The sequence below is a fragment of the Microbacterium sp. AG790 genome (assembly GCF_003634765.1).
Taxonomy (GTDB): Bacteria; Actinomycetota; Actinomycetes; order Actinomycetales; family Microbacteriaceae; genus Microbacterium.
In genome coordinates this window covers 113,416-169,274 of record NZ_RBWZ01000008.1, presented here as the reverse complement: position 1 = coordinate 169,274, position 55,859 = coordinate 113,416, and the positions used below count along the sequence as shown (strand labels likewise).

The window sequence follows — 55,859 nt, the reverse complement described above, 5'->3', positions numbered from 1 at the left end:
GTGGTGTGGGGGCCCATGCGATACGTCACCGCTTCGAGGAACACGGGCCCCTCCCCGCGACGCGCGTGGTCCAGCGCCCACCGCATCGCCGCCGTGCACGCCAGCACGTCGTTGCCGTCCACCCGCATGCTGGGGATGCCGAACCCGGGGGCGCGACCTGCGATCGGGAAGCGCGACTGCACCGTGACCGGTTCGGAGATCGCCCACTGGTTGTTGGAGCAGACGAAGACGACAGGGGCGGTGAAAGACGATGCGAACACCATCGCCTCGTTGACATCGCCCTGGCTGGACGCCCCGTCGCCGAAGTAGGCCACCGCCACCTGATCCCCGCCGTCGCGCTGGATGCCCATCGCATATCCGACGGCATGGAGCGTCTGGGCACCGATGATGATCTGGGGAGGTGCGAGGTGGAGCTCGAAGGGGTCGTAGGTGGAGTGCACCTCTCCGCGCCAGGCGAGGACGAGATCGGCGGGTACGCCGCCCCGCACGAGGGCGAGGCTCAGCTCGCGGTAGCTCGGAAAGAGGAAGTCGTCGGCGCGGCAGGCGCGCCCCGTCCCGACCGCGATCGCCTCCTGCCCCTGAGCGGGCGCCCACAGTCCGAGATGACCCTGGCGCTGGAGGGCGACCCCCTCGGCATCCATCCGACGCGCGATCGCCATGTCGCGATACAGGCCCCGCAGCGCGGCGCCGTCCAGGTCCTCGACCCAGGGATCCAGCCGCGGGTCGGCGATCCGGCGCCCGTCGGGGCTCAGCAGTCGCGCCGTGTCGTCGAGCGCAGTCATCGCTTCGTCTGTCGTCAGGGTGTACATCGTCGTCATCCCTCTCTGGCTCAGCCGCTGTCTTGTGGACCGCGGCGGCCGCCCGGGCCGGCCTCGTCGCCGGTTGCGTGGAAGATTACGTCGGACTGGCACCTAGCTCAAGCATCCTCACTTGCACTGAGCATGTTGCCCATAGCGCACCGACATCTCCTGGTACAGTTGGGCAGTATGGGACCTCTGGACCGCGTCGACCTCGACCTGTTGAACGCGCTCGCCGACGATCACCGTGCCACCGTCGTCGCGCTCGCCGAGCGGCTCGGCCTGTCCCGCAACACCGTGCAGGCCCGACTGGCGCGCCTGGAACGCGGTGGCGTCTTCCAGTCGTTCGAACGCGCCATCCCCCCGCTCGCGCTGGGCCTTCCGATCGAGGCGATGCTGAGCGTGACCGTCCGCCAGGCGGAACTGCCCCGCATCACCCAGGCGATCGCGACCATCCCCGAAGTCGTGCAGGCCTACGGCATGAGCGGACAGGTCGACCTGCTGGTGCGCGTCGCCGCCCGCGACACTCAACACCTGTTCGACGTCGACGCGCGGATCCTCGCGATCGACGGGGTCGAACGCACCGAGACGTCGCTGGTCATGGGCGAAGTCATCGGATATCGGATCCGACCGCTCCTGGAGTCGGCACGGGAGGACGCGATTCGCTGACCGCGCCGGGGAGGGGCTCGGGCGCCGGCGGCAGCATGGCGTCCGCCGGAAGAGCCGCGAGCGGCGCCGCCCCGGCATCCATCCGCACGAGCACGACGCCGGCGAGCAGCACGGCACCGCCGACGATCTGCACCGCCGAGGGGGCCTCACCGAGCAGGAGCCAGGCGAAGCCGAGCGCGAAGAGCACCTCGCTGAGGCCGATGAACGAGGCCATTCGCGCGCCCACCCGCGGCACCGCCATCACCCCGAAGGCGTAGCCGAGAGTCGTCCCGACGGCCCCGACCCACCCCAGGGCGAGGATGCCGGGGACGTCGATCCCGCGGAACGTGAGCGTCACTGCCGGGGCGGACAGCGGCATGACTCCGACAACCGCCAGCAAGAGCATGAGGCAGGCCCCCACCATCAGCCCGCCCGCGGCGAGGGCGAGGGGAGGCAGGTCGTCTCCGGTGCGCTCGCTCATCACGAAGTAGACGCAGACGCAGAGCGCCGCGCCGAGCGCGAGCACCGTGCCGAGCAGGTCGAATCGGGCACCCGTGACATCGACGACGAGCACGAGTCCCACGATCGCGACGACGGACCCGGTCATCACGAGACGCGAGGGCGCTCGCCGGGTGCGCACCCAGACGAAGCCGACCAGCATGACCGGAGCGAGGTACTGGATCAGGAGCGCCACGGCGACGGGCATCCGCTGCATGGCGGAGAAGAAGAGCAGCTGACAGCCCAGCACCGGGACGAGTCCGAACGCGACGAGCGACAGCGCATGGCGGCGGAGGAACCCGCGCTCGCGCCGTGCGGCGCGCACCAGCGCGGGCGAGAGGATGAGCGCGGCGAGCCCCATCCGCACGACGAGCGCCGCCGAGAGCGACCACCCGGCCTCGAGCAGCGGCTTGACGAGCGGACCGCTCGAGGAGAAGGCGAGGGCCGAGACGACGGCCATGACGATACCCGTCGTACGGGCTGATGAAGCGGTGCGGGACACCGGCGGTCCTCGGGTTCGAGTGCGGGCTGTCATGACTGAACAGCGAATACACTGGTGACACTAGCGCTCGCCGATGTCAGGAGTCAACGTGGTCTTCATCCATGACACCGAGATGTCTCTGCGCGCCGCCGCAGCCCTGGTCAACACGCTGCCCGAGACCGACACGTCGGGGCGGGATCGGCTGGAGACACACGCCGACCTCGACGCCTATCTCGCCACCTTCTCGTACACCGGCGCGTTCCGCCGGGATGCCGACGAGCTCGCCGCCGTCCGCGCGATCCGCCCGCGGCTGCGAGCGCTCTGGAGTGTGGACCGCAACAACGCCGTTCCGTTGGTCAACGCCATGCTCCGCGACGGTCATGCTCTCCCACAGCTGGTCATCCACGACCACTTCGACTGGCATATTCACGCCACCGAACCCGACGCCCCCTTGGCGATGCGCATACTGTCCGAGTCCGCCATGGCGTTCGTCGACGTCATCCGCTCCGACGCGTGGGACCGGGTGCGGGTGTGCGCCGCGGACGATTGCGAGTCGGTCTACGTCGACTTCTCGAAGAACGGCTCGAAGCTCTACTGCGACACCGGAAACTGCGGCAACCGCATGAACGTCAACGCGTACCGTCGCCGGAAGGCGCGAGAAAGCGCCTGATGGCATCCGCGGCCACCTGCGGGGTCTCGTAGTGGATGAGGTGACCGACGGCGGGGATCTCGACCAGCTCCGCGTCGGGGAACATCCCGCGCAGCCGCCGCTCGGCCTCGATCGGCGTGATGTCGTCCTTCTCCGCGGCGATCAGCAGCGTGGGCTGCGCGATCGCGGGCGCGAAGCGGCGGATGTCGTTCGAGACGGAGGTGACGAATCCTTCGTACAGCACGTCGCGATCGTGGAAGAGGGAGAAGTAGGTGTCGTGCTGGTCGTGGATGAAACGGCGCAGTAGCGGGTCACGGGTCTTGGCCATCGACACGCTCATGACGCGGACGATCATGCGGTTTCGCAGCAGCGCGTCGCCGAGACGCTGCGGCAGCCTCGCGCCGAGGCGGTAGTAGAGCACCGCGAGTCGCGTGAGGACGCCGCGCGGGCCCTCCAGCGCCGGCGCGCCGATCGGGTTGACGAGGATCACGCGCGGCGTGTGCAGTCCGGCGGCCACAGCCGCGGCGACGACGATCGACCCGAAGGAGTGCCCCAGCACGACGGCTCCCGGCGCCACGGCATCCACGAAGGAGCGCAGCCACTGAGCGTACGCGTCGAGCGTGTGCTCGACCCCCGGAAGAGGCGGTGTCTGACCGAAGCCCGGGAGATCGGGTGAGATGACCCGGATGCCGTCGAGAAAGGCGACGACCGGTTCCAGTCCGTGATGGTCGCCGCGATACCCGTGCACCGCGATCAGCGTGATCGGCGCGCTCGCCTCTCCATACACCCAGTAGGCCGTGCGCGTCCCGGAGATCTCGACCTCGTCGCGCCGCACGGCGATGGCGGCGAGGCGGTCGGCGTAGGGAGAGGCGACGGTCACTCCAGAAGTCTAGAAGGCCACCGCTGCCGGACGGGTCCCCGCGCGCCTGCCCGGCGATGTCTGTGCTCACGAATACCGTCGGGGGCATGGATACGTGGCAGACGCTCCCCCTCTGGGAGGAGGAACCGGCCGCGACGATGCCCGGCACCCCACCGCCCGCACGCGGGTGGACGGATGCCGTGGGCGTCTTCGACCTGGAGACGACCGGCGTCGAGGTCACCTCCGACCGTATCGTCACCGCTCACGTCGGCCTCCTCGACGCGAGCGGAACGGCCGTGCGGGCCCAGTCCTGGCTCGCCGATCCCGGTGTCGCGATCCCGGAGGGGGCCACCGCCGTTCACGGCATCACGACGGCGCACGCCCGCGCGCACGGCTCCCCCGCGTCCGTCGTGGTCGCGGCGGTCGTGGCCGCGCTGCGCGATCTGCTGGACGCCGGCATCCCGGTCGTGGCGTACAACGCGCCGTTCGACTTCTCACTGCTCAAGTACGAGGCGCTGCGACACGGCATCCCGCCCATCCTGGAGCCGTCGCCGGTGATCGATCCGCTCGTGCTCGACAAAGCGCACGACCGCTTCCGCCGGGGAAAGCGCACCCTCGAGGCCGTCGCGGCGCACTACGCCGTGCCGCTCGTCGGCGCCCACGATGCGGCCGCCGACGCCATCGCGGCAGGCCGTGTCGCGCAGGCACTGGCACGGCGATTCGACATCGACGCCCCGCTCCACGAGCTGCACACCCGTCAGGTCGGCTGGGCACGTGCGCAGGCCGACAGCCTCACGGAGTACTTCATCCGCATCGGTCGACTCGAGCCGGACGATCGCCTCGACGGCAGCTGGCCCATCCGCTGATACTCGACCGGCGACGCCCGGTGCGTTCGACCGCCCACACGACGAAAGCCCCGCCGAAGCGGGGCTTTCGCGGGGTTCGGGTTACTTGCTCGAACCGCCGAAGTTCTTGAAGCGCTGGTTGAACTTCTCGACGCGACCGGCCGAGTCCATGATGCGCTGCTTGCCCGTGTAGAACGGGTGCGAAGCGGAGGAGATTTCGACGTCGATGACCGGGTAGGTCTCGCCGTCGAGCTCGATCGTCTTGTCGCTCGTGACCGTCGAACGGGTCAGGAAGGTCTCGCCGGAGCCGAGGTCGCGGAACACGACCGCCTTGTACTCGGGGTGGATGTCAGTCTTCATGGGGTTCCTAACGTGGTGCCCTGGATTTTGCCAGGGCGAGGGAAGTCTGTGATGCGGGCGCGTGCGCGCATGCACCAAGGATCGATCATACCAGCCCGAGATCGCCCCGATGAACCGGATCCTCAGTCGCCGTGCGTGGCCCGCGCGGCGTAGCGCCCGGCGTCCGCGGTCAGGGCGATCGGCATGCCGAACGTCGCCGAGAGGTTCTCCGCGGTGAGCGTCTCCTGGAGCGGTCCCGCGGCCACGACAGCGCCGTCGCGAAGGAGCAGGACGTGGGTGAATCCGACGGGGATCTCCTCGACGTGATGGGTCACCATCACCATGGCCGGCGTCGTCGGCGCCTGCGCGTAGCCGCTGAGCAGCTCGAGAAGCTCTTCGCGCGCGCCGAGGTCGAGGCTCGCCGTCGGCTCATCGAGCAGCAACAGCTCCGGATCGGTCATCACGGCGCGGGCGATCTGCACCCGCTTCTGCTCGCCGTCGGACAGAGTCCCGAAGGTGCGCTCGGCGAGGTGGTCCAGCTTCCACTCGGCCAACACGCGGCGTGCGCGACGCTCGTCGATCGTCTCGTAGGTCTCGTTCCAGCGCCCGAGCACGGAGAACGCAGCGGTCAGGACGACGTCGAGCACCGTCTCCTCCGGCGGCACCCGGCGCGCCATCGCCGACGACGCGAACCCGATGCGCGGCCGCAGATCGAAAACGTCGGTGCGACCGAGGCGCTCGTCGAGGATCGTGACCTCACCCGATGTCGGATGGATCAGCGTCGCCGCCAGCTGCAGGATGGTCGTCTTGCCGGCGCCATTGGGTCCGAGGACCACCCAGCGCTCATCGTCGGCGACGTGCCAGTCGATGCGATCGATGATGTTGCGAGCATTGCGGCGGACGACGACATCGACGAACTCGAGCACCTGAGGCATGCCCCCAGCCTATCGGGGGCGTTCGAGCCGTCCCGGCGGCACGCGCCGGATCTTCGCTCAGTCCGCGCGCTCGGCGACCTCGCGATAGAGCGCCTCCGTGGCATCCGCGATCGCCTGCCAGCTGAAGGCCGTGGCGGCGCGCTCGCGGCCGGCTTCACCGTACGCGCGCGCACGCTCGGGATCGGACACCACGTCGGTGAGCACGGCCGCAAGATCGGCCACGAAGCGGTCGGGGTCGACGGGCGTTCCCGTACCGTCCTGTACCTGTTCGATCGGCACGAGGCGCCCGGTGACGCCGTCGACGACGACCTCGGGGATGCCGCCGGTCGCGGTGCCCACCACGGCGGCACCGCATGCCATGGCCTCGAGGTTCACGATGCCGAGCGGCTCGTACACGCTCGGGCACACGAACGTGGTGGCCGACGTCAGGATCGCGCAGAGCTGGTCGCGCTGCAGGAACTCGTCGATCCAGACGACGCCGTCGCGGCGCGCCTGGAGGTCACGGACGAGACCTTCGACCTCGGCCATGATCTGCGGCGTGTCGGGGGCGCCGGCGCAGAGGACGATCTGCACCTCGGCGGGAAGCTCGGCGGCGGCTCGGAGGAAGTAGGGAAGACCCTTCTGCCGCGTGATGCGACCGACGAACACGACGGATGGGCGGTTCGGGTCGATGCCGTACCGCTCGAGAAGCGCGTGATCCTCTCGCGGATGCCACGCCTCGACGTCGATGCCGTTGTAGATCACACGCACCTTCGCGGGATCGAGGGAGGGATAGCTGCGCAGGATGTCGCGGCGCATCCCGTCGCTGACCGCGATCACCGCCGCGGCGTTCTCGTATGCCGTCTTCTCGATGTAGCTCGACACGGCGTAGCCACCGCCGAGCTGCTCGGCCTTCCACGGGCGCAGCGGCTCGAGCGAGTGCGCCGTCACGACGTGTGGGATTCCGTGCAGCAGAGAGGCGAGGTGTCCCGCGAAGTTCGCGTACCACGTGTGGGAGTGCACCACATCGGCGCCCGCGACACCGCCGACGATCTCCAGATCCGTGCCGAGCGTCTGGACCGCGGGGTTGGCAGCGGCCAGCTCCGCCGGCACGCCGTAGGACGTCGTGTCGGTCTCTTCGCGGTCGCCGCCGAACGCGCGCACCTGCACCTCGATGCTCCGCCGCAGCGCCGAGACGAGTTCGGTGACGTGGACACCCGCACCGCCGTAGATCTCGGGCGGGTACTCCTTGGTGACGATGTCGACGCGCATGTCACGAACGCTAGTACACGGTCGAACGGGGGCCTAGTGTGGTGACATGCCTGCAGCGCCGAAGGTCTTCGGAATCATCCTCGCCGGCGGCGAGGGAAAGCGCCTCATGCCTCTGACGGAGGACAGAGCCAAACCCGCGGTGCCCTTCGGCGGCCAGTACCGGCTGATCGACTTCGCGATCTCGAACCTCATCAACTCCGGGCTCCGCCAGATCGTCGTGCTGACGCAGTACAAGTCGCACAGCCTCGACCGGCACGTGTCCCAGACCTGGCGGATGTCGGCTCTGCTGAACTCGTACGTGGCGTCGGTGCCCGCCCAGCAGCGTCTCGGCAAGCGCTGGTTCTCGGGCTCGGCAGACGCCATCCTGCAGTCGCTGAACCTCATCCACGACGAAAAGCCCGACATCGTGGTGGTGATCGGCGCGGACCACGTCTACCGCATGGACTTCGAGCAGATGCTCGCCGCGCACATCGAGTCGGGCGCCAAGGCGACGGTCGCCGGCATCCGCCAGCCCATCGGGCTCGCCAATCAGTTCGGGGTCATCGACCTCGACCCCAGCGACAACGTGACGATCCGCGACTTCCTCGAAAAGCCCCAGAACCCGACCGGGCTGGCCGATGCGCCGCACGAGGTCCTGGCATCGATGGGCAACTACATCTTCGACGCCGACGCCCTCATCGCGGCGGTGGAGGCGGACGGTGAACTGCCGGGCTCGAACCACGACATGGGCGGCGACATCATCCCGTACTTCGTGGGGCGCGGCGAGGCGGCGGTCTACGACTTCAAGCGCAACGACGTGCCGGGCTCGACCGATCGCGACCGCGATTACTGGCGGGATGTGGGCACGATCGACTCGTTCTTCGACGCCCACATGGATCTCATCTCGACGCTGCCGATCTTCAACCTCTACAACGTCGACTGGCCGATCCACTCGCAGTCGGTGAACTCGCCACCCGCGAAGTTCGTCCGCGACGGCGTCGGACGCATGGGCAACGCGATCGACTCCATCGTGTCGCTGGGCTCGGTGCTGTCGGGAACCCACCTGGAGCGCTCGGTCGTCGGGCCGTGGACGTTGTCGGGCGGCGGGTCGACCATCACCGACTCCGTGCTCTTCGACCACGTCCAGGTCGGTGCCGGCGCGCGGGTGCATCGCGCGATCCTCGACAAGAACGTCGTCCTGGAGCCCGGGGCGACGGTCGGAGTGGACCGCGCCTTCGATCTGGCGCGCGGGTTCACCGTGACCGACAGCGGCATCACGGTGGTGGGAAAGAACGCCTACGTCGCGCGCTGACGGCCGATAGGTTGGACGGGTGCCTGACGCCCGCTTCCTCGTCGTGTTCGACGCCGATTCCACCCTGTTGCGCAACGAAGTCATCGAGCTCATCGCCGATGAGGCCGGCCGCGGCGCCGAAGTCGCGGCGGCCACCGAGGCGGCGATGCGCGGTGAGGTCGATTTCGCGACGAGTCTGCGCTCTCGGGTGGCCGAGCTGCGCGGCGTTGCGCTGAGTGCCTTCGACCGGGTGCGGGCGCGCGTGGAGCCGACCCCGGGAGCGGCAGAGCTCGTCGCGGCGATCCACGACCGCGGCGGGCGGGCCGCCGTCGTGTCCGGCGGATTCCACGAGATCCTCGACGTCGTCGCCCCAGCGCTCGGGATCGATCAGTGGCGCGCGAACCGGCTTGCGGTCCAGAGCGGGGTGCTGTCCGGTCTCGTCGAGGGCGAGATCGTGGATGCCGCCGGCAAAGCGGCAGCACTGCGCGAGTGGGCCGCGGCATCCGGTGTTCCCCTCGCCCGCACGATCGCCGTGGGCGACGGCGCGAACGACCTGCAGATGATGGCCGTCGCCGGACTCGGTGTCGCGTTCAACGCCAAGCCCGCGGTGCGACGGCAGGCCGACCTCGTCGTCGGACCCGTCGACCTGCGAGAGCTCATACCGCTGCTTCCCTGACCCGACGCGAGCGCGTCCGCCGGCACCCCTGCCGCGATGTCGGTGGCACGGCGTACCGTCAGCGCATGGACGTCATCATGATTCCCGGCCTCTGGCTCGATGCATCGTCGTGGGACGATGTGCTTCCCCCGTTGCGAGCGGCAGGATTGCGCCCCCGCCCCTTGACGATGCCGGGCCTGGGTGCGCCCGGCGACGAGAGCGTCGATATCGGCATCGCCGACTGGGTTGCTGCGGCTGTCGCCGCGATCGACGAGTCCGTCGGCCCGGTTGCGGTCGTCGGCCACAGCGGGGGCGGCAACGTCGCCTGGGGCGCAGCGGATGCCCGCCCCGAACGCGTCACCCGCGTCGTCCTGGTCGATACCGCGGTGCCATTCGATGGGGGCATGATCTCGGAGTTCGACGTCGTCGACGGTGTCGTGCCGTTCCCCGGGTGGGACTTCTTCGACGCCGACGACGTGGCCGATCTCGACCCGCAGACGCGGACCCGGACGGCTCCGCTGACGCATGCCGTGCCGGCACGAGTGCCCACCGACGCCATCTCACTCACGGACGAGCGTCGCTATGGGGTTCCCGTGACGGTGCTGTCGGGCTCACTGAACGACGAGGAGTTCCGTGGCTTCTTGGCACAGTGGGGCCGGTATGCCGACGAGTTCGCCGCCATCGATGACAGCGAGATCATCCGGCTCGGCAGCGGTCATTGGCCCCAGTTCTCGCAGCCGCAGCGGCTCGGCGAGGCCATCGCCGCCGCCATCACGCGAACACCCTCCGTGTCCTCCCCGCGGTGAGCGCAGCCGCGCGTCGAAGCACCGACGCCGCTCAGTGGCCCATGCCGAGGCCGCCGTCGACGGGGATGACAGCGCCCGAGATGTAGGCGGCATCCTCCGACGCCAGCCACGTGACGACACCGGCGACCTCGTCGGGCGTCGCGAAACGGCCGGCGGGGATGTTCCGCTTGTATTCGTTCTGCGTGTCTTCGGGCAGTTCGGCGGTCATGTCGGTCTCGATGAATCCGGGGGCGACGACGTTGGCGGTGATCCCACGGCCTCCCAGCTCGCGGGTCAGCGAGCGCGCGAAGCCGACGAGCGCAGCCTTCGACGACGAGTAGTTGATCTGACCCGGCGAGCCGTACAGGCCCACGACGCTGGAGATGAGGATGACCCGCCCCCACTTGGCCCGCAGCATGCCTTTGGACGCACGCTTGACGACGCGGAAGGTGCCGCCCAGGTTCGTCGCCACGACGGAGTCGAAGTCGTCCTCCGTCATCCGCAGCAGCAGCGTATCCTTCGTGATCCCCGCGTTCGCGACCACGATTTCCACGGGACCGAGCTGCTTCTCGACGTCGGTGAACGCGGCATCCAACGACGCGGCATCCGTCACGTCCGCGCGCACCGTGAACGTGCCCTCAGGACCCTCGCCGGAGCGGGCGGTGACCGCCGTGCGGTACCCCTCGGCGACGAAGCGTGCGGCGATCGCGCGGCCGATGCCGCGGTTTCCGCCGGTGACGAGGACGACGCGATCGTGCGACATGGGGGCTCCGTTTCGCTGGGGAGTAACCGCCCCAGCCTACTCGGCGCGCCGGCGGCTCCCCGCTCCCGCACGGCGGCCGATAGGCTGGCACGGCGAGACAGGAGAGATCATGACCGACGCGACGAACCCTCAGTCCCCGGATGCCGCGGCCACCCCGCCGGTGACGCCTCCGACTCCGGCTCCTGCGGCGGAGGCCCCCTACACGCCTCCGGCTCCGCCCGCCTACCAGCCGCCGTCCTACCCGCAGCCGACCTACCCGTCCGCGCCCCCGGCGTACGGCGCGAGCACCGGTGCGCCGGTGCAGCCTGCGCCCGGCGCGCCCCCCGTCTACGGATCCGCCCCCTCCTACGGGGCGGCCGCGCCGAAGACGAACGTCCTCGCCATCATCTCGATGATCGCCTCGATTCTCGGCTTCGTGTGGATCCTGCCGCTGATCGGATCGATCGGCGGCGCCGTCATGGGTCACATCTCGCTGAACCAGATCAAGCGCACGGGCGAGGGCGGTCGCGGCATGGCTCTCGCAGGCGTGATCGTGGGATGGGTCGGCGTGGCGATCTCGCTCTTGATCATCGGCTTCTTCGTCTTCTTCATCCTGCTGGGGGCAGCCGCAAGCTCGCGCTACGGCTCGTACTGAGCCCGTGGCACCACTCCTGCGCCGCACACGCGGCGTAGGCTGAGGGGACCGTGAAAAGCTCCCGTCCTCAGTCCGCCACCTCGTTGCCGCGCGCACCCCGCGACGACGCGAGCGCGCGCATGACGAAGTACTTCACGATGATGGTCATTCGCGTGATCTGCTTCGTCCTGATGGTGGCCGTCACCCCTTACGGCTGGTACACCTGGCTGTTCGGAGCGGGAGCGATGTTCCTGCCCTATTTCGCCGTGGTCATCGCCAATGTCGCCTCCGGGTCGGCGGAGCGTGCTGTCGCGCCCGAGCGAGCCATCGAGGCCACGCCGACGGTGCGCGCGCCGTCGGCCGACCCCACCGCGGCGGTCGACGAGGCGCCCCGCGTGATCAGGCTGAGCGAGTCGTCCCACCAGCCGCCCGCGCCCCGGACACCGTCGGACGACGCATGACCGCGGCCATCTGCTCGAGGACAGGCTGCCGCGCGCCCGCGTCGTGGCAAGTGCAGTGGCGCAATCCGCGCATCCACTCCCCCGAACGACGCAAGATCTGGACCGCCTGCGACGACCACGTCGCCTACCTGCGCGATTACCTCGCCGCCCGGGACTTTCCGGTTCACGTCGTCGCTATCGAGGCGGAGGCGACGAGATGAGCGGGCGCACGGCCCGACAGCAGACCGCGCTGCGCTGGGCGGGGTACGTCGCGATCGCGATCGTCTTCGCCATCGTCTGCGCCTTTCTGTCGAACTGGCAGTTCACGCGCAACGCGGACCGCAGCAGCCAGCTCGCGCTGATCGCCGCGAACTACGACGCCGCTCCCGTGCCACTGGACCAGGTGATCGGCACCGACGGGACGTTCCCGCCCGCAGACCAGTGGCGCCCCGTCACCCTCACCGGCGAGTACCTGACAGACCGGACGCTGTTGGCCCGAAACCGTGCCCACGGCGGGACCAGCGCGTTCGAGGTGCTCGTCCCGTTCCGAACCGTGGAGGGAGCGGTCTTCCTCATCGACCGCGGGTGGTTGCCGCCGGGCTCAGCCCAGCCGGAGCCCGACACGATCCCCGCTCCCCCCTCGGGCCAGGTGCAGGTCGTCGCCCGCCTGAAGCCGGGCGAGCCACTGCCGAACTCCGGACGCTCCGCGCCGGACGGTCAGGTGCCCACGATCAATCTCCCCCTCGTCGCAGAGACCACCGCTCAGCCCACGCTGATCACCAGTGCGTACGGACTGCTGGTGTCGGAGCAGCCCAGCCCCTCGCAAGCGCCGAACGCCCTCGAGTCGCCGTCGGACGACCCAGGCCCGTATCTTTCGTACGCCATCCAGTGGATCCTCTTCGCACTGATGGGGTTCGTCTTCATCTGGTACATGATCCGCACCGAGATCCGTCACCGACGAGAGGATGCCGAAGACGCGGCGGCGGCAGCCTCGGCTGAGGTGGCCGAGACCGCGTCACCCGAGGAGGCGGATCCTTCTGCGGCTGCCCGTCGCCGTCGACAGCGCGAGACCCGGCGACGCGATCGCGACATGCAGGAAGAAGACGCCCTGCTCGACGAGCTCACGCCTCGCTGAAACCGGTGCGAGCACCAGCCCTCAGGCGAGCGTGATGAGGTCGACGTAGTCGCGACCCCAGATGTCCTCGACACCGTCCGGCAGGATCAGCACCCGCTCGGGGTTGAGAGCCTGAACGGCGCCCTCGTCGTGGGAGACGAGCACGACAGCGCCTTCGTAATGCGCGAGCGCGCCGAGGATCTCCTCGCGCGAGGCGGGGTCGAGGTTGTTGGTCGGTTCGTCGAGCAGCAGCATGTTCGCCGAGGAGACGACCAGCGTCGCCAGCGACAGGCGGGTCTTCTCACCGCCGGAGAGCACACCGGCGGGCTTGAGAACGTCGTCGCCGGTGAACAGGAACGAACCGAGCACCTTGCGCGCCTCGGTGGCGTTGATGTCCGGCGCCGCCGACATCATGTTGTCGAGGACTGAGCGGTTGACGTCGAGGTTCTCGTGCTCCTGGGCGTAGTAGCCGATCTTCAGGCCGTGGCCGGGCTCGATGACGCCGGTGTCGGCGTTGTCCACACCGGCGAGGATCCTGAGCAGTGTGGTCTTGCCGGCGCCGTTGAGGCCGAGCACGACCACTTTCGATCCACGATCGATGGCGAGGTCGACGTCGGTGAAGATCTCCAGCGATCCGTACGACTTGGAGAGGTTCTTCGCCATGAGCGGCGTCTTGCCGCAGGGCGCGGGCTTCGGGAAGCGCAGCTTCGCGACGCGGTCCTCCTGGCGGACCTCCTCGAGGCCGGAGAGCATCTTCTCGGCGCGCGCGACCATCTGGTGCGCCGCGGCGGCCTTGGACGCTTTGGCACCGAAACGCGCGGCCTGCAGCTGCAGCGCCGTCGCCTTCTTCTCGATGTTGACGCGCTCCTTCTTGCGGCGTTCCTCGTCGGCGACCCGCTGACGCAGGTAGTTCTTCCAGTTCATGTTGTAGACGTCGATGACCTGGCGCATCGCATCGAGGTAGAAGACACGGTTGACCGTCTCGCCGACGAGTTCGACGTCGTGGCTGATGACGATGAGCCCGCCCTTGTAGTTCTTCAAGAACTCGCGCAGCCACACGACGCTGTCCGCGTCGAGGTGGTTCGTCGGCTCGTCGAGGATCATCGTCTGCGCATCGGAGAAGAGGATCCGCGCGAGCTCGATGCGGCGACGCTGGCCGCCGGACAGCGTCTTCAGCGGCTGGTCGAGGATGCGATCCGGCAGCGACAGGTTGTGCGCGATGGATGCCGCTTCGGACTCGGCCGTGTAGCCGCCGAGCGCCTCGAAGCGCTCCATGAGGTTGCCGTAGCGGCGCATCGCCTTCGCGGCCACCTTCTCGTCGGCATCCCCCATCTGCATCGACGCCTCCTGCATCTGCAGGGCGAGGGTGCCGAGTCCGCGTGCATCGAGGATGCGGGTGCGCGCGAGCATCTCCGGGTCACCGGACCGCGGATCCTGCGGGAGGTAGCCGAGTTCGCCCGAGCGCTCGACCTTGCCGTCGGCCGGCAGCAGGTCGCCGGCCAGCACCTTCGTCAGCGTGGTCTTTCCGGCACCGTTTCGGCCGACGAGACCGATCTTGTCGCCGTCGGAGACACGGAACGACACCTCCGACATGAGCGTGCGAGCGCCCACGCGGATCTCGAGATCGTGCACGGCGAGCACAGCGGACGTCCGTTCGTCGGGGATGGGAACCGGTCCAGAGACGGACCAGCCTCCCATTCTACCGTCCACGTCCAACGTCGGCCGCCGCTCCGATCGAGAGGTGCCAGACTCGGGCCATGCGATTGCGCCCCTTCGCCGACGATGATCTGACCCTGCCCTTCCTCGGCACGATCCCGTTCCGCGCCGATCGATGGCGCGATGCGCATACCCGCTCGACCGTGCTGGAGGTAGACGGGCACCCCGTGGCCGCCGGCATCATGTGGACCTCGCGGGTGCACGGGGACCGGTACTGGCTCGCCATCGTGGTGGAGCCGGCATCGCGTGGCCGTGGGTACGGAAATGCCGTGTTCGCCCACCTGTCGACACTGCGAGCTGCGCCACTGGCCTTCATGACGCGCGGGTACGTCGACGACGACGCGCTCGGATTCGCCGACGCCCTCGGAGCGCGGACGATACAGGTGGTGCCACCCGCGGACGTGACGACGGCGTCCCGCGCGGTGCTGCGCCCGCACCCGGCGGTGCAGAGCGTCCGCGATCTGCGGTGGGACGACGTCCTCGATGCCAACGCGGCCGTCTACGCCTGGACGCACGCGGCATGGTCGCCCGTCGCTCCGGACTTCGCGGCGGCTCTATCGGAAGACCTCGAGGCTGAGGTCGACCGCGACGCGAGCAGCGCCGCCGTCGTCGACGGCGCGATCGTCGCGCTGGCGCTCGTCTATCACGACTCGACACCCCCGTGCCTCACCGCGGAGACCACGAGGAGGGAGACGGCCGACGGTGAGCGTTTGATCGAGGCCTGCGTGCGGCGTTCCCTCGACGTGCTCGCAGCTCGCGGGGTCGAACTGGTCACCTTCGATGGCCATGTCAGCGATCCGCACTTCCTCCCCGTGTGGGCGCGCCTCGCACCGAGCGGCCGGTGGTTCCGCCTGGTCGAGATCCCTCCGGCCGCCGGCTGACTCAGCGCGCCGAACGGGTCATCCGCACCTCCCGCACGCCGTCGTCGACGCGTGCGGTGCCGTCGGGTGCGAAGCCGTGCTTGGCGTAGAAGGCCTGCGCGCGGGGATTGGGGTCAGCCACCCACAGCATGTGCGCCACGGATGGCGGAGCCACCTCGTCCAAGAGCGCAGCGCCGGCGCCGGTGCCGTGATGATCGGCGAGGACATAGAGCACGTAGAGCGCTCGATCGGGGGTGCCATCCGACCGGTCGGCTTCGAGTGTGGGACCGGTCATCGCGATTCCGACGACCTCGTCATCGACGACGGCGACGGCCGCGACGACGTGCGCGAACCGGGGATCGTCGCCGAGCGCCGCGTTCCAGAAGCGCTCGCGGCGGTCCACGAAGTCGGGCGCGTCGAGGACCTCGTCCGACATCAGGCCGCGGTAGGTCTGCCGCCATCCCTCGACGTGCACGCGCGCCATGCCGGCGGCATCCGCGGGACGGGCGACGCGAACGGTGAAGGTCGTCATGTCGCGAGTGTAGTCAGCGGCGCATGCGACGGCGCCGGATCGGGGTCGCAAACGGCGTCTGCATAGCGGTGGATGCCGCGTGTCGCGACCCCGAACCCGCCGGATCGCAGGCGCCGCCACACCGACGGCGAGCGCGCGGGACGGGACGCATGGCCGTCCGATTGTCTTCATGCGACAACGAATCCGGCGGTGTTCCATCGATGTCAGCCAGGTGAGCCGCGCGGCGAGACTCTAGGCTGAGCCGTGACCCGTCCGCCTCTCGAAGGAGACCGCATGTCCCTCGCCGTCGCCGGCCGCCGCCCCGTGCTCGCCGACCTCATCGCCCGCCCGACCGACCGTGCGCGCGCCGCCGCACTGGATGCCGCTCTCGTCGTCGCGGGCGCCGCGGTGGTCGCCGTTCTCGCGCAGGTCGAGGTGCCGCTCTGGCCTGTCCCTGTCACCGGACAGACTCTCGCCGTCGTCGTCGTGGGCGCCGCGCTCGGTGCCCGCCGGGGCGCTGCCGCTCTCGTCACCTATCTCGTGGCCGGCCTGGCGGGCCTGCCGGTCTTCGCCGGGTTCACGGGAACGATCGCGGCGATCACCAAGCCGAGCTTCGGGTTCATCATCGGCTTCATCTTCGCCGCCTTCGTCGCGGGGTGGTTCGCGGAGCGCGCCTGGGATCGACGTCCCGTCCTCGCGTTCGTCGGTTTCGCGGCGGCGAGCGTGATCCCGTTCCTGTTCGGCGTACCGTACATGGCCTTCATTCTGAACACCGTCCTGGGCAAGGGCCTCGGTATCGAGGCGATCCTCGCCGCCGGTGTCACCCCGTTCATCCTTGGCGGCATCGTCAAGGCCGCGCTCGCTGCGCTGCTAATCCCCGCTGCCTGGGCGGGCGTCCGCGCCCTGGAGCGCCGGTCCGGTCGCTGACCCTCACCGCGCAACGACGACGGCCCCGACCACTGCGGTCGGGGCCGTCGTCGTGTCTCTCGCGGCGTCAGCCCTTCGCCACCGCCACCGCAGCGGCCAGCTTCTGCGTGATGGTCGGCAACGCCCAGGGCAGCGTCAGCGCGGTCGGCGAGACTGCCGCCACGTTCTCCGCGCCCACCATCGCCGCCACGGCACCCTTCTTCACCGCGGGGATCAACTGACCTCGCGCGGAGCCGAGGAACTCGTCGAGCGTCTTCTGGTCCTCGCCCTGCGTGAAGATGACCTGAGCATCGATCTTGTCGAGGTTCTCCTGGCTGACCGTGGTGTAGAAGGTGCCCTCGCCCTTGTCCAGGGAAGTCACGCTGGGCGGCGAGACGAAGCCGAGGTCCTGCAGGACCTCCACCCGGGGATCGGCCGGGAGATACATGTAGAAGGTATCCACGTCGTCATCCACGTAGGCGATCGTGACACCGGCGAACTCGGGGTGAGCGGCGGCCGCGTCCTTCACCTGCGCGTCGAGGCTCGTCAGCAGGTCGGCAGCCTGCGTGCTCATGCCGAGAGCCTTGCCGGTGATCGTGATGACGTCGCGCCACGGCGTCGCCCACGGCGCGCTCGGGTAGGCGACGACGGGGATACCCGCCGCCGTGATGGCGTCGTAGTCCTTCTGCGTGAGCCCCGAGTAGGGGGCGAGCAGCAGGTCGGGGTTCGTCTTCAGCAGCTCCTCGAGCGGGACGTCGTTCGAGCTGACGTCGAGAATGGCGGGCTTGGTGCCTCCGAGCTTGTCGACGGCATCCGCGATCCACGGCGGCATCTTGTCGTCACCGCCCGAGTAGTTGTCGGCGGGAATCGCGACGGGCTGGATGCCGAGGGCGAGAACGGCGTCCGTCGCACCCCACCCCCACGTCGCGATGCGCTCGGGCTTCTTCTCGATCGTGGCGTCTCCGAGCGCCGAGGTGATGGTGACGGGGAAGCCGTCACCCGAAACGCTCTCGGAGGTGGTGGGCGCCGCGGATCCGGCGGCGCAGCCGGACAGCAGGAGTGCGGTCACTCCGGCGATCGCGGCGAGTCCGAGTGCTGTGCGGAGTCGTCTCATGGGTCTTCCTTTCTCAGGGACGTGCAGGGATGGCGCCGTCGACGCGTGCGGAGGCGCTCGCCGACGGGACGGGGATGATGATCGGCGTACCGGTGAGAGGATCGGGCATCACCAGCGACGACAGCCCGAACGCCCGACGGATCGTCTCGGCGGTCATGACCTCGGTCGGAGCGCCATGGGCGATGACGCTTCCGGCGTGCATGACGACGAGCTCATCGGCGTACCGGGCGGCCAGGTTGAGATCGTGGAGCACCGCGACGACCGTGGTTCCCCGTTCGCGGTTGAGGTCGCTCAGAAGGTCGAGCACCTCCAACTGGTGGCTCAGATCGAGGAAAGTGGTCGGCTCGTCGAGCAGCAGGATGCGCGGATCCTGCGCGAGTGCCATCGCGATCCACACGCGCTGACGCTGCCCGCCCGACAGATCGCCTACGGGCCGCTCGGCGAGGTCTGTGATCCCCGTCCACGCCATCGCCTCGTCCACCCGCGCCGTGTCGTGCGCGCTCCAGCGTTGCAGCAGTCCGCGGTGGGGATGACGGCCGCGACCGACCAGCTCGGCCACCGTGACGCCGTCGGGTGCGGTCGGATGCTGCGGGAGAAGTCCGACGGTCTGGGCCAGCTGACGGCGCGGGATGCCGCGGACATCCGCGTCGTCGATCTCCACGCGACCCGCGAGCGGCGGGTGGAGTCGGGCGAGTGTTCCCAGCAAGGTGGACTTGCCCGACGCGTTGGCGCCGATGATCATCGTGACGCGCCCGGGAGCGATCTCGAGGTCGAGGTCGTCGATGACACGTCGGGAGTGGTAACCGGCGGCGAGGGCACGCGCGGCGAGGCGCGGTGCCTCCGGAGACGACGTCATAGCTGGCGTCCTTTCGATGTGGCGAGCAGCCAGAGCAGGAAGAGGGCGCCGACCGCACCGGTCACGACGCCGACGGGCATGCTGACGCCCGGGATGGCGTACTGGGCGACGAGATCGGCGGCCGACAGCAGAACAGCGCCCAGCGCAGCACTGGTGCCGACCCCGACGGCGCCGTGCCGCAGGAGCCCGCGGGCGATGGCGGGAGCGCACAGCGCGATGAAGGAGATCGGTCCGACGAAGGCGCAGGTCACGGCGGTGAGGAGCACCGCGCTGGTCACGACGACCAGACGAACCGGCGCGCTGGCGACGCCGAGCCCGTGCGCGCTCTCCCGCCCCAGCTGCACGAGCGGCAACCACCGCGATGCGACGACGAGCGCCGGAAGCAGCGCGATGATGACGATCACGACCACGACCACCTGCCACCACGGCGTCGAGGACAGGCTTCCCGTGAGCCACAGCAGCGCGAGTCGCGCCTCCTCGACCTTCGCACGCACCATCAACAGGTTGATGAGAGCGGCGGTGAGGAACGAGACGCCGATGCCGGCCAGGATGAGGCGGAACCCGCCGTCGCGCAGTGAGCGTCCTGCAAGAGCGAGCAGGACCGCGACAGCGGCTCCGCCGGCGAAGGCGAACACCGCCAGGAGCGGTCCGGTGGTCCCCAGGACGAGGATCGCGGTGACGGCGGCGAGACCGCTTCCACCGGAGATGCCGAGCAGGTCGGGACTGGCCAGAGGGTTGCCGAGGAAGGACTGCAGGAGCGCCCCGGCGGCGCCCAGCGCGGCCCCGACCACCAGCGCCATGGCGGCGCGCGGCGCCCGCACCTGGAAGACGACGTACTGCTCGATGCGCGTCCCGGACCCGGTCAACGTCGCCCAGAGACGGTCGGGGGCGATCGGGTAGTCGCCCACCGAGACGGCGACGACGACGGCGACGACGGCGAAGACGATGACCGTGCTCACCACGATGCGGTGGCGGCGGGCGGCGGCGCGGCGGACGGCCAGGGTGGCACTCACAGCATGCTCCGACGCGGCTGCAGCACGAGTGCGATCAGGACGGGGGCGCCGATGATCGCGACGACGATGCCGGCCTGCACTTCGCCGGGTGGCGCGACGACGCGTCCCACCACATCGGCCAACAACAGGAAGACCCCGCCGTAGAGCATCCCGAGAGGCAGGAGGCGCCCGTAGCTGCCCCCGACGACGGCACGCAGCGCGTGCGGGACGAGCAGCCCGAGGAAGACGATCGGGCCGGCGATCGCGGTCGCCCCGCCGCACAGGAGCACGGTCGCGACGATGCCGAGCACGCGACTGCGACCGACGTCGTGCCCGAGGCCGGCGGCGGTGTCCGCACCGAGAGCGAAGAGGTCGAGGCCGCGGGCGGATGCCAGGGCGAGGACGGCACCGACGACGAGTGCGGGCAGCACGAGTGCGACGGCGTCCAGACCTCGAGTCGACAGGCCTCCGGCCGCCCAGTACCGGTAGACGTCGAGCGCGTAGGAGTTGGTGTTGAGGATCAGGAAGGTGACCGCGCTGAGCCCGGCAGTCACGGCCGCGCCGGTGAGTGCGAGTCGCGCAGGCCCGGCCTCGTCCCCGCGGCCTCCGATCAGCGCGACCGCGACCGCCGCCACGGCGGCGCCGCCGAACGCGAACCAGACGAAGCCGTCCGGCGTCGACATCCCGAACAGCGTGATCGCAGCGAGCACGGCCACCGAGGCCCCCGCATTCAGGCCGAGCAGTCCGGGATCGGCGAAGGGGTTGCGCGTGAGGCCCTGCATGACCGTTCCCGCCAGGGCGAGCGCGGCGCCCGCGCAGACGCCGATGACGGTGCGGGGCACGCGCTGTGTGACGACCACGATGTGATCGGGGTTGGCGGCGTCGAACGACGCCAACGCGTGCCACACGTCGACCGGGGCGATCTGCCGCGCTCCGACTCCCAGCGAGAGCAGGACGAAAACGGCCAGGAGGGCAGCTCCGGTCACCGCGACGACCAAGGTTCGGCGCGGTCGTACCGGCGCGCTCATTCGACGCGCTCGGACTGACCGCGTCGCCAGTAGCCCATGAAGGCGACACGCTTACGGTCGACTCCGCACTCCGACACGAGAAGCCGCCGGAGAGTCTTGACCGTCGCCGACTCCCCCGCCATCCACGCATAGAACTCGCCGTCGCCGTCCTCGGGGCTGTCCCAGAGCAGGTCGCGATCGACGTCGATCTCCTCGAGCGGCTGAGGTCGCGGCGCTGCCGCGCGGGCAAGGACGTCGGCGTGGCGCGTCGTCCACGCGGTGACCGCCTCGATGAGGGCGTCACCGTGCGGACGGTCGCCGCGCGCGAGCCAGGTCAGGCGCACACCGGATGCCGCGGGAAGCTCCGGCCGGAGCGCATCCTCGGCGCTGGGCACCTCGACGAACGCGTCGAGCTCGCATCGTGGATCGAGCGACTCCAGGATGCTGCAGATCGCGGGCGCGGCCGTCTCGTCTCCGGCCAGCAGCAGCCGGCGGGCGGTGCCGGGATGCCAGTCGAGTCCGACACGGGAGTGAGGGCTCCGCTCGTCGGGACCCACGATGACGAGCTCGTCGCCGACGGCGGCACGTTCCGCCCAGGCTCCCGCGGGACCGGCGTCGTGGTGGACGACGAAGTCGACGGTGAGCTCGCGAGCGGCGACATCCACCCGACGCACCGTGTAGGTGCGGAAGGGGTTGCGCCGCGCGGAGGGCAACGCACGCCATCTGTCGTACCAGTCACCCGCGTGCTCGGCCTGACCGAAGTCGGAGTAGCCGCCCGGGACGTCGGGCAGGGGCAGAACGACCTTGATCCGCTGATCGAGGCCTGCCGTGCCGAACCACTCCAGATCGGGACCCGTGAAGCACACCCGCACGAAGTGCTCAGAGAGCCGCTCGACGGCGCGGACACGGACGGCGTACGGGCGGTAAGCCGGACGGACGACGGTGGCGGATTCGGTCACTCCATAAGGTTAGCCTTACCTTCGTCAGATGTCACACCGGCGAGCCGACGAGACGTCCGATTCGCTCGACGGCTTCGGTGAGAACCTCCGGCCCGCAGCCGAAGTTCACGCGGACGTGACCTGTGCCCTGCGCTCCGAAGTGCGGGCCGTGATGGACAGCCACGCGCGCCTCGGCGAGGATGCGCCCGGCCGGGTCGTCACCCCAGCCGTACGCACTCAGATCCACCCAGGCGAGGTAGCCCGCGTCGGGCAGGCGGTAACGAGCGCGAGGCAGGTGTGCGGCGAGGAGGTCCGCGAGGAGATGACGGTTGAGATCGAGTCGGGCGCGCAGGGCGTCGAGCCACTCATCGGATGCCGCGTCGAGTGCCGCAACGCTCGCGATCGCGCCGAACAGCCCCGTTCTCCACTCGACTTCCGAGGGCAGGTCGCGCACGACGGCGGTCGTCCGTTCGTCCCCGGTCACCATGACCGCGCACTTCAACCCTGCGAGATTGAACGCCTTGGAGGGGCTGGTGACGGTGTAGCCGAGCGCTGCGGCTTCCGGTGAGGAGGCGAGAAAGGGGGTGAAGGTCGCATCGTCGTAGACGAGCGGGGCGTGGATCTCGTCACTGATGACCACGGCACCATGTCGCGCGGCGATCCGGGCCAGCGCGGCCAGCGTCTCACGTGAGTGGACCGTCCCGGTGGGGTTGTGCGGGTTGCACAGCAGCACAGCGCGAGCACCGTGGGACAGCGCCTCCTCGATGCCCTCCAGGTCGAGCTCCCACGTCGTCCCCGTGTCGCGCAGCGGCACGGAAGCGACACGGCATCCGGCTTCTTCGACCGTCATCGCGAACGGCGGATACACCGGCGGGGTGATCACGACCGCGTCCCCGGGTGTGGTGACCGCGCGCAGGATCTCGACGACGCCCATCATCACGTCGCCGGTCGTCCGCACACGGTCGGCATCGACGGCCCACGCGAAGCGGCGAGCGGCGAAGGACGCGAATGCCGCACGCACACCGGGCTCCGGTGGCGTGTACCCCGTGTCGCCGAGCTCGATCGCCGTGGTCAAGGCGCTCGTGATCAGCGGCGCGAGGGCGAAGTCCGTCTCCGCCACGAACAGCGGCAGGACGTCGGAACCGTACGTACGCCACTTCGTGCTGGACCGCCGCCGCAGGCTCTCCACGGGAAGGGCTTCGAGAGGAACGATGCTCACGCCTCGAGCCTACCGACGGCTCCCCTGCGGGTGCGCCCCGCCGTCATCGGATGACGATCAGATGGCGAAGCCCAGCGCACGCATCATGTCACGGCCGTCGTCGGTGATGCGTTCGGGACCCCAGGGCGGCATCCACACCCAGTTGATGCGGAAGCGATCGACCACGTCGTCCAGGGCCTGCGCGGTCTGCTCTTCGAGCACGTCCGTGAGCGGGCAGCCCGCCGAGGTCAGCGTCATGTGGATGACGAGGGCGTCGTTCTCCTCGTCCCAGCTGAGGTCGTAGATGAGACCGAGATCGACGACATTGATCCCGAGCTCGGGATCCATCACGTCCTTGAGAGCTTCGGTGACGTCGTCGTACTTCTCCGGACTGAGCGTCGCAGTCATGGGTTCGATCCTATGCCTCGACGATGTCGGACGGCTCGAGATACCGGTCGTAGCCCTCGTCCTCCAGCCGCTCCGCCAGCTCCGGTCCACCCTCCTCGGCAACGCGGCCCTTCACGAGCACGTGCACGAAATCGGGCTTGATGTAGCGGAGGATGCGCGTGTAGTGCGTGATGAGCAGCACGCCGAGGTCCGTCGCCTCCTTGGCACGGTTCACCCCTTCGGAGACGATCTTCAGCGCGTCGACGTCGAGGCCGGAGTCGGTCTCATCCAGCACCGCGATCGCCGGCTTGAGCAGCTCGAGCTGCAGGATCTCGTGGCGCTTCTTCTCGCCGCCGGAGAAGCCCTCGTTGACGTTGCGGGCAGCGAACTTCGGATCCATGCGGAGGTTCTTCATCGCCTCCTTGACGTCCTTCGTCCACGTACGGATCGCGGGCGCCTCGCCCTCGATCGCGGTCTTCGCCGTACGGAGGAAGTTCGTGACGGTCACACCGGGGATCTCCACCGGATACTGCATCGCGAGGAACAGCCCGGCACGAGCGCGCTCGTCGACCGACATCGCCAGCACGTCCTCGCCGTCCAGCGTGATCGTGCCCTGGGTCACCGTGTACTTGGGGTGACCGGCGATCGTGTAGGCGAGGGTCGACTTTCCGGAGCCGTTGGGACCCATGATCGCGTGGGTCTCGCCGGTACGCACCGTCAGGTCGACGCCGTTGAGGATGGGGGTCTCCCCCGCGTCGGTCTCGACCGTCACGTGGAGGTCGCGGATCTCGAGAACAGCCATGTCAGTTACCTTCTTCAGTTCACGTCTTTGAGGACAGCGGGATCGATCAGGACGTCATTCCCGTCGATCGTGACCGCGTACACGGGCACCGGCTCATAGGCCGGAAGGTTCAGGGGGCGGCCGGTGCGCAGCGAGAAGGCCGAGCCGTGGGCCCAGCACTCCAGGGTCTCCCCTTCCACGAACCCGTCCGACAGCGAGATGTCGCCGTGCGTGCAGGTGTCGCCGATCGCATGGACCTCACCGTTCGAATCCAGGACGACGGCCATCGGAACGCCGTCGATCTCGACGCGCACCGCGGTGTCCTGGGTGAGGTCGCTCAGGCTGAGCGCCTTCTGCGCGGTCATGCGTGTTCTCCTTCGGCCGCCGTCGCCAGAGCCAGCTCGTCCTCGATCGCGGCGATGAGCTCGTCCTGCAGGGCCGGCACATCGATCTTCTGGACGATCTCGGCGAGGAATCCCAACACGACCAGACGTCGAGCCTCGTCCTCCGCGATTCCACGCGCCTGCAGGTAGAACAGCTGCTCGTCGTCGAAGCGCCCGGTCGCGCTCGCGTGTCCCGCGCCGCGGATGTCGCCTGTCTCGATCTCGAGGTTGGGGATCGAGTCGGCGCGTGCACCGTCGGTGAGCACGAGGTTGCGGTTGGCCTCATACGAGTCGGTGCCCACGGCATCCGGTCCGATGAGCACGTCACCGACCCAGACGCTGCGCGCGGACTCGCCCTGCAGCGCTCCCTTGTAGAGCACGTCTCCGACCGTCTGCGCACCCTTGTGGTGCAGGTAGACCTGGCTCTCCAGGTGCTGACCGGCGTCGGCGAACGACAGACCGTAGAGTCTGCCCTCCGCACCTGCTCCCGCGAGCTCGACGGACGGGTTCACGCGGACGACGCGTCCGCCGAGACTGACCACGACGTGGGTCAGCGTCGCGTCGCGGTCGACCCGCGCCTGGTGAGATGCCAGGTGAATGGCGTCATCGTCCCAGCGCTGTACCGAGACGACCGTCAGCGCGGCGCCGTCACGAACGATGATCTCGACGTTCTGCGCCTGCTGTGCGGTACCGGCGTGGCGCAGCACGACCGTCGCCCGTGAGTGCGCCTGTGCCTCGATCACGACGTGCGCATGCGCGACGCCGCCGCGACCGGTGAGATGAACGACGACGGGCTCATCGAGTTCGATGCCCGCGGGGATGCGGATGAGCGGCGCCTCGTCTTCCTGCGCCCACGCGATCGCGCTGACGCGATCCTCGGGACGGAAGACCTCGCCGCGCGGTGCCTCCCCGACGCGCAGACGGACCTGCTCGACGGAAGAGGGAGCACTCACCTCGACGCCGATGACGTCGTGCGGGGCGGGCTCGTCCCGCAGCAGGGCGCCCAGGAGAGTCAGCGGCGTGTGCTTCCAGTTGACTTCGCGGCCGGTCGGCACGGCGAAATCGGAGGGGTCGAACGAGGTCGGCCGCTCCGATCGCGTCTGCACCGGCACGAAGCCGGAGACCAGCGTGGCCGCAGGGTCGATGTGACCCTCCGCCCGGATGCTCTCGCCGGCGGGGGTCTGAGTCGCTGTCGTCATCAGCCGACGGATCCTTCCATGCCCATCTCGATGAGCTTGTTGAGCTCGAGGGCGTACTCCATGGGCAGTTCGCGTGCGATGGGCTCGATGAAGCCGCGCACGATCATCGCCATCGCCTCGTCCTCCGGCATGCCGCGGCTCATCAGGTAGAAGAGCTGCTCTTCGCTCACCTTGGAGACCGTGGCCTCGTGACCGAGCTGCACGTCGTCGACACGTATGTCGATCGCCGGATACGTGTCCGAACGCGAGATCGTGTCGACCAGGAGCGCGTCGCAGCGCACGGTGTTCGCCGAGTGGTGGGCGTTCGCGTCCACGCGCACCTCGCCGCGGTACCCGGCCCGGCCGCCACCGCGGGCGATCGACTTGGAGACGATCGAGGACTGCGTGTAGGGAGCCATGTGGATCATCTTCGCGCCGGCATCCTGGTGCTGTCCGGGACCGGCGAAGGCGACCGAGAGGGTCTCCCCCTTCGCGTGCTCGCCCATGAGGTAGATGGACGGGTACTTCATCGTGACCTTCGAGCCGATGTTGCCGTCGATCCACTCCATCGTCGCGCCTTCGTGGGCGATGGCGCGCTTGGTCACCAGGTTGTAGACGTTGTTGGACCAGTTCTGGATCGTCGTGTACCGCACGCGGGCGTTCTTCTTCACGATGATCTCGACGACGGCCGAGTGCAGCGAGTCGCTCTTGTAGATCGGCGCCGTGCAGCCCTCGATGTAGTGGACGTAGCTGTCCTCGTCGGCGATGATCAGCGTCCGCTCGAACTGGCCCATGTTCTCGGTGTTGATGCGGAAGTACGCCTGCAGCGGGATCTCGACGTGCACGCCCTTCGGGACGTAGACGAACGATCCACCCGACCAGACGGCCGTGTTGAGGGCGGCGAACTTGTTGTCCCCGGCCGGGATCACGGTGCCGAAGTACTCTTCGAAGAACTCGGGGTGCTCGCGCAGCGCCGTGTCGGTGTCCATGAAGATGACGCCCTGCTGCTCCAGGTCCTCGCGGATCTGGTGGTAGACGACCTCGGACTCGTACTGCGCGGCGACGCCGGCGACGAGGCGCTGACGCTCCGCCTCCGGGATGCCCAGCTTCTCGTACGTGTTGCGGATCTCCTCCGGGAGGTCCTCCCACGACTGCGCCTGCTTCTCGGTGGAGCGCACGAAGTACTTGATGTTGTCGAAGTCGATGTCCGAGAGGTCGGCACCCCACGTGGGCATCGGTTTGCGCCCGAACAGCTGGAAGCCCTTCAGTCGGGTCTTCAGCATCCACTCGGGTTCGTTCTTCAGCGCCGAGATCCCGCGGACGACGTCCTCGTTGATCCCGCGCTGGGCGACGGCGCCGGCGGCGTCTTCGTCGTGCCAGCCGAATTCATAGACGCCCAGTCCCTCGAGTTCGGGACGGTCGATGAGCACATCCGACATGGGGTTTGCCTCCTTCGTGCCCGGCGGTGTCATCCGCTCCGGCATTCCTGCGCCTGCGCCTGTCTCACGATCGGAGTGTCGTGGGCGAAGGTCGGATGCCGCTTCCAGGGCCGTTTTCGTGTCGTTTTCTCCGACGTGGTCTTCGTCGGGGCGTGCACCGCGCGCGCCTAGACTGTAGGTGGCGTGACGCGCTCCGCGCGCCGCTGTTCCCACCCCTTCAGTCTATAGGCAACACCCCGACACGGGGGTGGCCGGCGCCCGTCCGGGCGCGCATCCGGGAGGCGACCCCACCTTGTCCGCACCACAGACCTCCAGCGCCGACACCACCACCGCGGCGCCCGCACCCGCGGACGGGCGCGGACTGCTGTCGCGACTTCCCGCGCGTGTCGGGCGCCCGACACGCGTCCTCGCGTGGCTCGTGCTGATCAGCAACATCGTCATCGTCGGCACGGGCGGTCTCGTCCGGCTCACCGGCTCGGGCATGGGCTGCGAGACCTGGCCGTACTGCACCCCGGATTCGCTCGTCCCGACGCAGGAGCTCGGCATCCACGGCCTCATCGAGTTCGGCAACCGTACGCTGACCGGCGTCCTGGTGATCGTGGCCCTCCTCGCCTTCCTGTCCGTCGTGCGCCTGTGGCGCACGCGTCCGGAACTGCCGCGGCTCGTGCTCGCGATCGGCATCGGCATCATCCTGCAGGCCGTCATCGGCGGTGTCACCGTGTGGCTGCACCTGCACCCCAGCATCGTCGGGCTGCACTACCTGCTGTCGGCCGCGCTCGTCGCGATTGCCGCCGCCTACGTCGTCCGCGTGTACGCGAAGCCCGGCCGGCGAGAGCTCGTCGTCCCGCGCGGCTACGCCGTCGTGGCGCACGTGACGAGCGTCGTCGTTCTCATCACGGTGGTCATCGGCATCCTGCTGACCGGCTCCGGCCCGCACGCCGGAGACACCGCCGCCGCCCGCAACGGCCTCGACCCGATTTTCTGGCAGCACGTGCACAGCTGGCCCGCCTACGTCCTTTTCGCGCTCACGCTGGTGCTGTTCGGGTGGTCCTACCGGCTGGGTGCGACGACGGGCATGCGGCGATGGACGGGTCTGCTGCTCGGCGTGGAGCTGGTGCAGATCGCGATCGGGCTGTGGCAGGCGCGCACGGGCCTTCCGATCGCTCTCGTGAACATCCACATGATGCTCGCCGTGACACTCGTGGCGGCGATGACCGCCGTGATCCTGCACATGAAGCAGCCGCATGACATGCTGGATGCCGGCGAGCGCTCCACAGCGATCTCATAGCCGGCGCATCACCGCTCCTCTGGTGGTTCGCAGATAGTCGATGTGTCGCCGCGCGTGCGGCGACGTGACAGAAGGAGCTTTCCCATGCCCAACACCGCCCGTGTGATCCGCAGCATCCCGTTCTGGGTGCTCGTGGGCGGCTCGCTCGTCGCCGTCGGCGGCGGCGTCTACCTGCTCGTCGACAAGCTGACCGTCATGGCCAGCACGCTCGCCGACGGCACCGCCACCGGTGTCGAGGTCTACGCCGGTCAGATCTGGGCCGTTCTCGGCGCGATCCTCATCGGCGTCGGCCTCATCGGTCTGGCTCTGGCGCTGACCCTCGGCACCATCGGCTCGATCGCGCGCGGCGTCACGCCGAGCGTCGTCGCCGAGGAGATCGACGTGGTCGAGGTCGTGGAGCCCGCGACGGTCGCCGCCCCGGTGGCCGAGACGATCGCCGCCCCGACTGCGGACGCCGACGAGTCCGATGCTGCGACGACGGACCGCCCCACGGTCTGATCGCGCACCGAACGACACGAAGGCGCCGGCTCCTCGAGGAGTCGGCGCCTTCGTCGTCCGTTCAGAACGGGAGCAGCGGATCGATCGCGATGGCGACGAACAGGAGCGTCAGGTACGTGATCGACGCGTGGAAGACGCGCATGGGGCGGATCTGCTCTCCGCGGACGGCACGGTTGTAGAGCACGTGGGACTCGACGATGAACCAGCCGCCGAACGCGAGAGCGGATGCCGTGTAGACGAGGCCCATGCCCGCGACGGGAATGAGCAGAAGCGAGCAGGCGACGGTGGCCCAGGCGTACAGGATGACCTGCAGCCCGACCTGCTGGCCGTTGCGCGTCGCGCCGAGCATCGGCACGTCCGCTTCCTGGTAGTCGCCCTTGTACTTCATCGACAGCGGCCAGTAGTGCGGCGGGGTCCAGAGGAAGACGAGGAGGAAGAGGACGAAGGGGGTCCAGGTCAGCGATCCGGTGACGGCCGACCATCCGATGAGCACCGGGAAGCACCCGGCGATGCCGCCCCAGACGATGTTCTGCTCGGTGCGGCGCTTCAGCAGCATCGTGTAGATGACCACATAGAAGAAGATGGCCACGGCGCTCAGCGTTGCGGCCAGCCAGTTGGTGGTCAGCAGCAGCCAGAGAGTGGAGCCCACCGCCAGGCTCCAGGCGAACACGAGAGCGCCTCGCGGAGTCACCTCGCCCGTGACGAGCGGACGATTCTCGGTCCGACGCATGTGCGCGTCGATGTCGCGATCGAGGTACATGTTGAAGGTGGCGGCCGATCCGGCGCTCATGGCGCCGCCGATCACCGTCGCCAGCACGAGCCACAGATTCGGCATCCCGCCCTGCGCCAGGATCATCACCGGCACCGTCGTCACCAGGAGCAGCTCGAGCACGCGGGGCTTGGTCAACGCAACGTACGCGCGGATCTTCTGGCCGAGGGGCAGGGCGATCGCGACATCGTTCCCGGCGGACACGCTCGACTGCACCATGCCCGCAGACCCCTTCCCCGGCTCACTCCAGACCTTTCCCCAGTCTAGGTCACGAGGCCATCGGGTGATCGCCCGAGCCGCAGCCGCCCACCGCGGATCGGTCGACGTTCGACGGCGAATTGTCACGGACGACACATGCGGCCTGCGACCCGCGGCACTTCGCTAAGCTGAAAACACAGGCGTCGCCGAGCGCCGGCAGGCAGCGCTTCGACGCCGCCGCGGCCGGCTGGAGAGTCGGACGCACTCCCCTCTTTTCGAAAGGGCACCACGTGTCGGAACTGGTTTGGGATGAGATCGATCGGCGCGCGGTGGACACCGCTCGCGTGCTGGCCGCGGATGCCGTGGAGAAGGTGGGCAACGGACACCCCGGCACGGCGATGAGCCTCGCGCCGGCCGCATACCTGCTGTATCAGCGTGTGCTGCGTCACGATCCGTCCGACACGCACTGGCTCGGCCGTGACCGCTTCATCCTCTCCGCCGGACACTCCTCGCTGACGCAGTACGTGCAGCTCTATCTCGGCGGTTTCGGACTCGAGCTGTCCGATCTCGAGTCGCTGCGCACCTGGGGCTCCCTGACCCCGGGCCACCCGGAGTACGGCCACACGAAGGGTGTCGAGATCACGACGGGCCCGCTCGGCCAGGGCCTGTCCTCGGCTGTGGGCTTCGCGTACGCGGCCCGCTACGAGCGCGGCTTGTTCGACCCCGAGGCGGCGGCCGGCACGAGCCCGTTCGACCACTTCGTGTACGTGATCGCGGGCGACGGCGACCTCCAGGAAGGCGTCACCAGCGAGGCCTCGAGCCTGGCCGGTCACCAGAACCTCGGAAACCTCATCGCCATCTACGACTCGAACCAGATCTCGATCGAGGACGACACCAACGTCGCCTTCACCGAGGACGTGGCCGCCCGTTACGAGGCCTACGGCTGGCAGGTCCAGACGGTCGACTGGAAGAAGACCGGGGAGTACGTCGAAGACGTCGCCGAGCTGTACGCCGCGATCGAGGCCGCCAAGGGCGAGACCGACAAGCCGTCGCTGATCATCCTGAAGACGATCATCGGATGGCCCTCGCCCGGCAAGCAGAACAGCGGAAAGATCCACGGCTCCGCCCTGGGCGCCGACGAGCTGGCGGCGACGAAGAAGGTCCTCGGGTTCGACCCGGAGAAGTCCTTCGTCGTCGACGACGACGTGATCGCGCACACGCGCGCTCTCCAGGGGCGGGCGACCGAGGCGCGCGCGGCCTGGCAGGTCGCCTTCGACGCGTGGGCTGCGGCCAACCCCGAGCGCAAGGCCCTGCTGGAGCGCCTGGAAGCGGGCGAGCTGCCCGCCGATGTCTCCGTCCCGGAGTTCACGTCCGGTAAGGACGTGTCCACGCGCGCCGCTTCGGGTCAGGTCATCAACGCGCTCGCCGCGCAGCTTCCGGAGCTCTGGGGCGGTTCCGCCGACCTGGCCGAGTCGAACCTCACGACGATCAAGGACGCCAAGTCGTTCATTCCCGCCGAGTGGTCGACCCACGAGTGGTCGGGAGACCCGTACGGGCGTGTGCTGCACTTCGGCATCCGCGAGCACGCGATGGGTGCGATCGTCAACGGCATCAAGCTGCACGGCCCGACACGCCCGTTCGGCGGCACGTTCCTGATCTTCAGCGACTACATGCGCCCGCCGGTGCGTTTGGCCGCTCTGATGGACATCCCCTCGATCTTCGTGTGGACGCACGACTCGGTGGCCCTCGGCGAGGACGGACCGACGCACCAGCCGATCGAGCAGCTGTCGACGCTGCGGCTCATTCCGAACTTCACCGTGGTGCGCCCGGCGGATGCGAACGAGACGTCCGCGGCCTGGCTGGAGATCGTCCGTCGCACCAGCGGCGGCCCGGTCGGCATCGCGTTGACGCGTCAGAACATCCCCGTGTTCCCTCGCGGCGAGGCGGGCTTCGCGACGACCGACGGCGTGGCGAAGGGGGCGTATGTGCTCATCGACGCCGAGGGCGGACAGCCCGACGTGATCATCATCGCGACCGGCTCCGAGGTGCAGCTGGCCGTCGCGGCCCGCGAGACCTTGGCCGCCGAGGGCATCCAGGCGCGCGTCGTCTCGGCCCCGTCGCTGGAGTGGTTCGCCGAGCAGGATGCCGCCTACCGCGAGAGCGTGCTGCCGGCCGCCGTCACGGCGCGCGTGTCCGTCGAGGCCGGGTCGACCCCGCTCTGGCGCGGCATCGTGGGCGATGCCGGCCGTACGGTCGGCATCGACCACTTCGGCGCCTCCGCCGATTACAAGACCCTGTTCGAGAAGTTCGGTATCACCACCGATGCGGTCGTGGAAGCGGCCCGCGCAACCGTCAAGGAGAACGCATGAGCACCCCCACCCCGGGCTCGACCCCGACCCAGCAGCTCGTCGACGCCGGCGTCAGCATCTGGCTCGACGACCTCTCCCGCGCGCGCATCGCGTCGGGCAACCTCGCCGACCTGATCTCGTCGCGCAATGTCTCGGGCGTCACGACGAACCCGTCGATCTTCCAGGCCGCCATCGGCAACCAGAACGACGACTCGTACGACGCACCGCTGGCCGCGCTGGCCGAAGGCGGCGCGGATGTCGACGCCGCGATCTTCGAGCTGACGACCACCGACGTGCGTGACGCCGCCGACATCTTCCGCGGCGTGTTCGACGCGACGGGCGGCGTGGACGGCCGCGTGTCGATCGAGGTCTCCCCCGATCTCGCTCACGACACCGACGCCACCGTCGCCGAGGCGGAGAAGCTGTGGGCCAAGGTCGACCGGCCCAACGCCCTCATCAAGATCCCCGCGACCAAGGCCGGCCTGCCCGCGATCACCGCGGTCATCGGCGCGGGCATCTCGGTCAACGTGACGCTGATCTTCTCGCTCGAGCGGTACGCCGAGGTCATCGACGCCTACCTGGCGGGCCTGGAGCAGGCGAAGGCGGCCGGGCATGACCTGTCCGGCATCCACTCCGTCGCCTCGTTCTTCGTTTCGCGCGTGGACACCGAGGTCGACAAGCGTCTGTCGGCTTTCGAGAGCGAGGATGCCGAGGCGCTGAAGAGCCGCGCGGGCCTGGCGAACGCGCGTCTGGCCTACGAGCTGTTCGAGCAGCAGTTCGCGACCGCGCGCGCTCAGGAGCTCATCGCCGGCGGCGCGAACGTGCAGCGTCCGCTGTGGGCCTCGACCGGTGTGAAGGATCCCGCGCTGCCCGACACGCTCTACGTCACCGAGCTCGTCGCACCCGGCACCGTCAACACGATGCCGGAGAAGACGCTCGACGCCACCTTCGACCACGGTGTCGTCACCGGCGACACCGTCACCGGTGCCTACGCGGACGCTCATCTGGTCTTCTCGCAGCTCGCCGAACTCGGCGTCGACATCAACGATGTCACCCAGACGCTCGAGGACGAGGGCGTCGCGAAGTTCATCGCCTCGTGGCAGGACCTCAAGAAGACCGTCGCCGAGGCACTGGCGACGGCCCCGGAGACCAGCCGGTGAGTTTCGAGATCCACGTCTCGGGTCACGTCAAGCAGGTCGTCGACCAGACCGTTCCGGGTCTGGTCGACAGCCTGATCGCCAGCGGTATCACCGCCGGCGACGCCGACCTGTGGGGACCCGAGGCGGCATCCGAGGCGGCTGTCCGCCTCGGATGGGTGAACGCGGTCAGCGTGTCACGCCCCCTCGTCGCCGAGATCCTCGCGCTGCGCGAGAATCTCGTCGCGCGCGGTCTCACCCGCGTCGTGCTCGCGGGGATGGGGGGCTCTTCGCTCGCGCCCGAGGTCATCACGCGCACGGCGGGCGTGCCGCTCGTGATCCTCGACTCGACCGACCCGGCACAGGTCCTGGCCGCGATCGACGGGGATGCCGAGTCCGGCAGCCTCGCGCAGACGGTGCTCGTCGTCGCATCGAAGTCGGGGTCGACCATCGAGACCGACTCCGCGCAGCGCGCCTTCGCGGCTGCCTGGTCCGATCTCGGCATCGATCCCGCTGAGCGCATCGTCGTGGTCACCGACCCGGGATCCCCGCTCGAGCAGTCCGCCCACGACGCCGGGTACCGCGTGTTCACCGCCGACCCGAACGTGGGAGGACGCTATTCGGCGCTCACCGCCTTCGGGCTGGTGCCCTCGGGTCTGGCGGGCGCGGACATCGCGGAGCTGCTGGACGAGGCGGAAGCCACGCTTCTGGAGGTCGCCATCGACGACCCCCGAAACCCCGCGCTCACACTCGCCGCGGCCATCGCCGGCGGGCACCCGCGCCGCGACAAGCTGGGCCTGATCAGTGACGGCACGCACATCGCCGGCCTGCCCGACTGGATCGAGCAGCTCGTCGCGGAATCGACCGGCAAGAACGGCACCGGCATCCTTCCCGTGGTGCTGCTGCCGCTGTCCCCGGAGGTCGACCAGACCCCGGCAGACATGCAGCTCGTGCGTCTCGTGGATGATGCCGTGCATTTCCGGCTGATCGAGCAGCACCCCGACGAGGTGCTCGTGAGCGGATCGCTGGGCGCCCAGTTCGTCGTCTGGGAGTACGCGACCGCCATCGCAGGACGCATGCTGGGCATCAACCCGTTCGACCAGCCGGACGTCGAGTCCGCCAAGGCCGCCGCTCGCGCGCTGCTCGAGTCGCGTCCCGACGCCAGCGCACCCGCCTTCACGGTGAACGGCGTCGAGGTCCGCGTATCCGATCCCGTGCTCGCGGCGTCCGGCACGCTCGCCGGGGTGCTCGACGCCCTCTGGGCTCGTCTCGGCCCCGACGGCTACGTCGCGGTGCAGGCCTACGCCGACCGCACCTCGGTGCCGCAGCTCGCCGGCATCCGCGAGCTCATCGCCGCCGATACGGGTCGACCCGTCACGTTCGGCTGGGGGCCCCGCTTCTTGCACTCCACGGGCCAGTATCACAAGGGCGGGCCCGCCACCGGGGTGTTCCTGCAGATCATCGGCGCCGGTGAGGTCGATCTGGAAATACCCGGTCGCCCCTTCACGTTCCGTCAGTTGATCACCGCTCAGGCAGCCGGCGACGCGGACGTGCTCGTCGCGCACGGACGGCCGGTGGTCACCCTCACCCTGACCGACCCTCAGGTCGAGGTGCTTTCCCTGTTCGAGGCCGCGCAGTAGCGCGACCAGGAGGAGTCTTTCTCGATGACTGCCGAGATCTCGCGCGACCACAATCCGTTGCGCGATCCCGATGACCGCCGCCTCAACCGCATCGCAGGTCCGAGCGCGCTGGTGATCTTCGGCGTGACAGGCGATCTGTCGCGCAAGAAGCTCATGCCGGCCGTGTACGACCTCGCCAACCGGGGACTTCTGCCTCCCGGCTTCGCTCTGGTGGGCTTCGCGCGACGCGACTGGGAGGACCAGGACTTCGCCAACGTCGTCCATGATGCGGTCCGTCAGTACGCACGCACGCCGTTTCGCGAGGAGACGTGGAAGCAGCTCCTGCAGGGCATCCGCTTCGTGTCGGGTGAGTTCGGCGACGACGACGCGTTCCGCCGCCTGCGCGAGACGGTGGAGAAGCTCGATGTCGAACGCGGGACGATGGGAAACCACGCGTTCTACCTGTCGATCCCGCCACGCGACTTCCCCATCGTCGCCAAGCAGCTGAAGGCGTCCGGGCTCGTCGACGACAGGTCGAACAATCCGGATGCCTGGCGCCGTGTCGTCATCGAGAAGCCCTTCGGCAGCGATCTGCAGACGGCCCGCGAGCTCAACGCCACCCTCGAGGTCGCCTTCCCGGCCGACTCGATCTTCCGCATCGACCACTACCTCGGCAAGGAGACGGTGCAGAACATCCTCGCGCTGCGCTTCGCGAACGAGCTGTTCGAGCCGATCTGGAACGCCAACTACGTCGACCACGTGCAGATCACGATGGCCGAGGACATCGGCGTCGGCGGTCGCGCCGGCTACTACGACGGCATCGGCGCGGCACGCGACGTCATCCAGAACCACCTCCTGCAACTCCTGGCGCTCACCGCGATGGAGGAGCCCATCTCGATGGATGCGAAGGATCTGCGCGCCGAGAAGGAGAAGGTGCTTGCGGCGGTGCGCCTGCCCGACGACCTGTCCACCGCCACGGCGCGAGGTCAGTACGGCGGCGGCTGGCAGGGCGGCGAGAAGGTCACCGGCTTCCTCGAAGAGGACGGGATGAACCCGGACTCGACGACCGAGACGTACGCGGCCGTGAAGCTCGAGATCGCGACCCGCCGCTGGGCGGGAGTGCCCTTCTACCTGCGCACCGGCAAGCGCTTGGGGCGGCGGGTGACGGAGATCGCCGTCGTCTTCAAGCGCGCGCCGCAGCTGCTCTTCCAGCGCAATCAGACGCTCGAGCTCGGGCAGAACGCGCTCGTGATCCGCGTGCAGCCGGACGAAGGGGTGACGATCCGGTTCGGCTCGAAGGTGCCCGGTGCGGGCAACGAAGTACGCGACGTCACGATGGACTTCGGCTACGGCCATGCGTTCACCGAGTCGAGCCCCGAAGCGTACGAACGCCTCATCCTCGACGTGCTGCTGGGCGACCCGCCGCTGTTCCCCCGTCACGAGGAGGTCGAGCTCTCGTGGAAGATCCTCGACCCCGTCGAGGAGTTCTGGAGCTCCGAGGGCGGACCGCTCGAACAATACTCTCCCGGCTCGTGGGGCCCTCCCTCAGCCGATGAACTCCTGGCCCGCGACGGCCGCGTCTGGAGGCGTCCATGATCGTCGACCTGCCCGACACCACGGTGTCGAAGATCGCGCGTTCGCTCGTGAGCGTGCGCGAGGAGGGTGGCGCTGTCGCCCTCGGACGCGTGCTGACCCTGGTGATCGTCACGACCCATGGCCTGCACGAGGAGGCCATCGAGGCCGCGAACGATGCCTCGCGGGAACACCCGATGCGTGTCATCGTGCTCATCGCGAACCCCGACGGCGACGCCAAGCTCGACGCCCAGATCCGCGTCGGGGGCGACGCCGGCGCCAGCGAGGTCGTGGTGCTGCGCGCGCAGGGCGATGTCGCCAGCAACCAGGAGGGCCTCGTGACGGGGCTCCTGCTGCCGGATGCGCCCGTCATCGCGTGGTGGCCGGACTTCCCGCCGGTGGAGCCCGCGGCATCCGACATCGGACGCATGGCCCAGCGCCGCATCACCGACGCGTCGACGAAGCCGTATGCCAAGGACCGCCTGTCCCGACTGGCACCTTCCTACGAGCCCGGCGACACCGACCTCGCGTGGACGCGCCTCACCCACTGGCGTGAGCAGCTGGCCGCGGTGCTCGACCAGCCGCCTTATGAGCCCGTGACTGGCGTCGAAGTGATCGGCGCCGGCAGCTCGCCCTCGACCGGTCTGCTCGCGGCATGGCTGCGACTCAAGCTCGACGTGCCGGTCACCTGGCGTTACTCGGCCCCCGAGGACTGGGAGCACGGCATTCAGAAGGTGCGCCTGACGCGAGCGAACGGCGACATCGTCCTCGAGCGGACGAACGACATCGACGCGACGCTCACGCAGCCCGGACAGCCGTCGCACGACATCGTTCTCCCCCGCCGAACGCTCCGCGAATGCCTCGCGGAGGAGCTGCGCAGGCTCGATCCGGACCTCCTGTATGGTCGAGTGATCACGGAGGGCTGGGAGCTTCTCGGCCCGGCGACCGCGACCGAGTCCTAGGAGTTCCGATGGCGCAGATGTGGACCGAGAAGCGTGTCGTGATCAGCCCCGACGCGCCGACGCTGGCGACGGCGGTCGCCGAGCGTCTGCTCTCCCGTCTCGCTCGCCGATCGGCCGCGGGCAAGACGACGCACATCGCTCTCGCCGGCGGCCAGATCGGCACTGCCGTGCTGCGCGCCGCCGGTGAGAGCCCTCGGCGCGCCGACATCGACTGGTCGCTCGTGCACATCTGGTGGGGCGACGAGGTGTTCGCGGCACCGGACGACCCCGACCGTCACGACAGCGCCGCGCGCGCCGCGCTTCTGGACCGTGTCGAGCTCCCCTCGAGCAACATCCACACGATCTCCGCCAGTGACGACGCACCCGATGCGGATGCCGCGGCGGGCGCGTACGCCGACGAGCTGGCGCGTTTCGGCACGCCAGAACAGGCATGGCCTGAGTTCTACGTGTGCTTCTTGGGCGTCGGATCTGATGGACACGTCGCCTCACTGTTCCCCGACCGTGGCGAGATCCAGCTCACGGATCGCACGGTCGTCGCCGTCCACGATGCCCCGAAACCGCCGGCGGTGCGTGTCACCATGACCCGGCCGGTGATCAACTCCGCACGCTGCGTGTGGCTGGTCGTCTCCGGCACCGACAAGGCGGCCGCCCTCGGTCTGGCCCTCGCCGGCGCCAGCTATGAGACCGTGCCGGCGGCCGGCGCCAAGGGGCGCAAGAAGACCATGTTCTTCGTCGACGAGGCCGCCGCCGCGAACGTGCCCGCCGAGCTCATCGACCAAGACTTCTGATCGACCCTCAGCTCACAGCAGAAGCCCTCGTGCGCGACGATCATTCGTCTCGCACGAGGGCTTCTGCGTGGGCCTCGGGCCGGAAGGTCAGGCTTGGCCGCGGCGTTCCCGCAGCTGCTGCAGGGCGTCGTCGAGAAGGGCATCGGCCTCTTCGTCGGTGCGACGCTCCTTCACATAAGCCAGATGCGTCTTGTAGGGCTCGGTCTTCGCGAGAGCCGGGGGGTTGTCCTTGTCACGTCCCGCCGGCAGTCCCGAGTGCGGAGAATCGATGACTTCGGGGATCTCCTCCTCCGCGATTCCCGCGGCGAAGTAGCGGACGGTCTCGTTTCCCAGAGCGTCCCAGTACGACACGGCGATGCGGTCGGCGTGATGGCCGTGGTCCTGCTCGCCCATGGGTCCGGCACCCACTCGGGTGCCGCGAATCGCGTTTCCGCCGGTTGCCATCAGAGCCCCTGGAACTTGGTGATGAGTCCGAGCGCGACGATCGCGACGAACCAGACGAGTGCGAGGACGACAGTGAACCGGTTGAGGTTGCGCTCCGCGAGACCCGACGATCCGAGGGCGGAACTCATGCCGCCACCGAACATGTCGGACAGGCCGCCACCGCGCCCCTTATGCAGGAGGATCAGGAGGGTCAGCAGGAGGCTGGTGATGCCCAGCACCACCTGCAGTACGAACTCGAGGATGTCCACAGTCGAAAAAGCCTTTCGCGGCGCCCGCGTCATCGAGCGCACAAAGGTCGAGTATACCGAGGTTTGCACTCGCGCCCTGCGGTTCTCGCTCAACGACCGGAGGCTCTCCTCCGGTCGTTGAGCGAGCGAAGCGGGTCGAAACGCGGAGCGCAGCGCGTCGAATGACCCGTGTCAGACGCCGACGTGCTTCTGGTAACGGATGATGGCGGCGAACTCGTCGGCCACCAGGCTCGCCCCTCCGACGAGCGCGCCGTCGACATCGGGCTCCCGCATGAAGCTGGCGATGTTGCCGGACTTCACCGAACCGCCGTAGAGCACACGGGTACGCGCCGCGGCATCCGCACCGAGAGTCTCGGAGAGCACCTGGCGCAGCGCCGTGCACACCTCCTGAGCCTGTTCGGGCGACGCCACCTGACCGGTGCCGATGGCCCAGACGGGCTCGTAGGCGACGACGATGTCCGCGTCGGTCGCAACCCCAGCCAGAGCCGCCTGCAGCTGCGCGACCGAGACCGCCGTGGGCCCCGACTGCTCACGCTGCTCGAGCGTCTCACCCACGCAGATCACCGGGACCAGGCCGTGCCGCAGCGCCGCCTGAACCTTCTCGGCGACGATCGCGTCGGACTCGTGGTGGTACTCGCGACGCTCGGAGTGACCGATGATCACGTACCGGCAGGCGAGCTTGCTCAGGAAGGCTCCCGAGACCTCGCCCGTGTAGGCGCCGGAGTCGTGCGTCGACAGGTCCTGAGCGCCCAGCGCGAAGGGGATCTTGTCGGCATCCAGCAGCGTCTGGACCGTGCGCAGATCGGTGAACGGCGGGAAGACCGCCACCTCGACAGATCCGTCGTCGTGCCCGGCATCCTTCAATGTCCAGTGCAACTTCTGCACGAACGCGACCGCCTGAAGGTGGTCGAGGTTCATCTTCCAGTTGCCGGCGATGAGCGGTGTGCGCGACATCAGGCCTCCCATCCCAGGATCTCCAGCCCGGGGAGCTTCTTGCCCTCCAGGAACTCCAGGCTTGCGCCGCCACCGGTCGAGATGTGACCGAACTGGTCGTCCGCGAAGCCGAGCTGACGAACGGCTGCTGCCGAGTCGCCGCCACCTACGACCGACAGACCGTCGACCTCGGTCAGCGCCTGCGCGACCGTCTTCGTTCCGGCTGCGAACGCCGGCATCTCGAACACGCCCATCGGCCCGTTCCAGAACACCGTCTTCGCGCCGCGGATCGCGTCGGCGAAGATCTCCGCCGTACGCGGACCGATGTCCAGACCCATGCCGTCGGCGCCGAAGGGGGTGTCCTCGAGCGCGTCGGCGGAGGCGACGACGTGATCGGCATCGGCGGCGAAGCCGGATGCCATGACCGCGTCGACCGGGAGGATCAGCTCGACGCCGCGCGCCGCGGCATCCGCGATGTAGCCCTTGACGGTCTCGATCTGATCGGTCTCGAGCAGGCTCTTGCCGACCGGGTGGCCCTGAGCCGCCAGGAAGGTGAAGAGCATGCCGCCACCGACGAGGATCTTGTCTGCGCGAGGCAACAGATGGGCGATGACACCCAGCTTGTCGCTGACCTTCGACCCGCCGAGGACGACGGCGTAGGGGCGCGCAGGGTTCTCCGTGAGGCGGTCGAGCACGTCGACCTCCTTCTCGATCAGATACCCCGCGGCCGACGGCACCAGCTCGGCGAGATCGTAGACCGACGCCTGCTTGCGGTGCACGACACCGAAACCATCGGAGACGAGGACGTCGCCGAGGGCGGCGAGCTGCTCCGCGAAGGCGCGACGCTCGGCGTCGTCCTTCGCGGTCTCACCGGGGTTGAAGCGCAGGTTCTCGATGACGGTCACATCGCCGTCCTCGAGCGCTGCCACGGCCTCCTGGGCGGACTCCCCCACCGTGTCGCGGGCGAACACGACCGGCTTGCCGAGCAGCTCCGAGAGACGCTGAGCAACCGGCTCGAGGCTGTACTTGGGGTCGGGCGCGCCGTCCGGGCGACCGAGGTGGGAGCACACGATGACGCGCGCGCCCTGGTTGATGAGCTCGTTGAGGGTCGGAAGAGCCGCCCGGATACGGCCATCGTCCGTGATGACGCCGTCCTTCAGAGGGACGTTGAAGTCAACACGGACGATGACGCGCTTACCGGCCAGCGACCCGAGGGATGCAAGGGTGCGCAAAGCCATGGCGAAGCCTCAGAGCTTGTCGGCGACGAGCTCGGTGAGGTCGACGAGGCGGTTCGAGTAGCCCCACTCGTTGTCGTACCAGGACGAGACCTTGACGAGGTTGCCGGAGACGTTCGTCAGGCCCGCGTCGAAGACCGACGAGTGCGGGTCGAGCTGGATGTCGCTGGAGACGATGGCGTCCTCGTTGTACTTGAGGTAGCCGACGAGCTCACCCTCGGCCGCAGCCTTCTTGTAGGCCGCGTTGATGACCTCGGCCGTGAGGCCCTCGGTCGGGGTGATGATCGTGAGGTCGACGATCGAACCGGTGGGAACCGGCACGCGGTACGACGAGCCGCTCAGCTTGCCGTTGAGCTCGGGCAGGACGAGGCCGATGGCCTTGGCCGCACCGGTCGAAGCCGGGACGATGTTGATCGCGGCGGCACGGGCGCGGTGCAGGTCGCTGTGCGGGCCGTCCTGGAGGTTCTGGTCGGCCGTGTAGGCGTGCGCCGTCATCATGAACCCGCGCTCGATGCCGAAGTTGTCGTTGAAGACCTTGGCGAGGGGCGCGAGGCAGTTCGTGGTGCAGGAGGCGTTGGAGATGATGTTCATCGTCGCCGCGTCGTAGTCGCCGTCGTTGACACCCATGACGAAGGTGCCGTCGACGTCGGTGCCGGGAGCGGAGATGATGACCTTCTTCGCACCGCCTTCGATGTGCTTCTTCGCGTCGACGGCCTTGGTGAAGCGACCGGTCGACTCGATGACGATGTCGACGCCGAGCTCGCCCCACGGGAGGTTCGCCGGGTCGCGCTCTTCGAAGACCTTGATGGCCTTGCCGTTGACGGTGATGGAGTCAGCATCGTACGAGACCTCGGCGTCGAGGCGGCCGCCGACGGAGTCGTACTTGAGCAGGTGGGCGAGGGTCTTGTTGTCGGTGAGGTCGTTCACCGCCACGATGTCGAGGTCAGCTCCCTGCTCCAGCGCGGCACGGAGGAAGTTGCGGCCGATACGGCCGAAGCCGTTGATTCCGATCTTGACAGACACGTTGTCTCCCGGTTCATGTCGCGACGGCGACGGCGTTTCGACGCGCCACTCGCGAACTTGGTGTGTGAAGGAAAAAGGATGCCGGGTCACCACCCGTCGCCGGGAGGGACCCGGCATCCTCACCTGGTCATGAGACTACTACTTGAGCAGTCCGGCCGTCTTCTCGCGCGCCGTCGAAAAGCGCTCGGCGACGTTGCCCCAGTTGGCGATGTTCCAGACCGCCTTGACGTAGTCGGCCTTGACGTTGAGGTAGTCCAGGTAGAAGGCGTGCTCCCACATGTCCAGCTGGAAGACCGGGATGGTTCCCTGCGCCGTGTTGGACTGCTGGTCGAAGAGCTGCTGGATGATCAGCTGCTCGCCGATCGTGTCCCAGCTGAGCACCGCCCAGCCGGAGCCCTGGATGCCGGTGGCCGCCGCCGTGAAGTGGGCCTGGAACTTGTCGAAGCCGCCGAAGAACTCGTCGATGGCCGCCTTGAGCTCGCCCTCGGGAGCCCCGCCGCCGCCGTCGCTGGCCGGCGCCAGGTTGGTCCAGAAGATCGAGTGGTTGACGTGTCCGCCGAGGTTGAAGGCGAGGTCCTTCTCCAGCTTGTTGACGTTCGCGAGGTTGCCGCTCTCACGGGCCTCGGCGAGCTGCTCGAGCGCGGTGTTCGCACCCGTCACGTACGCCTGGTGGTGCTTGTCGTGGTGAAGCTCCATGATCTTGCCACTGATGTGCGGCTCGAGAGCTGCGAAATCGTAGGGGAGGTCGGGCAGCGTGTAGATCGCCATGTTCTCTTCTTCCTGTCGTCGGCGCCGCAACTGCGCTGCGGCGATGGGACATTGCCATCCTATTGAGGTGCAACGCGGGAGCGAGGGGGTTGTTCCCTCTGAGGACGACGTGTAACGGCCTCGGGCGGCTTCAGTCCTCGAGGCCCTCCGGAACCGCGGAGTCCGTGCCGGGGATGCCGTCGGCGACGGCCTTCTTGTCGGCCATGGCGAGAAGACGCCGGATACGGCCGGCCACGGCATCCTTGGTCAACGGCGGGTCGGCGTGGTGCCCCAGCTCATCCAGGCTCGCGTCGCGGTGGGACAGACGAAGCTCTCCCGCTTCGCGGAGGTGATCGGGGACCTCGTCGCCGAGGATCTCGAGCGCACGCTCGACCCGCGCGCACGCGGCGACGGCGGCCTGCGCCGAGCGACGCAGGTTGGCGTCGTCGAAGTTGACGAGTCGGTTCACGCCGGCGCGCACTTCGCGGCGCTGGCGCATCTCCTCCCAGGCCTGGGCCGTGCGCACCGCGCCCATCTCGGCGAGGGCCACGCGGATCGCCTCACCGTCGCGCACGACCACGCGGGGCACGCCGCGCACCTCGCGGGCCTTGGCGGCGATGCCGATGCGATGCCCGGCCCCGACCAGCGCCATGGCCGCCTCGCCAGACGGGCACGCGATCTCCAGCGCGGCCGACCGACCGGGGTCGGACAGCGTGCCGCTCGCGAGGAACGCACCGCGCCAGACGGCGGCCAGATCATGGCGAGCGCCCGTGGTCAGCTTGTTCGGAAGCCCCCGCACCGGACGACGACGCGCATCGAGCAGACCCGTCTGACGGGCGAGCGTCTCGCCGCCTTCGATGACACGGACGGCGAAGTGGCCGCCGGCGCGACCGCCCGACGCCTGCACACGATGCAGTTCGGGACGGACCCCGTAGATCTCCATGATGTCGCGGGCGACACGACGCGCGAGCGGGTCGGTCTCCAGTTCGGCCTCGACGGCGACGCGGCCCGCGATCGAGTGCAGCCCACCGGAGAAGCGGAGGATGGCGGTGAGTTCGGCCACCCGCGCCGTGGGACGAGGGTCGCGGACCGCGGCCAGCTCTGACTTCACGTCAACGGTTGGCGACACAGCGATCCTTCGTTCGGGGGTGCGGGACAAAGGAACAGCCTACTCGCGACCGAGGTCGCGATGCTTCACCCGAACGGCGACCCCGGGAACCTGTGCGAGCCTGTCGGCGAGCTCCACCGCCGTCACGACCGAACGATGCTTGCCTCCGGTGCAGCCCACCGCAAGCACGGAGTGGCGCTTGTTCTCGCGCTGATAGCCGGCGAGCACGGGATGCAGCGCGCTCGCATATGCGTCGATGAACTCGCGTGCACCCTCTTGGGCCAGGACGAAGTCACGCACGGGTTCTTCTTCACCCGTGTGTCCCTTCAGCTCGGGGACCCAATACGGGTTCGGCAGGAAGCGCATATCGGTGACGAGGTCGACGTCGGTCGGCAGACCGTACTTGAAGCCGAAACTCATCACCGTGATGGTGTGGCGCGCCTCTCCGACGTCGCTGAAGAGGTCGACGACGCGCGAGGCGAGCTGATGGATGTTCATCTCGCTCGTGTCGATGATGACGTCGGCACTCTCGCGGATCACCCGGAGACGATCGCGCTCGCGCAGGATGCCGTCGAGGATCGTTCCGTCACCCTGCAACGGGTGCGGCCGCCGCACGGACTCGAACCGGCGCACGAGCACATCGTCTGCGGCGTCGAGGAACAGCACCCGTAGCTGCCGTCCGGCCCGCAACGCGTTCGTGACCGCCGGCAGCGCCTGGAAGAGATCGCGCCCGCGGACGTCGACGACCGCGGCGAGCTTCGGGAGCGCCCCGCCTGCCATCTCGGTCAGTTCGAGCAGATGCACCAGCATCTGCGGCGGCAGATTGTCGACGACGTACCAGCCGAGGTCTTCGAGGGCGTTGGCCGCCGTCGTGCGCCCCGCTCCCGACATGCCGGTGACGATGAGCACCTCACCGGCGCGCTGATCGTCGGTCACGTGCTCTCCCTGGGTGTTCGAGGGCCGGTGCGGATGAGCACAGCCTAGCGATTCGCGAGGCGCTGCTCGATCGCGGCGGCGAGTTTGGGGCCGATCCCGGGGAGCACCGTCATCTCGTCCGCGGAGGCGTTGCTGAGAGCGGCGACCGACCCGAAGTGTCGCAGCAGCGCTTTGATACGCGCGTCGCCGAGGCCGGGCACCTCACCCAGCACGGTCGAGATGTCGCGCTTGCGGCGCTTGCGCTGATGAGTGATGGCGAAGCGGTGAGCCTCGTCACGCAGCCGCTGGATCAGGTAGAGCGCCTCGGAGGTGCGCGGAAGGATCACCGGGAAGTCCTCCCCCGGCAGCCAGATCTCCTCCAAACGCTTGGCGATGCCGCAGAGCGTGATCTCGGTGTGCCCGGCATCCTCGAGGGCGCGCGCGGCCGCGGCGACCTGGGGCGCGCCGCCGTCGACGACCAGCAGCTGCGGACGATACGCGAACCGCGGGCGTTTGCGCTCGGCGACCACCGGCGCCTCAGGATCAGCCGGATCGGTCGCCGGCGCCGGCCGTTCCGACTCCGCGGCGGCCGCGGCCTCGTCGCGGTCGACGTGGGCCAGGCGCCGCGTCAGCACCTGATAGAGCGAGTCGGTGTCGTCGGTGGTCTCTGCGATGCTGAACGAGCGGTACTGATCCTTGCGCGGCAGACCGTCTTCGAAGACCACCATCGAGGCGACCACGTTGGTACCCGACAGATGAGACACGTCATAGCACTCGATCCGCAGCGGCGCCTCGTCCATGCCCAGAGCGAGTTGCAGGTCGGTGAGAGCCTTCGTGCGCGACGTGTAGTCGGAGGTACGGCGCGTCTTGTGCAGCAGCAGTGCCTGCTGTGCGTTGAGGGTCGCCGTGCGCATCAGGTCGGCCTTGCGGCCGCGTTGCGCGACCTGCACGCTCACGCGCTTGCCGCGCCGCTCCTGCAGCCACTGCTCCAGCTCGGCCGCATCGTCCGGCAGGCGGGGCACGAGAACCTGGCGCGGGATGTCGGATGCCGCAGCGTCGCCGTAGGTGCGCTGGATCACCTGATCCACCAGGTCGGCGGAGGAGATGTCGAGCTCCTTGTCGATGGTCGTGGCACGGACGCCGCGGACGCGACCGCCGCGGACGACGAAGTGCTGCACCGCCGCCGAGAGTTCGTCTTCCGCGATGCCGAACAGATCGGCATCCGTGTCTTCGGCCAGGACGAGAGAGCTGCGGCTCAGTACCGCGTCGATCGCCTGCAGCCTGTCGCGGTACACCGCGGCCGATTCGTAGTCCATCGCCGCCGCCGCTTCGCGCATGCGTGCGGTGAGATCACGCGCGAAGCGCTGGTCTCCGCCGGCCATGAAAGCGACGAAATCGTCGACGATCGCGCGATGCTCCTCGACCGTGACTTTCATCGAGCACGGTCCCCCGCACCGACCGATCTGCCCCGGGAAGCACGGCCGTCCCGTCGCCATGGCCTTCTTGTACGACGCATCGGAGCAGGTGCGGATGGGAAAGACCTTGATCATCAGGTCGATCGTGTCGTGCACGGCCCACACCTTGGGGTACGGTCCGAAATAACGCGCTCCGGGGATGCGCCGATTGCGGGTCACGATGACGCGCGGCGCTTCGTCGGCCAGGGTGATCGCCATGTACGGGTAGGACTTGTCGTCCTTGTACCGCACGTTGAACGGCGGCGAGAACTCCTGGATCCACATGTACTCCAGTTGCAGCGACTCGACATCGCTGCCGACCACCGTCCACTCCACGGATGCCGCCGTCAGCACCATCCGGCGGGTGCGCTCGTGCAGAGTATGCAACGGGGCGAAGTAGTTCGACAGGCGGGCACGCAGATTCTTGGCCTTGCCGACGTAGAGAACGCGACCGTCCGCGTCGCGGAAGCGGTATACGCCCGGCTGGGTCGGGATCTCCCCCGGCTTCGGCTTGTAGGCAAGCGCGTCGGCCATCGTCAGCCTGCCTTCCGCACCGGCCCCCGCGCCGTCGCACCCGCGTCAGACGGCTTCGCCGCGAGGATCTCGGCGAGGAAGGCGCCCGTGTGGCTCTCTTCGACGCGCGCCACCTGCTCGGGTGTACCCGTCGCGACGATGCGCCCGCCGCCCGAACCGCCCTCGGGTCCGAGGTCGATGATCCAATCGGCCGACTTGATCACGTCGAGATTGTGCTCGATGACGACGACCGTGTTGCCCTTGTCGACGAGACCGCCCAGCACCTTCAGCAGCAGGGACACGTCCTCGAAGTGCAGACCGGTCGTGGGCTCGTCGAGGACGTAGATGCTGCGCCCGTTCGAGCGGCGCTGCAGCTCGGTCGCGAGCTTGACCCGCTGCGCCTCGCCGCCGGAGAGGGTCGTCGCCGACTGCCCGAGCCGGACGTAGCCGAGACCGACGTCGACGAGCGTCTTGAGGAAACGATGGATCGCCTGGATCGGCTCGAAGAAGTCGGCCGCCTCCGAGATCGGCATCTCGAGCACCTCGGCGATGTTCTTGCCCTTGTAGTGCACCGCGAGCGTGTCACGGTTGTAGCGCTTTCCGTGGCAGACCTCGCAGTCGACGTAGACGTCGGGGAGGAAGTTCATCTCGATCTTGATGGTGCCGTCGCCCGAACATGCCTCGCAGCGGCCGCCCTTGACGTTGAAGCTGAACCGGCCGGGCTGATAGCCGCGCACCTTCGCCTCGGGCGTCTCGCTGAACAGCGTGCGGATGCGGTCGAACACCCCCGTGTACGTTGCGGGGTTGGAGCGCGGCGTCCGTCCGATGGGAGCCTGATCGACGTGCACGACCTTGTCGAGGTTGTCGAGCCCGGTGATGCGGGTGTGCTTGCCCGCCACACGCCGCGCCCCGTTGAGCTTTGTCGCGAGGACTTCGTAGAGGATGCCGTTGACCAACGTCGACTTGCCCGAGCCGCTGACGCCCGTCACTGCGGTGAGCACGCCGAGCGGGAACTCGGCGGTGACGTTCTGCAGGTTGTTCTCGCGCGCGCCGACGACGGTCAGCATTCTCTTCTTGTCGACCTTGCGACGCTTCTTGGGCGTCGCGATCGCCCGCCGCCCGCTGAGGTACGCGCCCGTCAGGGAGCGCTCCTCCTCGAGCAGTGAGGACAGCGGGCCCGAGTGGACGACCTCGCCGCCGTCGACGCCGGCGCGAGGCCCGATGTCGACGATCCAATCCGAGGCCTGCACGGTCTCTTCGTCGTGCTCGACGACGATGAGGGTGTTGCCCAGGTCCTTCAGCCGAACGAGAGTCTCGATCAGCCGGCGGTTGTCGCGTTGGTGCAGTCCGATGGAAGGCTCGTCGAGCACGTACAGCACGCCCGTCAGACCCGATCCGATCTGCGTCGCAAGTCGGATGCGCTGGGCCTCACCGCCGGAGAGCGAGCCCGCCGAGCGGCCGAGGCTCAGGTAGTTCAGTCCGACCTGCACGAGGAAGTCCAGGCGCGCGCGGATCTCTCTCAGCACGGCGGCGGCGATCTTCGCTTCCCGGTCGGTCAGCTCGAGCTGCGCGAAGTACTGCTGCGCGTCGGCCAGACTCATGCGCGACGCGTCGGCGATGGAGTGATCGTGCACCAGCACCGCGAGCACCTCTGGCTTCAGCCGGTCGCCGTGGCACACGGGGCACGGGACCTCACGAAGGTACTCCGCCCACCGCTGGCGCTGCGCGTCGGTCTCGGCCTGGGTGTACTGACGCTCGATGTAGGGCACCACACCCTCGAAACCGGACGAGTAGCGCATCTCCCGGCCATAGCGGTTGCGCCACTTCACCGTGACCTTGTAGTTCTCACCGCGCAGGATCGCGTCCTGGACATCCGTGGACAGATCTCGCCACGGTGTGTCGAGCGAGAAGTCGAGGTCGTCGGCCAGACCCACCAAGAGTCGCTCGTAGTACTGGTAGAGCCCCTTGCCTTGCGTCGTCCATGGGATGATGACGCCGTCGTTGATCGACAGTTCTTCATCGCCCAGCATCAGCTCGACGTCGACCGACATCCGCGTGCCCAGACCCGAGCACGTGGGGCAGGCTCCGAACGGAGCGTTGAACGAGAAGGTGCGCGGCTCGATCTCGGTGAGCTGGAGCGGGTGACCGTTCGGGCAGGCCAGCTTCTCACTGAAACTCACCCACGCGTCGTCGCCTTCTTCGTCGACGAAGTTGATCTGGACGATGCCGTCGGCAAGGCCCAGCGCCGTCTCCACCGAGTCGGTGACGCGGCCGAGGATGTCGCCACTGGCCACCAGGCGGTCGACCACGACGGCGATGTCATGCTTGTAGCTCTTCTTCAGCGTCGGGGGCTCCGCGAGCTGGATCAGCTCTCCGTCCACCACGGCGCGGGCGTATCCCTTGGCCGACAGCTCCTTGAAGAGGTCGACGAACTCGCCCTTCTTCTGCGTCACGACCGGCGCCACGATCTGATAGCGCGTGCGCTCGGGCAGCTCCATGAGCTGATCGGCGATCTGCTGCACGGTCTGTCGCTGGATCTGAGCGCCGCACTCGGGGCAATGCGGAACACCGATGCGGGCCCACAGCAGACGCATGTAGTCGTGGATCTCGGTGATCGTCCCGACCGTCGAACGCGGGTTGCGGTTCGTCGACTTCTGATCGATCGAGACGGCGGGACTCAATCCCTCGATGAAGTCGACGTCCGGACGGTCGACCTGACCGAGGAACTGTCGCGCGTAAGCGCTGAGCGACTCCACATAACGACGCTGGCCTTCGGCGAAGATCGTGTCGAAAGCGAGGCTGGACTTGCCCGAACCGGACAGCCCGGTGAAGACGACGAGGGAGTCGCGCGGGATGTCGAGATCCACATTCTTGAGGTTGTGGACGCGGGCTCCGCGGACGCTGAGTTTCGACGAGGCAACGGGGACGATGGGCACCGGACAAGTCTAGGTGTGGCCTCCGACACGGGATCCGAGGTGCGCTCTCGGCGTAGCCTCAGTCCGGCCGACGGCCGGCGAAGGGGGCGAGACCGTCACGCAGCGCCGCCAGCTGTGCGGCATCCATCCCGACTCTCGCCATGATCTGTCCGGGAACCTCCAGTGCCCTCTCACGCAGAGACATCCCGTCCGCCGTGAGCGCGATATCCAGCACGCGCTCGTCGTCGGCACGTCGCGTCCGACTGACCCGCCCCTGCGCCTCGAGACGCTTGACGAGGGGCGACAGGGTGGCCGGCTCCATCGCGAGCTCCTCCGCGAGCTCACCCAGCGAGCGCGGTGACTGCTCCCAGAGGGCGAGCATCACCAAGTACTGCGGGTGCGTCAGTCCGAGCGGATCGAGGACGGGACGGTAGATGGATACCACGTTGCGTGCGGCCGTCACGAGCGCGAAGCACAGCTGGTTCTCGAGTTTCAGCAGATCGTCACGCGATTCCATGCGTCCAGTGTAATCATTTCGTTAGTACACTAATGTTCATGACACGAAGTGATCCCGACCAACCGCCACTGCGCCAGCGGGTACGCGACGCCGGCGGGTGGTACACGTACCTGAACACGCGGCTCATCCGCCTGGCCGGTCCAGCCTCAGTCGGGCCGTACGAGAGCGAGCCCGAGCCCGCACGCGCCGACCGGGCGTGCCCCCTCTGCGGCCACGCGATGTCACAGCACACGTTCGACCGCAGCGGCCCGAAGCCGCTCATGCACTGCCCCTGATCGGCTCGCTCTCAGCCGCGCTCGATCGTCATGACCCCGCGCGCTGCCGCAGCGCCCACTCCACTTCGTCGGGGTCGCTGTGCGGAACGATGACGCCGTCGCGCATGATCTGGTGACGCTCGTCGCCCTTGCCCACGATGGCGATGAGGTCACCCTCCCGGGCGAGTTCGACGGCCTTGTGGATCGCCTCCGCGCGTCCCCCGACGTCGAAGACCTCCGCGCGTGACCCGCGCGTGCCGGCGACGACGGCTCGTCTGATGGTCTCCGGGTCCTCATCGGCAGGATTGTCATCGGTGACGATCACGATGTCCGACGCCATCGCCGAGAAGCGCCCCATGAGCGGACGCTTGTGGGCGTCGCGGTTGCCGTTGGATCCGATCACCGTGATGATGCGCCCCGGCGTCAGCGGCCTCATCGCCCGCAGCAGCGCGTTGATCGCCTCGGGCTTGTGGCCGGCATCGATGACGACCTGGAACTCGGCATCCACGGGCACGAACTGGACCCGACCCTCGACGCCCGAGAAGCTCGAGATCCCCGCCACGGATGCCGCGAGCGGGTGGCCGACGATGTCGAGGGCGGCGACCGCGGCCAGGATGTTGCTGACGTTGAACTCACCGACCAGCGGCGTGGTGAACCGTGCTGTCTGCCCGTCCGGTCCGATCACGCGGAAGGAGGAGCCATCCAGCCGCAGGTCGATGTCGACGGCGCGCCAGTCGGCGTCGCGCCCCGTGACCGAGAACGACTGCGTGTTCAACTCGGCATCCGCATGCAGACGCCGCCCGGCACGGTCGTCGGCGTTCACGAGCGCGACAGCGGACATCGCCGGCGTGAGCAGCTCGCGCTTCGCCAGGAGATAGGCCTCCTGCGTGCCATGGAAGTCGCGATGGTCGTGGCCGAGGTTCAGAAAGATGCCGACGTCGAAGCGGAGACCCTCGACGCGTCCCATCGTGATGGCATGACTCGAGACCTCGGACGCGACGACATCGACGCCGCGCTCACGCATGAGCGCCAGCAGTGCGTGCATCTGCGGGGCTTCCGGAGTGGTGAGGGTGGAAGGAACGGCGACACCGTCGATGCGCGTTCCCATCGAACCGATGACCCCGGTGCGCCGAGACTGGCGCGCCGCGTCGACGAGATAGGTCGTGGACGTCTTGCCCTGAGTTCCGGTGATGCCGATCGTCTTCAGAGCACGCGCAGGCTGATCGTAGAACCACGCGGCGAGGCCGCCCAACACGCGGCGGGGATGCCCGTCGACCACGATCCGAGGCAGCGCGGAGACGCCGGGCGTGGCATCGATGATGTCGGCGCCCGCCGCGTCGGTGAGCACCGCGACCGCCCCGGCGTTGACCGCATCGGCGAGGTAGTGGGCACCGTGGGCTCGAGCGCCCGGTTGCGCGAGGAAGAGATCACCCGGCTGCGTCGAGGCCGTGCTCAGGGCGATGCCCGTGACGAACGCGTCACCGGCGACACTCGTGGCACCGACCTGGTCGGCGATGTCGGCGAGTGCGCGAGGGATGACCTCCTGCGGACGGTTTGCGGCGCGTTGCTCCGCCCCCGTTTCGAGCTCCGAAGGATCCGACGGGGAGGACTGCTCGATGCTCACCCGGCGACGATAGCAAACCCATGGGAACGCGGCTGTCAGCATCGCCGTGCAGAGTCCGACTTCGCGCCGCCATCAACGGCGCCCGCCTTCGTTCAGGTGGTTCGATGACCCGCGATGGGCGCGCTCACGCGTGGCCCGCATTGACCATCGCGCGCAACTCCTTCTTCAGATCCTGAACTTCGTCGCGAAGCCGCGCGGCAAGCTCGAACTTGAGCTCAGCGGCTGCCGCGAGCATCTGCTGCGAGAGATCCTCGATGGTCGCCTCGAGCTGCATGGCTCCCTCTGCCGCGATGCCCTCTCGGCGCAAGCGCGGCGTCGGCGAGCCTGCTCGACCCGCGCCACCCCCGCGGGCGAGAAGCGCCTTCGTGTCGGAGGCCTCGCGTGCCAGCACATCGGTGATGTCGGCGATCTTCTTGCGCAGGGGTTGAGGATCGATGCCGTGAGCCGTGTTGTACGCGATCTGCTTCTCACGACGACGCTCGGTCTCCTCGATCGCCGAGCGCATCGAATCGGTCATGTTGTCGGCGTACATGTGCACTTCACCGGACACGTTTCGTGCCGCGCGACCGATCGTCTGAATGAGGGACGTGCCGCTGCGGAGGAACCCCTCCTTGTCGGCATCCAGGATGGCCACGAGCGAGACTTCGGGCAGGTCGAGGCCCTCACGCAGCAAGTTGATTCCCACCAGCACGTCGTAGACGCCCTGGCGCAGCTCGGTGAGCAGTTCGACGCGGCGCAGCGTGTCGACGTCGGAGTGGAGGTATCGCACGCGAACACCGTGCTCGCCGAGGAAGTCCGTCAGCTCTTCCGCCATCTTCTTCGTCAGCGTGGTGACCAGAACGCGTTCGTCACGCTCGACACGCACCCGGATCTCCTCCAGCAGATCGTCGATCTGCCCCTTCGAGGGCTTGATCACGATCTGCGGATCGACCAGACCCGTCGGGCGGATGATCTGCTCGACGACGCCGTCGGCGATGCCCATCTCGTAGCGCCCCGGCGTGGCCGACAGATAGACCGTCTGCCCGATGCGGTTCTTGAACTCGTCGAAACGCAGCGGCCGGTTATCGAGCGCGCTGGGCAGCCGGAAGCCGTGGTCCACGAGCGTGCGCTTGCGCGAGGCGTCGCCTTCGTACATGGCACCGATCTGCGGCACGGTGACATGCGACTCATCGATCACGAGCAGGAAGTCGTCGGGGAAGAAGTCGAGCAGCGTGTGCGGCGGCTCGCCGGGCTGCCGACCGTCCATGTGTCGGGAGTAATTCTCGATACCCGAACAGAAGCCGAGCTGTTGCAGCATCTCCAAGTCGAACGTGGTGCGCATCCGCAGGCGCTGCGCCTCCAGCAGCTTGCCCTGACCCTCGAGCTCCGCCAGCCTCTCGGCCAGCTCGGCCTCGATCGTGCCGATGGCGCGATGGACCGTATCGGTGCCGGCGACGTAGTGCGAAGCGGGGAAGATCGGCACACTGTCGAGCTTTTGCACGACGTCTCCGGTGAGCGGATGGAGCATGTACAGCGCCTCGATCTCGTCGCCGAACAGCTCGATGCGAACGGCGTACTCCTCGTAGACGGGAATGATCTCGATCGTGTCTCCGCGCACGCGGAAGTTGCCGCGTGAGAAGTCGACGTCGTTGCGGTTGTACTGCATCGCGATGAACTTGCGGATGAGCGCGTCGCGGTCGTACCGTTCGCCCACCTGGAGGGCGACCATCGCGCGCAGGTACTCTTCGGGCGCGCCGAGGCCGTAGATGCACGACACCGTGCTGACCACGACGACATCGCGGCGACTCAGCAGCGAGTTCGTCGTCGAGTGGCGCAAGCGCTCGACCTCCGCGTTGACCGACGAGTCCTTCTCGATGAAGGTGTCCGTCTGCGGGACGTAGGCCTCGGGCTGGTAGTAGTCGTAGTAGCTGACGAAGTACTCGACGGCGTTGTGCGGCATCAGCTCGCGGAACTCGTTGGCCAGCTGCGCCGCCAGCGTCTTGTTGTGCGCCAGGACGAGCGTGGGTCGCTGCACCTGCTCCACCAGCCATGCCGTCGTCGCCGACTTGCCGGTACCGGTCGCGCCGAGCAGGACGACGTCGGTCTCCCCCGCGTTGATACGCGCCGCGAGCTCGGAGATGGCCTTCGGTTGATCGCCGCTGGGCGCATACTCGCTGACGACCTCGAACGGTCGGACGGATCGCGTGGTCTGCATGCCTCCAGCGTAGGCTCGGCCTCCGACATCGACCGCGTCGTTCGCCCTCGGCGTCCCCGTTGCCGCCGAGCGGCCCGGAGGCGACACGCTCACTCGGCCCCGTACCCTGGAGCCATGCTGGAGTTCCTCGTCGGGTCCGGCCTCGCCGCGGCCGCCGGGCTGAATGCATGGATGCCGCTGTTCGCGCTGGGGCTGTTGGACCGTGTCGTGCCGGTGATCGACCTGCCGGCATCCTGGTCGTGGCTTTCCAGCGACGTCGCACTCTGGATCACCGGTGTCCTGCTCATCGTCGAGATCGTGGCCGACAAGGTTCCCGCGGTGGACTCTGTGAACGACGTCCTTCAGACGGTGGTGCGCCCGGCATCCGGGGGCATCGCCTTCGGCGCCGGATCGAGCGCGCAGACGGTGCGCGTCGACGACCCGACCCTCTTCGCCGGCGCCACGTGGGCGCCCATCGTCATCGGTGTCGTGATCGCGCTGGCACTGCACGCCCTCAAGGCGTCGGTGCGCCCCCTCGCCAATGTGGCCACGGCAGGCGTCGCCGCCCCCGTCCTCTCCGCGGCAGAGGACGTGTCGGCGGGCGCGCTCATCGTGGCAGCGATCTTCGCGCCTGTGCTGGCCGGCGCGCTCATCGTCGCTCTGGTGGTGTCGGCCGTGCTCCTGCTGCGCCGTCGACGCCGTCGTGCACGGCCGTCCGTCGCCTCCGCACCGCTCCCGTGATGCCGCGCCTCAGGGCTGCGCGTGCAGACGCGCCCACAGGGCTTGCACCTGAGCGGACGTCTCGGCCAGCGACCCGGCGGTGTCGATGACGACGTCGGCGATGGCCAGCCGTGCGGCATCGTCGACCTGCGACGCCAACCGTGCGCGGGCCTCGTCGGTGGTGAGTCCGCGGAGAGAGACGAGGCGCTCTTCCCGCAGGGATGCCGGGGCCTGCGTCACGACGATCAGATCCCACGGGTCGTCGGCACGGGCCTCGACGAGCAGCGGGACGTCGTAGACCACGACCGCACCGGGATCGGCGGCGAAGGCCGCAGCGAACCGTCGAGCGGATTCTGCCGCGACGGCCGGATGGACGATGGCGTTGAGGCGGCGGCGGGCGTCGTCGTCGGAGAAGACGATCGCTCCCAACGCCGCACGCTCGAGGCTGCCGTCGGCGGCGATCACCGCAGGACCGAACGCGGCGGCGATCTGCTCGAGCACCGGGGAACCGGGCGTTTGCAGCTCTCGGACGATGGCGTCGGCGTCGACGATGACCGCGCCGTGCTGGGCGAGCAGGCGTGCGACGGTCGACTTGCCGGAGGCGATGCCGCCGGTCAACGCGAGAAGGGGCATGCCTATGAGGATGCCAC

General features: G+C 68.6%; 58 protein-coding genes (2 of these 58 only partly in view). 22 read left to right on the top strand and 36 right to left on the bottom strand.

Translation table 11 applies throughout. From position 1 onward, the window contains the following. A protein-coding gene (pdhA, locus tag DEU37_RS08695; RefSeq protein ID WP_121190488.1) for a pyruvate dehydrogenase (acetyl-transferring) E1 component subunit alpha crosses the window boundary here: on the bottom strand, positions 1-809 show its 5' portion. The gene continues 313 nt to the left of window position 1, outside the view; 809 of the gene's 1,122 nt are visible here — the first part of the coding sequence; it begins with the start codon at positions 807-809; its stop codon lies off the left edge, out of view. 177 nt (positions 810-986) lie between these two features. On the opposite strand from pdhA, the gene DEU37_RS08690 reads away from it, so the two are divergent. After that, complete coding sequence (locus DEU37_RS08690) at positions 987-1,466, top strand: Lrp/AsnC family transcriptional regulator (protein ID WP_005049322.1); 480 nt, start codon at positions 987-989, stop codon at positions 1,464-1,466. Here the strand turns inward: DEU37_RS08690 and DEU37_RS08685 are convergent. Beyond that, the gene (locus tag DEU37_RS08685) at positions 1,408-2,403 is read right to left on the bottom strand and encodes a DMT family transporter (RefSeq protein ID WP_121190279.1); all 996 of its coding nucleotides are present in this window, start codon (positions 2,401-2,403) and stop codon (positions 1,408-1,410) included. The two genes, DEU37_RS08690 and DEU37_RS08685, sit on opposite strands and share 59 nt — an antisense overlap. A gap of 130 nt (positions 2,404-2,533) precedes the next feature. Here DEU37_RS08685 and DEU37_RS08680 point away from each other — a divergent pair, with 130 nt between their 5' ends. Continuing rightward, a complete protein-coding gene (locus tag DEU37_RS08680; protein ID WP_121190277.1) occupies positions 2,534-3,094 on the top strand; it encodes a CGNR zinc finger domain-containing protein in 561 nt (186 codons plus the stop codon). Here DEU37_RS08680 and DEU37_RS08675 read toward each other — a convergent pair. Next, complete coding sequence (locus tag DEU37_RS08675) at positions 3,054-3,953, bottom strand: alpha/beta fold hydrolase (RefSeq protein WP_121190276.1); 900 nt, start codon at positions 3,951-3,953, stop codon at positions 3,054-3,056. The genes DEU37_RS08680 and DEU37_RS08675 overlap by 41 nt on opposite strands. Before the next feature lie 86 nt (positions 3,954-4,039). Between DEU37_RS08675 and DEU37_RS08670 the strand changes: the two genes are divergently transcribed. Next, entirely contained in the window at positions 4,040-4,798 is a 759-nt protein-coding gene (locus DEU37_RS08670; RefSeq protein ID WP_259457217.1) for an exonuclease domain-containing protein, read from the top strand. Between the two features lie 81 nt (positions 4,799-4,879). On the opposite strand, the gene DEU37_RS08665 is transcribed toward DEU37_RS08670, so the two are convergent. The 3 genes from DEU37_RS08665 to glgA all read right to left on the bottom strand — a co-directional run bounded on the left by DEU37_RS08665 (position 4,880) and on the right by glgA (position 7,302). Next, positions 4,880-5,137: a type B 50S ribosomal protein L31 gene (locus DEU37_RS08665; RefSeq protein ID WP_005049315.1), complete on the bottom strand. Its 258-nt coding sequence runs from the start codon at positions 5,135-5,137 to the stop codon at positions 4,880-4,882. Positions 5,138-5,259: 122 nt separating this feature from the next. Next, positions 5,260-6,051 carry an ABC transporter ATP-binding protein gene (locus DEU37_RS08660; RefSeq protein ID WP_005049313.1) on the bottom strand — a complete coding sequence of 264 codons (792 nt, stop codon included), beginning with the start codon at positions 6,049-6,051 and terminating at the stop codon, positions 5,260-5,262. Positions 6,052-6,108: 57 nt separating this feature from the next. After that, on the bottom strand, positions 6,109-7,302 hold the full coding sequence (gene glgA / locus DEU37_RS08655; RefSeq protein WP_121190273.1) for a glycogen synthase: 1,194 nt from the start codon (positions 7,300-7,302) through the stop codon (positions 6,109-6,111). Positions 7,303-7,348: 46 nt separating this feature from the next. Between glgA and glgC the strand changes: the two genes are divergently transcribed. The 3 genes from glgC to DEU37_RS08640 all read left to right on the top strand — a co-directional run bounded on the left by glgC (position 7,349) and on the right by DEU37_RS08640 (position 10,033). After that, a complete protein-coding gene (gene glgC, locus DEU37_RS08650) occupies positions 7,349-8,593 on the top strand; it encodes a glucose-1-phosphate adenylyltransferase (RefSeq protein WP_039416083.1) in 1,245 nt (414 codons plus the stop codon). A gap of 19 nt (positions 8,594-8,612) precedes the next feature. Beyond that, on the top strand, positions 8,613-9,248 hold the full coding sequence (serB, locus tag DEU37_RS08645; RefSeq protein ID WP_121190271.1) for a phosphoserine phosphatase SerB: 636 nt from the start codon (positions 8,613-8,615) through the stop codon (positions 9,246-9,248). A gap of 65 nt (positions 9,249-9,313) precedes the next feature. Beyond that, positions 9,314-10,033, top strand: coding sequence for an alpha/beta fold hydrolase (locus DEU37_RS08640; RefSeq protein WP_259457216.1), 720 nt, complete (start codon positions 9,314-9,316; stop codon positions 10,031-10,033). Between the two features lie 31 nt (positions 10,034-10,064). Here the strand turns inward: DEU37_RS08640 and DEU37_RS08635 are convergent, their stop codons facing one another. Then, entirely contained in the window at positions 10,065-10,775 is a 711-nt protein-coding gene (locus tag DEU37_RS08635) for a beta-ketoacyl-ACP reductase (RefSeq protein ID WP_121190269.1), read from the bottom strand. 109 nt (positions 10,776-10,884) lie between these two features. Between DEU37_RS08635 and DEU37_RS08630 the strand changes: the two genes are divergently transcribed. The 4 genes from DEU37_RS08630 to DEU37_RS08615 are packed head-to-tail and all read left to right on the top strand — an operon-like array spanning position 10,885 to position 12,963. After that, positions 10,885-11,409: a DUF4190 domain-containing protein gene (locus DEU37_RS08630; protein ID WP_121190267.1), complete on the top strand. Its 525-nt coding sequence runs from the start codon at positions 10,885-10,887 to the stop codon at positions 11,407-11,409. A gap of 50 nt (positions 11,410-11,459) precedes the next feature. Further along, positions 11,460-11,849: a DUF3099 domain-containing protein gene (locus DEU37_RS08625; protein WP_121190265.1), complete on the top strand. Its 390-nt coding sequence runs from the start codon at positions 11,460-11,462 to the stop codon at positions 11,847-11,849. Further along, positions 11,846-12,049, top strand: a complete 204-nt coding sequence (locus DEU37_RS08620; protein ID WP_061681547.1) for a hypothetical protein — start codon at positions 11,846-11,848, stop codon at positions 12,047-12,049. Before DEU37_RS08625 ends, DEU37_RS08620 begins: the two co-directional genes overlap by 4 nt. Beyond that, entirely contained in the window at positions 12,046-12,963 is a 918-nt protein-coding gene (locus tag DEU37_RS08615; protein ID WP_121190263.1) for an SURF1 family protein, read from the top strand. Before DEU37_RS08620 ends, DEU37_RS08615 begins: the two co-directional genes overlap by 4 nt. A 21-nt stretch (positions 12,964-12,984) precedes the next feature. On the opposite strand, the gene DEU37_RS08610 is transcribed toward DEU37_RS08615, so the two are convergent. Continuing rightward, the gene (locus DEU37_RS08610; RefSeq protein WP_121190261.1) at positions 12,985-14,583 is read right to left on the bottom strand and encodes an ABC-F family ATP-binding cassette domain-containing protein; all 1,599 of its coding nucleotides are present in this window, start codon (positions 14,581-14,583) and stop codon (positions 12,985-12,987) included. A gap of 116 nt (positions 14,584-14,699) precedes the next feature. On the opposite strand from DEU37_RS08610, the gene DEU37_RS08605 reads away from it, so the two are divergent. Beyond that, positions 14,700-15,539 (top strand): GNAT family N-acetyltransferase, encoded by an 840-nt coding sequence (locus DEU37_RS08605; protein ID WP_121190259.1) that lies wholly within the window; start codon positions 14,700-14,702, stop codon positions 15,537-15,539. A 1-nt stretch (position 15,540) separates the two neighbouring features. On the opposite strand, the gene DEU37_RS08600 is transcribed toward DEU37_RS08605, so the two are convergent. Beyond that, positions 15,541-16,050: a GNAT family N-acetyltransferase gene (locus DEU37_RS08600; protein ID WP_121190258.1), complete on the bottom strand. Its 510-nt coding sequence runs from the start codon at positions 16,048-16,050 to the stop codon at positions 15,541-15,543. A 273-nt stretch (positions 16,051-16,323) separates the two neighbouring features. On the opposite strand from DEU37_RS08600, the gene DEU37_RS08595 reads away from it, so the two are divergent. Further along, a complete protein-coding gene (locus DEU37_RS08595) occupies positions 16,324-16,956 on the top strand; it encodes a biotin transporter BioY (RefSeq protein ID WP_121190257.1) in 633 nt (210 codons plus the stop codon). 67 nt (positions 16,957-17,023) lie between these two features. Here DEU37_RS08595 and DEU37_RS08590 read toward each other — a convergent pair whose 3' ends face one another. The 11 genes from DEU37_RS08590 to sufB are packed head-to-tail and all read right to left on the bottom strand — an operon-like array spanning position 17,024 to position 27,208. Next, on the bottom strand, positions 17,024-18,049 hold the full coding sequence (locus tag DEU37_RS08590; RefSeq protein ID WP_121190255.1) for an iron-siderophore ABC transporter substrate-binding protein: 1,026 nt from the start codon (positions 18,047-18,049) through the stop codon (positions 17,024-17,026). Positions 18,050-18,062: 13 nt separating this feature from the next. Further along, on the bottom strand, positions 18,063-18,905 hold the full coding sequence (locus tag DEU37_RS08585; RefSeq protein ID WP_121190253.1) for an ABC transporter ATP-binding protein: 843 nt from the start codon (positions 18,903-18,905) through the stop codon (positions 18,063-18,065). Beyond that, the gene (locus DEU37_RS08580; protein WP_121190251.1) at positions 18,902-19,918 is read right to left on the bottom strand and encodes an iron chelate uptake ABC transporter family permease subunit; all 1,017 of its coding nucleotides are present in this window, start codon (positions 19,916-19,918) and stop codon (positions 18,902-18,904) included. The genes DEU37_RS08585 and DEU37_RS08580 overlap by 4 nt, the downstream gene beginning before the upstream one ends. Further along, positions 19,915-20,883: an iron ABC transporter permease gene (locus DEU37_RS08575; RefSeq protein WP_259457215.1), complete on the bottom strand. Its 969-nt coding sequence runs from the start codon at positions 20,881-20,883 to the stop codon at positions 19,915-19,917. Before DEU37_RS08575 ends, DEU37_RS08580 begins: the two co-directional genes overlap by 4 nt. A gap of 38 nt (positions 20,884-20,921) precedes the next feature. Next, positions 20,922-21,863 carry a siderophore-interacting protein gene (locus DEU37_RS08570; RefSeq protein WP_121190248.1) on the bottom strand — a complete coding sequence of 314 codons (942 nt, stop codon included), beginning with the start codon at positions 21,861-21,863 and terminating at the stop codon, positions 20,922-20,924. A gap of 31 nt (positions 21,864-21,894) precedes the next feature. Continuing rightward, complete coding sequence (locus DEU37_RS08565; protein ID WP_121190246.1) at positions 21,895-23,061, bottom strand: MalY/PatB family protein; 1,167 nt, start codon at positions 23,059-23,061, stop codon at positions 21,895-21,897. 57 nt (positions 23,062-23,118) lie between these two features. After that, complete coding sequence (locus DEU37_RS08560; protein ID WP_005049292.1) at positions 23,119-23,448, bottom strand: metal-sulfur cluster assembly factor; 330 nt, start codon at positions 23,446-23,448, stop codon at positions 23,119-23,121. 10 nt (positions 23,449-23,458) lie between these two features. Continuing rightward, positions 23,459-24,229, bottom strand: coding sequence for a Fe-S cluster assembly ATPase SufC (gene sufC / locus DEU37_RS08555; RefSeq protein WP_005049291.1), 771 nt, complete (start codon positions 24,227-24,229; stop codon positions 23,459-23,461). Between the two features lie 14 nt (positions 24,230-24,243). Next, positions 24,244-24,573 carry a non-heme iron oxygenase ferredoxin subunit gene (locus DEU37_RS08550; RefSeq protein WP_061681565.1) on the bottom strand — a complete coding sequence of 110 codons (330 nt, stop codon included), beginning with the start codon at positions 24,571-24,573 and terminating at the stop codon, positions 24,244-24,246. Next, positions 24,570-25,790: a Fe-S cluster assembly protein SufD gene (gene sufD, locus DEU37_RS08545; protein WP_121190244.1), complete on the bottom strand. Its 1,221-nt coding sequence runs from the start codon at positions 25,788-25,790 to the stop codon at positions 24,570-24,572. Before sufD ends, DEU37_RS08550 begins: the two co-directional genes overlap by 4 nt. Next, the gene (gene sufB, locus DEU37_RS08540) at positions 25,790-27,208 is read right to left on the bottom strand and encodes a Fe-S cluster assembly protein SufB (RefSeq protein WP_005049286.1); all 1,419 of its coding nucleotides are present in this window, start codon (positions 27,206-27,208) and stop codon (positions 25,790-25,792) included. Before sufB ends, sufD begins: the two co-directional genes overlap by 1 nt. A gap of 292 nt (positions 27,209-27,500) precedes the next feature. On the opposite strand from sufB, the gene DEU37_RS08535 reads away from it, so the two are divergent. Both DEU37_RS08535 and DEU37_RS08530 read left to right on the top strand, forming a co-directional pair. Then, entirely contained in the window at positions 27,501-28,496 is a 996-nt protein-coding gene (locus DEU37_RS08535) for a heme A synthase (RefSeq protein ID WP_121190486.1), read from the top strand. 84 nt (positions 28,497-28,580) lie between these two features. Next, on the top strand, positions 28,581-28,994 hold the full coding sequence (locus tag DEU37_RS08530) for a dinucleotide-utilizing enzyme (protein ID WP_121190242.1): 414 nt from the start codon (positions 28,581-28,583) through the stop codon (positions 28,992-28,994). Positions 28,995-29,055: 61 nt separating this feature from the next. Here DEU37_RS08530 and DEU37_RS08525 read toward each other — a convergent pair whose 3' ends face one another. Beyond that, a complete protein-coding gene (locus DEU37_RS08525; protein WP_121190241.1) occupies positions 29,056-29,982 on the bottom strand; it encodes a heme o synthase in 927 nt (308 codons plus the stop codon). A gap of 269 nt (positions 29,983-30,251) precedes the next feature. On the opposite strand from DEU37_RS08525, the gene tkt reads away from it, so the two are divergent. Genes tkt through pgl form a run of 6 tightly spaced genes read left to right on the top strand, consistent with a single transcriptional unit; the run spans position 30,252 to position 38,386 of the window. After that, the gene (tkt, locus tag DEU37_RS08520; RefSeq protein ID WP_121190240.1) at positions 30,252-32,330 is read left to right on the top strand and encodes a transketolase; all 2,079 of its coding nucleotides are present in this window, start codon (positions 30,252-30,254) and stop codon (positions 32,328-32,330) included. Beyond that, positions 32,327-33,469 carry a transaldolase gene (tal, locus tag DEU37_RS08515; protein ID WP_121190238.1) on the top strand — a complete coding sequence of 381 codons (1,143 nt, stop codon included), beginning with the start codon at positions 32,327-32,329 and terminating at the stop codon, positions 33,467-33,469. Before tkt ends, tal begins: the two co-directional genes overlap by 4 nt. Then, complete coding sequence (locus DEU37_RS08510; RefSeq protein ID WP_121190237.1) at positions 33,466-35,085, top strand: glucose-6-phosphate isomerase; 1,620 nt, start codon at positions 33,466-33,468, stop codon at positions 35,083-35,085. The genes tal and DEU37_RS08510 overlap by 4 nt, the downstream gene beginning before the upstream one ends. Before the next feature lie 24 nt (positions 35,086-35,109). Then, positions 35,110-36,660: a glucose-6-phosphate dehydrogenase gene (gene zwf / locus DEU37_RS08505; RefSeq protein ID WP_121190235.1), complete on the top strand. Its 1,551-nt coding sequence runs from the start codon at positions 35,110-35,112 to the stop codon at positions 36,658-36,660. After that, a complete protein-coding gene (locus tag DEU37_RS08500; protein WP_121190234.1) occupies positions 36,657-37,598 on the top strand; it encodes a glucose-6-phosphate dehydrogenase assembly protein OpcA in 942 nt (313 codons plus the stop codon). Before zwf ends, DEU37_RS08500 begins: the two co-directional genes overlap by 4 nt. 8 nt (positions 37,599-37,606) lie before the next feature. Continuing rightward, positions 37,607-38,386: a 6-phosphogluconolactonase gene (pgl, locus tag DEU37_RS08495; protein WP_121190232.1), complete on the top strand. Its 780-nt coding sequence runs from the start codon at positions 37,607-37,609 to the stop codon at positions 38,384-38,386. Between the two features lie 87 nt (positions 38,387-38,473). On the opposite strand, the gene DEU37_RS08490 is transcribed toward pgl, so the two are convergent. The 11 genes from DEU37_RS08490 to DEU37_RS08440 all read right to left on the bottom strand — a co-directional run bounded on the left by DEU37_RS08490 (position 38,474) and on the right by DEU37_RS08440 (position 50,438). Further along, positions 38,474-38,830: an RNA polymerase-binding protein RbpA gene (locus tag DEU37_RS08490; protein ID WP_005049266.1), complete on the bottom strand. Its 357-nt coding sequence runs from the start codon at positions 38,828-38,830 to the stop codon at positions 38,474-38,476. Further along, entirely contained in the window at positions 38,830-39,078 is a 249-nt protein-coding gene (gene secG / locus DEU37_RS08485; protein WP_036283588.1) for a preprotein translocase subunit SecG, read from the bottom strand. The genes DEU37_RS08490 and secG overlap by 1 nt, the downstream gene beginning before the upstream one ends. A gap of 171 nt (positions 39,079-39,249) precedes the next feature. Further along, positions 39,250-40,032 carry a triose-phosphate isomerase gene (gene tpiA / locus DEU37_RS08480; protein WP_121190485.1) on the bottom strand — a complete coding sequence of 261 codons (783 nt, stop codon included), beginning with the start codon at positions 40,030-40,032 and terminating at the stop codon, positions 39,250-39,252. Next, a complete protein-coding gene (locus DEU37_RS08475) occupies positions 40,032-41,249 on the bottom strand; it encodes a phosphoglycerate kinase (RefSeq protein ID WP_121190230.1) in 1,218 nt (405 codons plus the stop codon). The genes tpiA and DEU37_RS08475 overlap by 1 nt, the downstream gene beginning before the upstream one ends. A gap of 9 nt (positions 41,250-41,258) precedes the next feature. Next, positions 41,259-42,269 carry a type I glyceraldehyde-3-phosphate dehydrogenase gene (gene gap, locus DEU37_RS08470; RefSeq protein ID WP_121190228.1) on the bottom strand — a complete coding sequence of 337 codons (1,011 nt, stop codon included), beginning with the start codon at positions 42,267-42,269 and terminating at the stop codon, positions 41,259-41,261. A 138-nt stretch (positions 42,270-42,407) separates the two neighbouring features. Continuing rightward, positions 42,408-43,037 (bottom strand): superoxide dismutase, encoded by a 630-nt coding sequence (locus DEU37_RS08465; protein ID WP_121190226.1) that lies wholly within the window; start codon positions 43,035-43,037, stop codon positions 42,408-42,410. Positions 43,038-43,167: 130 nt separating this feature from the next. Next, positions 43,168-44,145: a DNA-binding protein WhiA gene (whiA, locus tag DEU37_RS08460; RefSeq protein WP_005049255.1), complete on the bottom strand. Its 978-nt coding sequence runs from the start codon at positions 44,143-44,145 to the stop codon at positions 43,168-43,170. 39 nt (positions 44,146-44,184) lie between these two features. Beyond that, positions 44,185-45,060, bottom strand: a complete 876-nt coding sequence (gene rapZ, locus DEU37_RS08455; RefSeq protein ID WP_121190224.1) for an RNase adapter RapZ — start codon at positions 45,058-45,060, stop codon at positions 44,185-44,187. A gap of 44 nt (positions 45,061-45,104) precedes the next feature. After that, complete coding sequence (gene uvrC, locus DEU37_RS08450; protein WP_121190223.1) at positions 45,105-47,027, bottom strand: excinuclease ABC subunit UvrC; 1,923 nt, start codon at positions 47,025-47,027, stop codon at positions 45,105-45,107. Between the two features lie 2 nt (positions 47,028-47,029). Continuing rightward, the gene (gene uvrA / locus DEU37_RS08445; protein ID WP_121190221.1) at positions 47,030-49,942 is read right to left on the bottom strand and encodes an excinuclease ABC subunit UvrA; all 2,913 of its coding nucleotides are present in this window, start codon (positions 49,940-49,942) and stop codon (positions 47,030-47,032) included. A gap of 58 nt (positions 49,943-50,000) precedes the next feature. Next, on the bottom strand, positions 50,001-50,438 hold the full coding sequence (locus DEU37_RS08440) for a MarR family winged helix-turn-helix transcriptional regulator (RefSeq protein WP_121190220.1): 438 nt from the start codon (positions 50,436-50,438) through the stop codon (positions 50,001-50,003). Positions 50,439-50,470: 32 nt separating this feature from the next. On the opposite strand from DEU37_RS08440, the gene DEU37_RS08435 reads away from it, so the two are divergent. Continuing rightward, complete coding sequence (locus DEU37_RS08435) at positions 50,471-50,713, top strand: hypothetical protein (protein ID WP_121190218.1); 243 nt, start codon at positions 50,471-50,473, stop codon at positions 50,711-50,713. Positions 50,714-50,741: 28 nt separating this feature from the next. On the opposite strand, the gene DEU37_RS08430 is transcribed toward DEU37_RS08435, so the two are convergent. Both DEU37_RS08430 and uvrB read right to left on the bottom strand, forming a co-directional pair. Then, the gene (locus DEU37_RS08430; RefSeq protein WP_259457213.1) at positions 50,742-52,316 is read right to left on the bottom strand and encodes a UDP-N-acetylmuramoyl-L-alanyl-D-glutamate--2,6-diaminopimelate ligase; all 1,575 of its coding nucleotides are present in this window, start codon (positions 52,314-52,316) and stop codon (positions 50,742-50,744) included. A 124-nt stretch (positions 52,317-52,440) separates the two neighbouring features. Then, positions 52,441-54,510, bottom strand: coding sequence for an excinuclease ABC subunit UvrB (gene uvrB / locus DEU37_RS08425; RefSeq protein ID WP_121190215.1), 2,070 nt, complete (start codon positions 54,508-54,510; stop codon positions 52,441-52,443). 114 nt (positions 54,511-54,624) lie between these two features. Here uvrB and DEU37_RS08420 point away from each other — a divergent pair, with 114 nt between their 5' ends. Then, a complete protein-coding gene (locus tag DEU37_RS08420; protein WP_121190213.1) occupies positions 54,625-55,230 on the top strand; it encodes a DUF4126 domain-containing protein in 606 nt (201 codons plus the stop codon). Between the two features lie 9 nt (positions 55,231-55,239). Here the strand turns inward: DEU37_RS08420 and coaE are convergent, their stop codons facing one another. Beyond that, complete coding sequence (gene coaE, locus DEU37_RS08415; protein WP_121190211.1) at positions 55,240-55,842, bottom strand: dephospho-CoA kinase; 603 nt, start codon at positions 55,840-55,842, stop codon at positions 55,240-55,242. Between the two features lie 2 nt (positions 55,843-55,844). Next, positions 55,845-55,859: the 3' portion of a diguanylate cyclase gene (locus DEU37_RS08410; RefSeq protein ID WP_121190210.1), read on the bottom strand. Its footprint extends 1,185 nt past the window's final position; 15 of the gene's 1,200 nt are visible here — the last part of the coding sequence; the start codon falls outside the window, past its right edge — the gene reads right to left on this strand; its stop codon occupies positions 55,845-55,847.

What these genes read in the sequence shown, in the direction of transcription:
- DEU37_RS08690 (WP_005049322.1), top strand. Translation starts at nt 987, where the DNA reads ATGGGACCTCTGGACCGCGTCGACCTCGACCTGTTGAACGCGCTCGCC.
- DEU37_RS08685 (WP_121190279.1), bottom strand. Translation starts at nt 2,403, where the DNA reads ATGGCCGTCGTCTCGGCCCTCGCCTTCTCCTCGAGCGGTCCGCTCGTC.
- DEU37_RS08670 (WP_259457217.1), top strand. Translation starts at nt 4,040, where the DNA reads ATGGATACGTGGCAGACGCTCCCCCTCTGGGAGGAGGAACCGGCCGCG.
- DEU37_RS08665 (WP_005049315.1), bottom strand. Translation starts at nt 5,137, where the DNA reads ATGAAGACTGACATCCACCCCGAGTACAAGGCGGTCGTGTTCCGCGAC.
- DEU37_RS08660 (WP_005049313.1), bottom strand. Translation starts at nt 6,051, where the DNA reads ATGCCTCAGGTGCTCGAGTTCGTCGATGTCGTCGTCCGCCGCAATGCT.
- glgA (WP_121190273.1), bottom strand. Translation starts at nt 7,302, where the DNA reads ATGCGCGTCGACATCGTCACCAAGGAGTACCCGCCCGAGATCTACGGC.
- glgC (WP_039416083.1), top strand. Translation starts at nt 7,349, where the DNA reads ATGCCTGCAGCGCCGAAGGTCTTCGGAATCATCCTCGCCGGCGGCGAG.
- DEU37_RS08640 (WP_259457216.1), top strand. Translation starts at nt 9,314, where the DNA reads ATGGACGTCATCATGATTCCCGGCCTCTGGCTCGATGCATCGTCGTGG.
- DEU37_RS08635 (WP_121190269.1), bottom strand. Translation starts at nt 10,775, where the DNA reads ATGTCGCACGATCGCGTCGTCCTCGTCACCGGCGGAAACCGCGGCATC.
- DEU37_RS08630 (WP_121190267.1), top strand. Translation starts at nt 10,885, where the DNA reads ATGACCGACGCGACGAACCCTCAGTCCCCGGATGCCGCGGCCACCCCG.
- DEU37_RS08620 (WP_061681547.1), top strand. Translation starts at nt 11,846, where the DNA reads ATGACCGCGGCCATCTGCTCGAGGACAGGCTGCCGCGCGCCCGCGTCG.
- DEU37_RS08615 (WP_121190263.1), top strand. Translation starts at nt 12,046, where the DNA reads ATGAGCGGGCGCACGGCCCGACAGCAGACCGCGCTGCGCTGGGCGGGG.
- DEU37_RS08605 (WP_121190259.1), top strand. Translation starts at nt 14,700, where the DNA reads ATGCGATTGCGCCCCTTCGCCGACGATGATCTGACCCTGCCCTTCCTC.
- DEU37_RS08600 (WP_121190258.1), bottom strand. Translation starts at nt 16,050, where the DNA reads ATGACGACCTTCACCGTTCGCGTCGCCCGTCCCGCGGATGCCGCCGGC.
- DEU37_RS08595 (WP_121190257.1), top strand. Translation starts at nt 16,324, where the DNA reads ATGTCCCTCGCCGTCGCCGGCCGCCGCCCCGTGCTCGCCGACCTCATC.
- DEU37_RS08590 (WP_121190255.1), bottom strand. Translation starts at nt 18,049, where the DNA reads ATGAGACGACTCCGCACAGCACTCGGACTCGCCGCGATCGCCGGAGTG.
- DEU37_RS08585 (WP_121190253.1), bottom strand. Translation starts at nt 18,905, where the DNA reads ATGACGTCGTCTCCGGAGGCACCGCGCCTCGCCGCGCGTGCCCTCGCC.
- DEU37_RS08560 (WP_005049292.1), bottom strand. Translation starts at nt 23,448, where the DNA reads ATGACTGCGACGCTCAGTCCGGAGAAGTACGACGACGTCACCGAAGCT.
- sufC (WP_005049291.1), bottom strand. Translation starts at nt 24,229, where the DNA reads ATGGCTGTTCTCGAGATCCGCGACCTCCACGTGACGGTCGAGACCGAC.
- DEU37_RS08550 (WP_061681565.1), bottom strand. Translation starts at nt 24,573, where the DNA reads ATGACCGCGCAGAAGGCGCTCAGCCTGAGCGACCTCACCCAGGACACC.
- sufD (WP_121190244.1), bottom strand. Translation starts at nt 25,790, where the DNA reads ATGACGACAGCGACTCAGACCCCCGCCGGCGAGAGCATCCGGGCGGAG.
- sufB (WP_005049286.1), bottom strand. Translation starts at nt 27,208, where the DNA reads ATGTCGGATGTGCTCATCGACCGTCCCGAACTCGAGGGACTGGGCGTC.
- DEU37_RS08530 (WP_121190242.1), top strand. Translation starts at nt 28,581, where the DNA reads ATGCCCAACACCGCCCGTGTGATCCGCAGCATCCCGTTCTGGGTGCTC.
- DEU37_RS08525 (WP_121190241.1), bottom strand. Translation starts at nt 29,982, where the DNA reads ATGGTGCAGTCGAGCGTGTCCGCCGGGAACGATGTCGCGATCGCCCTG.
- tal (WP_121190238.1), top strand. Translation starts at nt 32,327, where the DNA reads ATGAGCACCCCCACCCCGGGCTCGACCCCGACCCAGCAGCTCGTCGAC.
- zwf (WP_121190235.1), top strand. Translation starts at nt 35,110, where the DNA reads ATGACTGCCGAGATCTCGCGCGACCACAATCCGTTGCGCGATCCCGAT.
- DEU37_RS08500 (WP_121190234.1), top strand. Translation starts at nt 36,657, where the DNA reads ATGATCGTCGACCTGCCCGACACCACGGTGTCGAAGATCGCGCGTTCG.
- pgl (WP_121190232.1), top strand. Translation starts at nt 37,607, where the DNA reads ATGGCGCAGATGTGGACCGAGAAGCGTGTCGTGATCAGCCCCGACGCG.
- DEU37_RS08490 (WP_005049266.1), bottom strand. Translation starts at nt 38,830, where the DNA reads ATGGCAACCGGCGGAAACGCGATTCGCGGCACCCGAGTGGGTGCCGGA.
- tpiA (WP_121190485.1), bottom strand. Translation starts at nt 40,032, where the DNA reads ATGTCGCGCACACCGCTCATCGCCGGCAACTGGAAGATGAACCTCGAC.
- DEU37_RS08475 (WP_121190230.1), bottom strand. Translation starts at nt 41,249, where the DNA reads ATGGCTTTGCGCACCCTTGCATCCCTCGGGTCGCTGGCCGGTAAGCGC.
- DEU37_RS08465 (WP_121190226.1), bottom strand. Translation starts at nt 43,037, where the DNA reads ATGGCGATCTACACGCTGCCCGACCTCCCCTACGATTTCGCAGCTCTC.
- uvrC (WP_121190223.1), bottom strand. Translation starts at nt 47,027, where the DNA reads ATGGCCGACGCGCTTGCCTACAAGCCGAAGCCGGGGGAGATCCCGACC.
- DEU37_RS08440 (WP_121190220.1), bottom strand. Translation starts at nt 50,438, where the DNA reads ATGGAATCGCGTGACGATCTGCTGAAACTCGAGAACCAGCTGTGCTTC.
- DEU37_RS08435 (WP_121190218.1), top strand. Translation starts at nt 50,471, where the DNA reads ATGTTCATGACACGAAGTGATCCCGACCAACCGCCACTGCGCCAGCGG.
- uvrB (WP_121190215.1), bottom strand. Translation starts at nt 54,510, where the DNA reads ATGCAGACCACGCGATCCGTCCGACCGTTCGAGGTCGTCAGCGAGTAT.
- DEU37_RS08420 (WP_121190213.1), top strand. Translation starts at nt 54,625, where the DNA reads ATGCTGGAGTTCCTCGTCGGGTCCGGCCTCGCCGCGGCCGCCGGGCTG.
- coaE (WP_121190211.1), bottom strand. Translation starts at nt 55,842, where the DNA reads ATGCCCCTTCTCGCGTTGACCGGCGGCATCGCCTCCGGCAAGTCGACC.